General features: G+C 39.2%; 43 protein-coding genes and 1 pseudogene. 25 read left to right on the top strand and 19 right to left on the bottom strand.

Annotation, left to right across the window (positions count from 1 at the left end; translation table 11 throughout):
- Positions 1 to 385: 385 nt before the first annotated feature.
- Positions 386 to 730 carry a hypothetical protein gene (locus HMPREF0013_RS10220; RefSeq protein WP_002118344.1) on the bottom strand — a complete coding sequence of 115 codons (345 nt, stop codon included), beginning with the start codon at positions 728 to 730 and terminating at the stop codon, positions 386 to 388.
- 643 nt (positions 731 to 1,373) lie between these two features.
- Between HMPREF0013_RS10220 and HMPREF0013_RS25190 the strand changes: the two genes are divergently transcribed.
- A complete protein-coding gene (locus tag HMPREF0013_RS25190) occupies positions 1,374 to 1,607 on the top strand; it encodes a hypothetical protein (protein ID WP_000401164.1) in 234 nt (77 codons plus the stop codon).
- 174 nt (positions 1,608 to 1,781) lie between these two features.
- Here the strand turns inward: HMPREF0013_RS25190 and HMPREF0013_RS24435 are convergent, their stop codons facing one another.
- From HMPREF0013_RS24435 to HMPREF0013_RS10240, 5 genes are all read right to left on the bottom strand, one after another.
- A complete protein-coding gene (locus tag HMPREF0013_RS24435; protein ID WP_001984397.1) occupies positions 1,782 to 2,333 on the bottom strand; it encodes a hypothetical protein in 552 nt (183 codons plus the stop codon).
- A 213-nt stretch (positions 2,334 to 2,546) separates the two neighbouring features.
- Positions 2,547 to 2,765 (bottom strand): hypothetical protein, encoded by a 219-nt coding sequence (locus tag HMPREF0013_RS10230; RefSeq protein WP_001017713.1) that lies wholly within the window; start codon positions 2,763 to 2,765, stop codon positions 2,547 to 2,549.
- Positions 2,766 to 3,010: 245 nt separating this feature from the next.
- The gene (locus HMPREF0013_RS10235; RefSeq protein ID WP_000861102.1) at positions 3,011 to 3,265 is read right to left on the bottom strand and encodes a hypothetical protein; all 255 of its coding nucleotides are present in this window, start codon (positions 3,263 to 3,265) and stop codon (positions 3,011 to 3,013) included.
- Positions 3,237 to 3,713 carry a hypothetical protein gene (locus HMPREF0013_RS0105245; RefSeq protein WP_001277128.1) on the bottom strand — a complete coding sequence of 159 codons (477 nt, stop codon included), beginning with the start codon at positions 3,711 to 3,713 and terminating at the stop codon, positions 3,237 to 3,239. The genes HMPREF0013_RS10235 and HMPREF0013_RS0105245 overlap by 29 nt, the downstream gene beginning before the upstream one ends.
- On the bottom strand, positions 3,710 to 4,111 hold the full coding sequence (locus HMPREF0013_RS10240; protein ID WP_002118340.1) for a DUF559 domain-containing protein: 402 nt from the start codon (positions 4,109 to 4,111) through the stop codon (positions 3,710 to 3,712). The genes HMPREF0013_RS0105245 and HMPREF0013_RS10240 overlap by 4 nt, the downstream gene beginning before the upstream one ends.
- A 55-nt stretch (positions 4,112 to 4,166) precedes the next feature.
- Between HMPREF0013_RS10240 and HMPREF0013_RS10245 the strand changes: the two genes are divergently transcribed.
- The 6 genes from HMPREF0013_RS10245 (at position 4,167) to csrA (ending at position 7,255) form a co-directional block, all read left to right on the top strand.
- Positions 4,167 to 4,505 carry a DUF551 domain-containing protein gene (locus HMPREF0013_RS10245; RefSeq protein ID WP_005802796.1) on the top strand — a complete coding sequence of 113 codons (339 nt, stop codon included), beginning with the start codon at positions 4,167 to 4,169 and terminating at the stop codon, positions 4,503 to 4,505.
- Entirely contained in the window at positions 4,502 to 4,786 is a 285-nt protein-coding gene (locus tag HMPREF0013_RS10250) for a hypothetical protein (RefSeq protein WP_000048743.1), read from the top strand. The genes HMPREF0013_RS10245 and HMPREF0013_RS10250 overlap by 4 nt, the downstream gene beginning before the upstream one ends.
- A 3-nt stretch (positions 4,787 to 4,789) precedes the next feature.
- Positions 4,790 to 5,047 carry a hypothetical protein gene (locus HMPREF0013_RS10255; protein WP_002163156.1) on the top strand — a complete coding sequence of 86 codons (258 nt, stop codon included), beginning with the start codon at positions 4,790 to 4,792 and terminating at the stop codon, positions 5,045 to 5,047.
- A 1-nt stretch (position 5,048) separates the two neighbouring features.
- Entirely contained in the window at positions 5,049 to 5,264 is a 216-nt protein-coding gene (locus tag HMPREF0013_RS10260) for a hypothetical protein (protein ID WP_000362184.1), read from the top strand.
- 209 nt (positions 5,265 to 5,473) lie between these two features.
- Positions 5,474 to 6,754 carry an aspartate kinase gene (locus HMPREF0013_RS10265; protein WP_002115333.1) on the top strand — a complete coding sequence of 427 codons (1,281 nt, stop codon included), beginning with the start codon at positions 5,474 to 5,476 and terminating at the stop codon, positions 6,752 to 6,754.
- A 246-nt stretch (positions 6,755 to 7,000) separates the two neighbouring features.
- Positions 7,001 to 7,255 carry a carbon storage regulator CsrA gene (gene csrA, locus HMPREF0013_RS10270; RefSeq protein ID WP_000906487.1) on the top strand — a complete coding sequence of 85 codons (255 nt, stop codon included), beginning with the start codon at positions 7,001 to 7,003 and terminating at the stop codon, positions 7,253 to 7,255.
- A gap of 67 nt (positions 7,256 to 7,322) precedes the next feature.
- On the opposite strand, the gene rnhB is transcribed toward csrA, so the two are convergent.
- On the bottom strand, positions 7,323 to 7,889 hold the full coding sequence (gene rnhB / locus HMPREF0013_RS10275) for a ribonuclease HII (protein ID WP_002163155.1): 567 nt from the start codon (positions 7,887 to 7,889) through the stop codon (positions 7,323 to 7,325).
- A gap of 70 nt (positions 7,890 to 7,959) precedes the next feature.
- A complete protein-coding gene (locus HMPREF0013_RS0105250) occupies positions 7,960 to 8,349 on the bottom strand; it encodes a hypothetical protein (protein WP_002163174.1) in 390 nt (129 codons plus the stop codon).
- A 240-nt stretch (positions 8,350 to 8,589) separates the two neighbouring features.
- Between HMPREF0013_RS0105250 and HMPREF0013_RS10280 the strand changes: the two genes are divergently transcribed.
- Positions 8,590 to 9,147, top strand: a complete 558-nt coding sequence (locus HMPREF0013_RS10280) for a cytochrome b (RefSeq protein WP_002163173.1) — start codon at positions 8,590 to 8,592, stop codon at positions 9,145 to 9,147.
- 44 nt (positions 9,148 to 9,191) lie between these two features.
- On the opposite strand, the gene HMPREF0013_RS10285 is transcribed toward HMPREF0013_RS10280, so the two are convergent.
- The 3 genes from HMPREF0013_RS10285 to HMPREF0013_RS10295 form a co-directional block, all read right to left on the bottom strand.
- Positions 9,192 to 10,190: an adenosine deaminase gene (locus HMPREF0013_RS10285; protein ID WP_002163181.1), complete on the bottom strand. Its 999-nt coding sequence runs from the start codon at positions 10,188 to 10,190 to the stop codon at positions 9,192 to 9,194.
- A gap of 116 nt (positions 10,191 to 10,306) precedes the next feature.
- Positions 10,307 to 11,626 carry an NCS2 family permease gene (locus HMPREF0013_RS10290; protein ID WP_002163170.1) on the bottom strand — a complete coding sequence of 440 codons (1,320 nt, stop codon included), beginning with the start codon at positions 11,624 to 11,626 and terminating at the stop codon, positions 10,307 to 10,309.
- A gap of 322 nt (positions 11,627 to 11,948) precedes the next feature.
- Positions 11,949 to 12,176, bottom strand: a complete 228-nt coding sequence (locus HMPREF0013_RS10295; protein ID WP_002163179.1) for a hypothetical protein — start codon at positions 12,174 to 12,176, stop codon at positions 11,949 to 11,951.
- 606 nt (positions 12,177 to 12,782) lie between these two features.
- Between HMPREF0013_RS10295 and HMPREF0013_RS10300 the strand changes: the two genes are divergently transcribed.
- Positions 12,783 to 13,505 (top strand): pirin family protein, encoded by a 723-nt coding sequence (locus HMPREF0013_RS10300; RefSeq protein WP_002115337.1) that lies wholly within the window; start codon positions 12,783 to 12,785, stop codon positions 13,503 to 13,505.
- A gap of 77 nt (positions 13,506 to 13,582) precedes the next feature.
- On the opposite strand, the gene HMPREF0013_RS10305 is transcribed toward HMPREF0013_RS10300, so the two are convergent.
- Positions 13,583 to 14,203 carry a TetR/AcrR family transcriptional regulator gene (locus HMPREF0013_RS10305; protein WP_002163161.1) on the bottom strand — a complete coding sequence of 207 codons (621 nt, stop codon included), beginning with the start codon at positions 14,201 to 14,203 and terminating at the stop codon, positions 13,583 to 13,585.
- A gap of 526 nt (positions 14,204 to 14,729) precedes the next feature.
- Here HMPREF0013_RS10305 and HMPREF0013_RS10310 point away from each other — a divergent pair.
- From HMPREF0013_RS10310 to HMPREF0013_RS10325, 4 genes are all read left to right on the top strand, one after another.
- Positions 14,730 to 15,689: a metal-dependent hydrolase gene (locus HMPREF0013_RS10310; RefSeq protein WP_002163169.1), complete on the top strand. Its 960-nt coding sequence runs from the start codon at positions 14,730 to 14,732 to the stop codon at positions 15,687 to 15,689.
- 65 nt (positions 15,690 to 15,754) lie between these two features.
- Entirely contained in the window at positions 15,755 to 16,588 is an 834-nt protein-coding gene (locus HMPREF0013_RS10315; RefSeq protein WP_002163159.1) for an SDR family NAD(P)-dependent oxidoreductase, read from the top strand.
- A 22-nt stretch (positions 16,589 to 16,610) separates the two neighbouring features.
- On the top strand, positions 16,611 to 18,134 hold the full coding sequence (locus HMPREF0013_RS10320) for a flavin-containing monooxygenase (protein ID WP_002115335.1): 1,524 nt from the start codon (positions 16,611 to 16,613) through the stop codon (positions 18,132 to 18,134).
- A gap of 113 nt (positions 18,135 to 18,247) precedes the next feature.
- Positions 18,248 to 19,126 (top strand): class I SAM-dependent methyltransferase, encoded by an 879-nt coding sequence (locus HMPREF0013_RS10325; protein ID WP_005802826.1) that lies wholly within the window; start codon positions 18,248 to 18,250, stop codon positions 19,124 to 19,126.
- Between the two features lie 59 nt (positions 19,127 to 19,185).
- Here the strand turns inward: HMPREF0013_RS10325 and HMPREF0013_RS10330 are convergent, their stop codons facing one another.
- Positions 19,186 to 20,106, bottom strand: a complete 921-nt coding sequence (locus tag HMPREF0013_RS10330; RefSeq protein WP_002163157.1) for a LysR family transcriptional regulator — start codon at positions 20,104 to 20,106, stop codon at positions 19,186 to 19,188.
- Positions 20,107 to 20,343: 237 nt separating this feature from the next.
- On the opposite strand from HMPREF0013_RS10330, the gene HMPREF0013_RS10335 reads away from it, so the two are divergent.
- The 3 genes from HMPREF0013_RS10335 to ttdB are packed head-to-tail and all read left to right on the top strand — an operon-like array spanning position 20,344 to position 23,196.
- A complete protein-coding gene (locus tag HMPREF0013_RS10335; RefSeq protein WP_005802827.1) occupies positions 20,344 to 21,642 on the top strand; it encodes an MFS transporter in 1,299 nt (432 codons plus the stop codon).
- 49 nt (positions 21,643 to 21,691) lie between these two features.
- The gene (gene ttdA / locus HMPREF0013_RS10340; protein WP_002163154.1) at positions 21,692 to 22,591 is read left to right on the top strand and encodes a L(+)-tartrate dehydratase subunit alpha; all 900 of its coding nucleotides are present in this window, start codon (positions 21,692 to 21,694) and stop codon (positions 22,589 to 22,591) included.
- A complete protein-coding gene (ttdB, locus tag HMPREF0013_RS10345; RefSeq protein ID WP_000722967.1) occupies positions 22,588 to 23,196 on the top strand; it encodes a L(+)-tartrate dehydratase subunit beta in 609 nt (202 codons plus the stop codon). The genes ttdA and ttdB overlap by 4 nt, the downstream gene beginning before the upstream one ends.
- A 42-nt stretch (positions 23,197 to 23,238) precedes the next feature.
- Here the strand turns inward: ttdB and HMPREF0013_RS10350 are convergent, their stop codons facing one another.
- Positions 23,239 to 24,252: an AraC family transcriptional regulator gene (locus tag HMPREF0013_RS10350; RefSeq protein ID WP_019767898.1), complete on the bottom strand. Its 1,014-nt coding sequence runs from the start codon at positions 24,250 to 24,252 to the stop codon at positions 23,239 to 23,241.
- A gap of 135 nt (positions 24,253 to 24,387) precedes the next feature.
- On the opposite strand from HMPREF0013_RS10350, the gene HMPREF0013_RS10355 reads away from it, so the two are divergent.
- The 4 genes from HMPREF0013_RS10355 to HMPREF0013_RS10370 all read left to right on the top strand — a co-directional run bounded on the left by HMPREF0013_RS10355 (position 24,388) and on the right by HMPREF0013_RS10370 (position 29,436).
- Positions 24,388 to 25,875, top strand: a complete 1,488-nt coding sequence (locus tag HMPREF0013_RS10355; protein WP_002163158.1) for a flavin-containing monooxygenase — start codon at positions 24,388 to 24,390, stop codon at positions 25,873 to 25,875.
- 44 nt (positions 25,876 to 25,919) lie between these two features.
- Positions 25,920 to 26,774 (top strand): SDR family NAD(P)-dependent oxidoreductase, encoded by an 855-nt coding sequence (locus tag HMPREF0013_RS10360; protein ID WP_002115350.1) that lies wholly within the window; start codon positions 25,920 to 25,922, stop codon positions 26,772 to 26,774.
- A gap of 70 nt (positions 26,775 to 26,844) precedes the next feature.
- Entirely contained in the window at positions 26,845 to 27,738 is an 894-nt protein-coding gene (locus HMPREF0013_RS10365; protein WP_002163177.1) for an alpha/beta hydrolase, read from the top strand.
- Between the two features lie 27 nt (positions 27,739 to 27,765).
- Positions 27,766 to 29,436 (top strand): GMC family oxidoreductase, encoded by a 1,671-nt coding sequence (locus HMPREF0013_RS10370; RefSeq protein WP_002163166.1) that lies wholly within the window; start codon positions 27,766 to 27,768, stop codon positions 29,434 to 29,436.
- Between the two features lie 65 nt (positions 29,437 to 29,501).
- Here the strand turns inward: HMPREF0013_RS10370 and HMPREF0013_RS10375 are convergent, their stop codons facing one another.
- The 3 genes and pseudogenes from HMPREF0013_RS10375 to HMPREF0013_RS10385 all read right to left on the bottom strand — a co-directional run bounded on the left by HMPREF0013_RS10375 (position 29,502) and on the right by HMPREF0013_RS10385 (position 34,611).
- The gene (locus tag HMPREF0013_RS10375) at positions 29,502 to 31,700 is read right to left on the bottom strand and encodes an OsmC domain/YcaO domain-containing protein (protein ID WP_002163180.1); all 2,199 of its coding nucleotides are present in this window, start codon (positions 31,698 to 31,700) and stop codon (positions 29,502 to 29,504) included.
- Between the two features lie 251 nt (positions 31,701 to 31,951).
- Positions 31,952 to 33,233 (bottom strand): annotated as a pseudogene (locus tag HMPREF0013_RS10380) (OprD family outer membrane porin).
- A gap of 31 nt (positions 33,234 to 33,264) precedes the next feature.
- Positions 33,265 to 34,611 carry an MFS transporter gene (locus HMPREF0013_RS10385; RefSeq protein WP_002163160.1) on the bottom strand — a complete coding sequence of 449 codons (1,347 nt, stop codon included), beginning with the start codon at positions 34,609 to 34,611 and terminating at the stop codon, positions 33,265 to 33,267.
- A gap of 373 nt (positions 34,612 to 34,984) precedes the next feature.
- Here HMPREF0013_RS10385 and HMPREF0013_RS10390 point away from each other — a divergent pair, with 373 nt between their 5' ends.
- From HMPREF0013_RS10390 to HMPREF0013_RS10410, 5 genes are all read left to right on the top strand, one after another.
- On the top strand, positions 34,985 to 36,670 hold the full coding sequence (locus HMPREF0013_RS10390) for an arylsulfatase (protein ID WP_002163163.1): 1,686 nt from the start codon (positions 34,985 to 34,987) through the stop codon (positions 36,668 to 36,670).
- A gap of 25 nt (positions 36,671 to 36,695) precedes the next feature.
- On the top strand, positions 36,696 to 37,604 hold the full coding sequence (locus HMPREF0013_RS10395) for an SUMF1/EgtB/PvdO family nonheme iron enzyme (RefSeq protein ID WP_002163165.1): 909 nt from the start codon (positions 36,696 to 36,698) through the stop codon (positions 37,602 to 37,604).
- Positions 37,605 to 37,616: 12 nt separating this feature from the next.
- Positions 37,617 to 38,804, top strand: a complete 1,188-nt coding sequence (locus HMPREF0013_RS10400) for an OprD family outer membrane porin (protein WP_002163168.1) — start codon at positions 37,617 to 37,619, stop codon at positions 38,802 to 38,804.
- A 233-nt stretch (positions 38,805 to 39,037) separates the two neighbouring features.
- Positions 39,038 to 40,114, top strand: a complete 1,077-nt coding sequence (locus tag HMPREF0013_RS10405) for an aromatic ring-hydroxylating oxygenase subunit alpha (protein WP_002163172.1) — start codon at positions 39,038 to 39,040, stop codon at positions 40,112 to 40,114.
- Positions 40,115 to 40,126: 12 nt separating this feature from the next.
- Positions 40,127 to 41,071, top strand: a complete 945-nt coding sequence (locus tag HMPREF0013_RS10410) for a PDR/VanB family oxidoreductase (RefSeq protein WP_002115351.1) — start codon at positions 40,127 to 40,129, stop codon at positions 41,069 to 41,071.
- A gap of 43 nt (positions 41,072 to 41,114) precedes the next feature.
- Here the strand turns inward: HMPREF0013_RS10410 and HMPREF0013_RS10415 are convergent, their stop codons facing one another.
- Together HMPREF0013_RS10415 and HMPREF0013_RS10420 are read right to left on the bottom strand one after the other, a co-directional pair.
- The gene (locus HMPREF0013_RS10415; RefSeq protein WP_005802836.1) at positions 41,115 to 41,807 is read right to left on the bottom strand and encodes a GntR family transcriptional regulator; all 693 of its coding nucleotides are present in this window, start codon (positions 41,805 to 41,807) and stop codon (positions 41,115 to 41,117) included.
- 208 nt (positions 41,808 to 42,015) lie between these two features.
- The coding region (locus HMPREF0013_RS10420; RefSeq protein ID WP_005802838.1) for an IS30 family transposase at positions 42,016 to 42,265 on the bottom strand (250 nt) is incomplete at its 5' end.

A 42,265-nucleotide genomic window follows, 5' to 3' on the forward strand; every position in this document is an offset into this window, starting at 1 on the left:
GTTGAGTGCCTCATATAAGTCTTCATCAACGAAATCTCCAGATTCATCATATAGCCATTTATGAATTTGAATAATTTGTATATTCCCTTTTTTGTCTATTCTTGCTATTGGGTCTATTACGGACCGAACTATCACCTTCTTCTTCGTCTTAACATCGAGCAATGTGATAATTGTCATTTTAAAATCCTTATAAATATCCTGTATAACAACTACTCTCAATCAATAAAGATTTTTATATTTAAATTACTTAAATAGCAATCTTTTCAATCTAAAAAATAAATAAAATACACTTCAATAGTATGTGCCTATTAGAAAAGATACCTTAAATATTCTACTAGCAATAAAAAACCGCTTTAAGGGCGGTTCATCTAAAATTCACAGGTACTTAATGAAGATTTTTTTTCTGTCTTTGCATCTTTCTGGGCACACAAATTTTTCCAATAAAGTTAGTTAACCACAAAATACTTTCTTCACGATCTTCAAAATGAGGTATAAGGCTTAAATCTACTTTTATTTTGCGATCAGCTAAAGGCAAACTTAAACAATGTTCAAAGTCTATTGAGCTGTACTTCAATTTGAGTCTTTTTTCTGCAGCTTGATTCTTTATCTCAGCCATAATGCGATTTAGATTAACAATCAAATTATTTGAAATTTTATTATTTTCATATACCCGTTCGTAAACTGTCTCAGCTACATCAATGTAATTTATTAGCTCTACATTCTTATTCATGACATTTGTACTCCGTTTTTTATAATTATCCGTCTAAAATAATGTTTATTTGAGTTACTAAATTCATCACGTACGTAAATATTGTTAAAGTTTTATCACTTATTTTTAATTTAAATATTTGAATTTATTTAATAATTTTATAATTTACTAATATTTATACACATCTTTGTTCTTAACACCCCTTTTTTCTATCACTTGCCCATTGAGCTCACCATCAACGCAAATAAACATTGTACTAATCCATAAAATTATGGAGATCAGCTTAACACAAAAAGAAAAAGCCCCCACTAATCAATAGTGAGGCTTTGCCGTATTTCCCGGCTAGCACATTTAAAAATCGATAGCTAAAAAAAAGCCAACTTGTTAGAGTCAGCTTAATTCAATCGTTTGAGAATCATGCTTGCATAGTTATTGTCCGTTGCAATCTTCTATCATTTTTATTTTTATAAATATAATTTAAACCAGCCATGTGACATTTTGATTAAATTTCACTCAACACTTTTTTTTGTTAAATAAGTCACATTTAATCTTATTAATGCACTAACCATTACAACCAATAAACACAATGTGTATCAATTACTTCTGCTTGATTTTGTAAATTACAGTATCCTTAGTTTACCTAACTGCCAAAATCAATAACACAATGGAACACCAAACACTTTTAGACGAATTAAATTCGCAGATTGAATATTACTCAAAAAGAACTGACTGCCCACCAACTAGAATTCGTATTGGGTATAAAACCTATTACAAATTAATGCAGAATCCTAAATTTGCCGATGAAGTATCAAACTCCGCTTTAGATCCAAACAAACGCAAATACAAAAAATTAAAAATAAAAGTTACTAAGGATGACAATCAACTTGAACTTGAATGATTTCTCATAAAAAAAGCCTACTCTTTCAAGTAGGCTTTCCCCTTATGACTTTTGCGCTGATCATTAAGGTTTATTGTTGTTTAAAGCAACACTCAGATCTTACAGAAATACTTAACAATTAAATAGCCCCGCCAATAATCGATATTTAGCAGAGCTTCTTAAAGCTTATACAGTTTATCGTGGAAGATATCTTTTTGAACCTGTGCTATTAAGGCAGTAATGTCCACCTCTAGGCCCAACACAATAAGTTCCAGATGTGCAGTAACAAGAGTTATTAGTCGTTTTACTATAACTTCTTGGAGTCCGTGTAGTAGCAGAACTTCTAGTTCTAGTATTATTATAGCCTTTTGATTCTCTTTGAGGAGTTGAGTAAACAGGCTGCCTGTTATCAAAACTCCCTTTTGAATATCTATAGGTGACTGGTGGAGTATAACAACCAGCAAAACTGCACAAATATTTAGTATCAATCCATTGTTGTCTATCCATATTTGGATTTAATAACGCCCATTCATCTTGGTACCAGAATACATAAACTTCACTTCCCCCTTTCAATTTAAAGATTTCTTTGCCATTTGGCATATCCTTGACTGGAGCGGTATCAACACTAATCCAATTTTTAACTGGATTAAACCTTTCAACTTTTTGCTGCGAAAAGTCTATGGACGGTATAGATACACATCCACTAATACCCAAAGTAATAACTAACCCTATTAAATAATTTTTCATTTTATTAACTTCTTAGAAAGAATAATTTTAATGCGAAGTAAACAATAAGCTACCTAATAAAAGCAACATATACTTTCATCTAATTTAAATACATAAAGAAAAATTAAAAAACCCGCTTCTAAAAAGAAACGGGTCAAAAAACAAAAAACTTTCAGCGCAGTATTTGTGACATATCATACAAGTTAGAAGATGTATTTACAATATACTTTAAGCTTAATTTTTTGATGCTCTCAAAATATCCAAAACTCGCTTTGACATTTCATGCAAGTTGGACCCTATTGGTAGCCAAAAATGATAATTAATGTTGTCACGGTTAAAAACTTGCTTGTAGTACTCAGTTTTGAATGATGGATCAATGTCAGAAGCCTTAAGTAATCTGCCTTCTTTTTCGATCACTTGCCCATCTAATTCACCACCAACACAGATATTCATTTTTACCAGCCTGGACTATATAGCAAAAAATAAAAAAAATCCGTACCTTGGGGAAAGTACGGACTAAGCTTTTCAACTGAAAAACACTATAATGGAAATAGACATCATATAGTAAGTTTAATATACGATAAATTTCATGTTTTTTCAAATCCTAATTAAAAGCCCACGATTAAGTGAGCTTTTAAAACAAATTGGTGCAACGCTTATAACTTTGTCCACTATATCAAAAATATGCCATAAAGCGTCTAGACAGTCAACAAGTCTAAATTATGCTTTTCTACTAATTGAGAAGCTTTTAAACGTTCAACGATTTTAATCATTAGATCATTGGCAGTTATAACGTCGATTCCTTCAAATGCTTTTAGTGTTAATTGCAATTTATTATTAATTACATTTGTAATTATTGATATTTTACCAAAATAATCAGGGTAGTATTTCAAAGTTTCATTAACTTTCTCCCGACTAACGCCTTCATATAGTTTTACAGTGTATGTTTTCATTTGAACCTCCATTTTGTCTTAATCTTTTATCATGACCTAATAAATAAAATCTAGCGCAACTCACCATAATTGCGACCTGAGCTTTAGATTGGTTTGTTTCTTGAGCAACCTTCAACAATCCTTTATTTTCAACCTTATTTTTAATTAAACAAATTAATGCAAACTTAGTTGTAAAATCTGTTTTATCAGAATTTAATAGACTTCGTAAAAGTGCTTGAATTTGATCCGCCTCATAATCACTGATCTCACATCGAATATAAGATTTACTTTTTTGTACTTCTTTGCCAGCTTCACGCATCAACCAGTAAATTTGATTGATATGAAGCCCATCTGGCAAATCACCCCCTTTCATTCTAACTGTTTCACACCATGCGCCAAACTGCTCTAACCAACCGTCAATAGTATATTTAGACCAATCCATTTGTTGGGTTTTTAAAACTGCACTCATTTTTCACCTACCAATTGCTCAATTTGTTTAATCGCCACGCCTGCTTTCACTTGCTCTGTACTGAACCGTAAAACTGTAAAACCCATCATTGCTGCGGAGTTGTATTTCTCCATATCCCCTAAATAGCCCTTGCCTCTTGTGTGACGGCCTCCGCTCCAGATCCCGCCTTCTACCTCAATCAAAATCTTTGTACCCTTTATTAAAAAATCTGCTCTCCATTTGCGTTCAGGATGGAACTTATATTCCTGTTCAAAACCGATCTTGCATGCTCTTAAATGCGTTGCCAGAACCATTTCACCCACACTTGGTTGTCTGGCAACTTGCTTTGCTGAACGCCGCTTTTTATTTTTCTTTATCGGAAATAACTTGCGGTATTCAGCAATGCTGACTGATGACATCAAGCACCACCTTTCAGCAAATTTTCCAACTGATTAGCAAAGCAGTTATAAACTCGTGCTTTATCTTGATCGCCAAAAAGGCTTGAAGCATGGGCATCGTGCTTATAATTTTGAACTAGGTTTTCAATTGAACTTCTTAGCTCCAATGTGGAAGAAAGCCGTAGATTTCATGAAATCCAAAGTTCCAACGTGGATTAGCGTGACTGATGAATTGCCACCTACTGACATAATGGTACTTATTTGTTGGGCAGATGCTCCTGATGTCACCCCAGAACAAGACTATATGACTATTGATGAGGATTTAAATAGCGTATGGGCAAACTATCAAAATGATCCACCTTCACATTGGATGCATTTTCATAGTGTGCCAAACGTATCGGGAGCTGAACAATGAGCAAAGTTATTGGTGAAGTTAATTTGAACCCTAGCCGTATTGAAGGTACTCCGGATCAGGTGGCTCTTCATATTTTTGAAGAAATCATTTGTCCAAGTACTGAGGAGCTTCTCAAAAACAATCCGGAAGCTGCAAAAGTTTTTGCATATCACATTTTTGGTTTAGCACTGTCTCAACTAGCAGAGTTTCATTCAACCAAAAGTCTAGATAAAGCTGTAACCGTTACTCTTCACAACCTTTTGCGTCAATTGAAGAAAGAACGTAATGAGTTGAGGAACTAAAGGATGAGTGGATTAAAAGTTAAAACATGTAATTTTTGTGATGACGGGAACGGTGAATGCATTTTCCCCTATTACGGCCTTGCCCCTCATATTCATACGAAGCCAATTGGCGGTACTGAATTTATAGATGTTTCATTACTTGAAAACTTTAGTCCTGATGGGGATGGTTTAGGCATATATACACACTGTCTGAATTGTGGGGGTGATGGCACATATGAAGGCATCCAGTTAGAAGTTAAAGCGGAAAGTAAGGAGGGCTAATGTGGATAAATATCTGACATCTAACAATGTGTGTGAGATGTTTCATATTACTAAACGCACACTTAATCGGTGGGAAATTAACACACCTTGGGGGATTCCATTCCCAGCCCCAGCATTAAGTTCTGAAGGCGGGACAATGAAAAGATACCTCGCTACTGATGTAATGAAGTGGGAGGAAGAATGCCAGCAAAAAAAGCAACTAAAAAAAGCTATATAAGTTGTACCGAAGCTAACAATCAGCAAACTTGATGAAATTAGTCCAGATCAATGATTGTTAGCATATTTACGTTACTATATACTGTCCGCCGAATCACGGCTTGCTAGATAAACTCAGCAATTTCATTTATGTACATAATGGTGTACATATAATGAAACCAAGGAAGCAAGAATATACTTTTCCCGTTTAATTATAAGGGTTTAGGCGATATGGCATTAATCGTTCAAAAATATGGCGGTACTTCTATGGGTACCCCCGAGCGCATTTTAAATGTTGCTCGTCGTGTGAAGCGTTGGCATGATCACGGTCACAAGGTTGTTGTGGTCGTATCTGCAATGAGTGGTGAAACAAACCGCTTACTTGCTCTCGCTAAAGCCATTACCGAAACACCTGACCCACGTGAGTTAGACCAAATGGTTTCAACCGGTGAACAGGTGACGATTTCCATGTTAGCTATGGCACTTAATTCGATTGGTGTGGAAGCTAAATCCTATACCGGACGTCAAGTCGGTATTAAAACTGACAGTGCATTTACCAAGGCGCGTATCGAGTCTATTGATACAGATGTCATGACCAATGACCTAGATGCAGGCCGTGTTATTGTGGTTGCCGGTTTCCAAGGCTTTGATGCTAATGGAAATACCACAACACTAGGTCGAGGTGGTTCAGATACTTCAGGTGTTGCTCTTGCTGCTGCTTTAAAAGCTGACGAATGCCAGATTTACACTGATGTAGATGGTGTTTACACTACTGACCCTCGCGTTGCTCCTAAAGCCAAAAAAATCGACCGTATTTCTTTTGAAGAAATGCTAGAAATGGCATCATTAGGTTCTAAAGTTTTACAAATTCGCTCAGTAGAGTTTGCCGGGAAATATCAAGTTCCTTTACGTGTATTATCAAGCTTTGATAATGACGACGACGGCGTTTTTGACGACGAATTTAAAGAAAATGTTGGTACACTCATTACTACTGAGGCAGAAGATACTATGGAACAGCCAATTATTGCAGGTATAGCTTTTAACCGTGACGAAGCAAAATTAACGATTTTAGGTGTACCTGATGAACCAGGCATTGCTTCTAAAATCTTATCACCAGTAAGTGATGCCAATATCGAAGTCGATATGATAGTGCAAAATGTTGAAGAAGATGGCACAACAGATTTCACTTTCACTGTAAACCGTGTTGATTTAGCGAAAGCTGAAAAAATCTTAAACGAAACTGCTAAAAATATTGGCGCACGTGAAGTTTCAACACGTGATGACATCGTTAAAGTATCTATCGTTGGTGTAGGTATGCGTTCACACGCAGGTGTAGCGAGCAAAATGTTCACTGCCCTTGCTGATGAAGGTATCAATATTCTTATGATTTCAACTTCTGAAATTAAAGTTTCTGTGATTATCGACGAGAAATACCTTGAACTTGCTGTTCGCTGCTTACATACCGCTTTTGGTTTGGATCGTGAACATGGTGAAAGCAGCGCCCGCGCTTAATTTTACCAACCGGTCAAGAATTCATTAAAAAATGTTTACTTGTCCGACAATAATCAAAGAAAACACAGAGCCGCTATAGTTTTTTTTATAGCGGCTCTGTTATATTAAACGGAAAGTTTTTTGGCAGAGATTATCAAAATATGACTTTGTTCTCATATTTCTGTTAGAATCTGACTGAAAACTGAGGTTGAGCTTTTTATTTGGGTACCAATATTGCAGTTTTAAGCGTTTAGCAAGGAGATAAACATGCTGATTCTGACCCGCCGTGTCGGGGAAACATTAATGATTGGGGATCAAGTCAGTGTTACTGTGCTTGGCGTCAAAGGAAACCAGGTTCGTATTGGTGTGAATGCACCAAAAGAGGTTTCTGTTCATCGCGAAGAAATTTATCAACGTATTCAACATGAACGTGCAATGCATGAACACCTTCAACATCTTGATCAAGATTATCAAGTTTCTTATGAAGATGATAATTATGCACAGAAAAACTTCAATCGTTAGTATGAAGTTGTTCTCTCCCTAATTAAAGCGACTTTATAGTCGCTTTAAATTTTTTAAGTGGTTGTATTTATAGACCTAAAGCACGTTTAACAGGTGCGTAACTACGACGATGCTGATCAATCACGCCATGCACGGCAATCGCTTCAAAATGTGCTTTGGTTGGATATCCTTTATGTTTGGCAAAACCAAATAACGGATATTGCTGATCTAATTCTGCCATCTGTCGATCTCGTGTCACTTTTGCCAAGATACTTGCTGCACTAATTTCAGCATGGCTTGCATCTCCACCAACAATGGCTTCACAAGGAATAATAATTCCTTTCGGAATTTGATTACCATCAACGATCACTTTTTGAGGTTGAGTTTTCAAGCCGTCAACAGCGCGTTGCATAGCCAAAAAAGTCGCCTGTAAAATATTTAGTTCGTCAATTTCAGCATGAGTTGCTTCAGCAATTGACCAAGCTAAGGCTTTTTCTTGTATTTCAATAAACAACTTTTCACGTTTCTTTTCAGTTAATTTTTTAGAATCATTTAATCCTAAAATTGGATTATTCGGATCTAAAATAACGGCTGCTGCCACAACCGAACCTACTAAAGGTCCCCGTCCCGCCTCATCTACACCAGCAATAAACATCAACTCACTACCTTTAAACAAAAGAGGCTGATCAATAGTAATCAGCCTTCTTTAACACATAATTTATTAATTACTTTTGTAAAGCTTCTGCCACACAAGCATTTACAGTTTTAGAAACCACTTGGTTTACGATTGTAGCACGTGTATTTACATCAAGTGCAGCTGCAGCTAATTCTACTGCTGTCACACTGTTTGGAGCCTTTTCGCTCACACAACCACAAACATTGGTTTGGATGCTATCACGTTGCTCAGCAGTCATATATTTTGTTGCTGTTTTCCAAGCTGCGACATTATTAATCTCTGTAATACATTTCGCATTTACAGCAACCTTTAACGCAGCAACTCCCAATTGTTGAGTTGTGGTTTGTGCAGAAGCAGCACCTGTAGCAGTGCCTGTAGTTGTTGCACATGCTGTTAAAGCTAAAACAACTGGTGCTAGAGCGAGCATCAATTTTTTCATCATTTTTTCCTTTGATTGAACGTTGGCAGCGCGTATTGTGCCTAAACTCAACTTTAGAAGAAACAAATAATTTGATGCATTTATGCAAACTATTTTGCCGACCGAAACCCAGCTCATCAAATGCTTTTTTATGCAGTAAAACGTTCTGTTTTTAGCACGCTCTGTCACATTTAAAACATTTCTCAAAATCTGCGCTTTCCCCTAAAATCACAAATCAAAACGACAAAAAAAGGGTCTTTTATGCCTGCTGCTTCCTCTCAGTATTACACCCGTACCGCACAAATTCTGCATTGGGTGATGGCAATCATTTTCATCGTCGCATGGGTTATTGGCTTTTATAGTGGAAATTTTTTAAGCTATGACGTTGATGGCAGCTTTAAAGGTGATGTGATTACGTTGCACAAGAACATTGCAACCACAATTATCTTTTTAGTAATTATCCGGATTTTATGGCGCTATACACATCCAGCTCCAAAACTACCTGACACCATGTCACTGATGATGAAAACTCTGGCACACGTGGGTCATCTATTCCTTTATGTAATTTTAGTGGCTTTACCTGTCACTGGTTGCTTGTTTAGTTGGAGTGCTGGTCACCCTGCCCCTGTTTTATATTTATTTGAAATTCCGCGTTTAGTGCAAGATAACCCAGAGCTTTTAGCTATTGTTAAACCATTACATATTTATATTTCTTGGTTTGCAGGTTTTCTTATTGTTGGGCATGTACTTGCAGCTTTAAAACATCACTTTATTGATAAAGACAATATTTTAAATAGTATGACTAAACAACCTAAATAAACCCGATGTATAAAAAAACCGCCTATCTCGGGCGGTTTTTTTATTTAGATTTTTTGGATTTCTGCAATCCACTTTTGTTTCTCTTCATCTGAAATGAAAGAGGCTTCAAAAGAGTTAATTGCGAGTTGTTTCAACTCATCATTGTTTAAGTCTAAAGCTTGCTGGATGGCAAAGAAATTATCATTCATATATCCACCGAAATATGAAGGATCATCTGAGTTAACAGTCACGTGTACGCCTTTTTGTAAAAGACGGCGGATATTATGATCTTTCATATCCTTAACAACACATAGCTTTAAGTTACTTAAAGGACAAACCGTTAACGGCATTTTTTCATTAATTAAACGCGCCATTAATTGTTCGTCTTCTTCAGAACGTACACCATGATCAATACGATTCACTTTAAGTAGATCTAAAGCTTCCCATACATATTCAGGGGGACCTTCTTCGCCAGCGTGAGCAACGATTAAGAAACCTTCTTCACGTGCTTTTGCAAAAACACGTTCAAATTTAGCTGGCGGATGCCCTACTTCACTTGAATCGAGACCGACTGCAATAATGTCTTGTTTAAATGGTAAAGCTTGTTCAAGTGTTTCAAATGCAGCTTCTTCACTTAAATGACGTAAGAAACACATAATCAGTTGAGAGCTGATACCAAACTTAGCTTTGGCATCTGCACACGCACGCTTTAAACCATTAATCACAGTTGAGAACGCAACACCACGGTCAGTGTGGGTTTGCGGATCAAAGAACATTTCTGTGTGAACGACATGATCTTCGGCACATTTCTCAAAATAAGCCCATGCTAAATCATAAAAGTCTTGTTCATGTACAAGAACATTTGCACCAGCATAATAAATATCTAAGAATGATTGAAGATTATGAAAGTTATAAGCTTGCTTTACTTCTTCAACAGATTTGTAAGGAATCTGAATCTGATTGCGCTGGGCAATTGCAAACATTAATTCAGGTTCAAAAGTCCCTTCAATATGCACATGCAATTCGGCTTTTGGTAAGGCGCGAATCAGCTCGACTTGATTCATATTAACTCCACGTCTAAAGAAAAAAGGGTGTGGTCAAAATCACACCCTTTTATAATTTTCTTCTTATTGAAAACTATGTCTAAGATAGCTCAAGAAGAAAATTATAAAAAATCATATTAACCGCCAAACGCGATAAATTTAAATACCCAAAGCGCAGCAATAATCCATACCATGTACGGTACAGTTTTTGCCTTACCCGTGAATAATTTAACTAATGCATAGCTAATAAAACCCATTGCAATACCATCAGCAATTGAATAAGTGAATGGCATAAATACAATGGTTAAAAATGCTGGAACAGCTTCAGTAATATCATCCCAATCAATCTGAGTGATCCCTTGGATCATCAACACACCAATAAACAATAAAGCTGGCGCCGTTGCAAAACCTGGTACAGATTGAGCAAGAGGTGCTAAAAATAAACAGCAGATAAATAAGACTGCAACCACAACAGCAGTTAAACCAGTACGTCCGCCTGCTGCTACACCTGAAGCTGATTCAATATATGGTGTAGTTGAAGATGTACCTAATGCGGCACCAGCAACGATTGCAGTAGAGTCTGCAAATAATGCTTTCTTCAAACGAGGTAATTTACCGTCTTGTAAAAGACCTGCACGGTGTGAAACACCAACCAAAGTACCTGTACTGTCGAACAAGTCGACAATAAAGAATACGAAAATGACGCCCACCATACTTGCTGTAAATAGACCTTCAAAGTCCATTTGCATGAATGTTGGTGCAATTGAAGGAATTTGACCCACTACACCCTTAAATTCATTTAAACCTAAAGCAGTAGCGATGGCCGTAACCACTAAAATACTAATAATGATTGCGCCGCGAACTTTTAATTGGTGTAAAACCACAATCATTAAAAATCCGAATAGCGCTAATAATACTGTAGGCTGTTTGATATCGCCTAAACCGACTAATGTCGCTTGGTTATCAACAATGATTCCAGCATTTTTTAGTGCAATCAGTGCTAGGAATAAACCAATACCCCCACCGATTGCAAACTTAAGTGACATCGGAATCGCATTGACAATCGCTTCACGAATTTTAAAGAAGCTAATTGCAAGAAAAACAAGGCCTGAAACAAAAACAGCCGCTAAAGCTGTTTGCCACGGCACGCCCATCCCCATACAAACCGAGTAGGTAAAGTAAGCGTTTAAACCCATACCAGGGGCCAGTGCGATTGGATAATTTGCAATGATCCCCATTACTAAACATCCGATTGCTGCTGCCAAACAGGTTGCAACGAATACGGCACCATGATCCATGCCGGTTTCAGATAAAATGAGTGGATTGACAATAATGATATAACACATCGTTAAGAATGTAGTTACACCAGCAAGAACTTCAGTTCGGAAAGTGGTTTTATTGTCGCTTAGCTTAAATAAACGCTCTAACCAGCCTGCCGAAGAATTGGGCGCCGCCATAAGTAGCCTCTATGCAAAATCTGAACTGTGGAATATTTACGTCTATGTACGTCGCTGAACAATATTGTTTTTCTGTTCAGTCCTATAAACAAGAATCTCAAATTTAAGAAGCAACAAATATGCCACTCATTTGATTTCTAGCTTTATACATAGCAAACAACCACAGCCCCTCTTGAAACACAAAAAAGCTGCATAACCCCTATGCAGCTTTTTTACTATACGTTCAATAAGTTTAACAGATTCAACAGAAACATGATCAAAATTTATGAAAAGATATGACCAATGACACTGTAAAAAGTTAGAAATTTATAGCTCGTTATTGTTAGAAAATAATTTTTTTCTCGCCTATATATTGTTGCATATGAAAAGAAGCTAAATTGCTGTGATGAGCATGATTCGGATTTCGTTCGATACTTTGCAGGTTTTTTTCAGCTTCTTGTATGATCTGCATTAGCTCTTGATGTCTTTTATTTTGAGTATCTAAATAAGCCCAATACCCTAATACAAAGACGATACCCACACACAACACTATTAATACTTTATTGATCATTATTATTATCTCTATGTTTTTAATGTTAATGATCTTAACAAAAAATTATAGCTTTGTGAATATTTTCACATTTATTTACAATAACACACTCTTATTCAAATTATTGAAAATAAAAGTTATTTTAAAAATATCATTAAAAAACCTACTAAATACTAAACTTTTCCATTGAAAAGTAACTTTATTTAATAAGAGCTTATTTTAGTTATTTTTAATATTATCTTTTTATCGGTTTTAACTCTTAAGTTATTTTAAAGATAGAGCATAGACAAATGTGTATATGGCTTGAAATTTGTTTTTATTTGCTAAGCTTTAAATGAAATAAAAAGGAGCTATTTTCGTTAATGTACTTTTCTTTAAAATTGTTTCTTTAGCGACTAATTTCTATGTTGCCTGTTTAGCTTTAAAAGTAAAAATTCATCTCAAAGAAATCTTCATCTCATTTAAAAAATATTTTTTCTCCTTTGACTCTATTGGTTGACTAGCAAAATTACGTCCAAATTTTATCGTTCTATAAATCGCACCAAGCTTTCCATTTTCATAGCTTCATTCCAATAAACGCTACGATAAACTGTACTCAGATAAAAAATTAAATCAGGAGAATACATCATGTTTGATATGCGTTTATCTCACGAGCGTGGTGCAGCACATCATGGTTGGTTACAATCAAAACATAGCTTTTCATTTGCTAACTATTGGGATCCTAAACAAGTTGGTTTTTCGGATCTGCTTGTAATTAACGATGATAACGTTGCTCCATCTAAAGGCTTTGGTACTCACCCTCACCGTAATATGGAAATTATTTCCTATGTACTGGAAGGTGCATTAGAGCATAAAGACTCGATGGGTACAGGCTCTGTGATTGTGCCGGGTGACATTCAGCTGATGAGTGCAGGTCGTGGCGTTGCTCATAGTGAATTTAACCACTCAGCTCAAGAAGGCGTTCATTTCTTGCAAATTTGGGTTGTTCCAAATGAAGTGAATACAGAGCCAGACTATCAACAAGTTCATATTGATGAAGCAGACAAACGCGGTAAATTGCATTTGATCATCTCACCGAAAGGTGGCGAGAAAACTTTATCGATCAAACAAGACATTAATATTTACTCAGGTCTTTTTGATGGTCAAGAAACTGCTGAATTTGTGATTCCTGAGGATCGATATGTTTACCTACACGTTGCCAAAGGTCGTGTTGATGTAAATGGTAAAACATTTAACACTGGCGATGCTGCACGTATTCGTGAAGGCGGAAGTTTATCGTTTACCAATGGTGATAACGCCGAAATTTTGATTTTCGATATGCGTCCTGAAGAAGTTCCAACCATGCCATAATGTAACTAAGCCCTCGCATAAAATTTATGCGAGGGCTTTTTTATTTTTGATCGGACTTATAAAAATTCTAACTCAGCTCAGTGCTCTTCTGAACGTGCCATCTCTGTATTGATATAGCTCATAATCATCGTGGTTAGCCCCTGCACCATTTCATCAAAACTAATATAAGGGTTTGGCAAAATAAGATGCCGTGCGACATTAAAAATTCCACTATTGATACAAATGTAGGTAATTACAGGCAAATTATTGATTTTTAGGTATTTAGGATTGTGCATCATATATTTCATGATCACTTCCATTAAAGCCTGTTCAATTTTGGGAATGTATTTGTCGTACTGTAACTCCCCTGCATAACGCAAAACAGTCAAATAGCGGTCGTTATTTTTCTTTAATAAATCACTAAAAGTATAAAAAATCATTTCGATGACAGGCTCTAACTCCAACTGTAAAATCGTCGGTGTAAGCTCTGTAATCATGTCCAGAATTTCCCGAACAAAAAAGTGATTCATCGCATCATAAATTTCTTCTTTATTTTTAAAATATTCGTATAAAGACCCGACACTCACCCCTGCAATCTCTGCAATATGGCGTGTTGTAGTGCCACTTGGTCCGTGAAGTGCCACTGCAATAAAACCTGCTTCAATAATCGTGTCGACAGTGACTTTGGCTCGAGTTTGACGAGGTTTACGCGTAGTCATACGATCTAATCAATAATCCGAACATAAAGTCAGATTAGCATGTAATCTAACTCGGTAGAAATAAAAAAACAAAATCCGAATAGTTGTCAAACTTAATCAGAAAAACTGAGAAAAACAGATCTCAACTTATCAATCAATCGATGCTTTTATTTACTATTTTCCGAGATCAGGAATAAATTTAATTTGTTATATTTCAAAAATATAAATCAAATTTATTTAAAATTATTATTACAAAGAATGTCTATAAAATACTTTTATATATTTAAAAATTTACCCGAATTGAATCCGAACATAATGTCAGATTAATATGAAAAAATTAAAGAAGACTCTTTAAGCAGCTCTTTTGTCTGCCTCGGTTCTTCTTCCGTTATTCAGCCAAATAATCAAACAAATAACGGAGCAACAACACCGTAGTCAATGCAGAGAATTATCTGTTTTTGAAAATGGAATTTTACAGTGCTTTGTTGATCATTGAGTTTATTAATTTTCATCAAAATGCACCACTACTTTGCTTCAGGGTGTCGCCATGATCTCGACCGCAGTTAAAAAATCATTTAACAAACTTAAATTTCAGCGTGAAATTGAGCTACCAGATTTTGCTAGCAAAAGCTCAATTCCGATCAGACATTTAAATATTGGTTTTGATGGTAAAGAAATTGATGTCAGATTCTATATGGACAATCAATTTGCTACTTTGTTTTTTGCCACACTTTCGGTGTTTTTAACTTATGGCGAAGATCTGGTTATTGAAACCGCTCGCCATCACCGTGAATTTATCAAAGATCCAATATTAAAGCAGCGAGTAACTTCGTTGATTGGCCAAGAAGCAATTCACTCAAAATTGCACAATGAATATAACGATGCCCTTCAAGATGCTGAATATCCTGTCGCTCTATATCGTTTTCTTGGCTCAAACTTCTTTAAATATGTTTTCTTAAAGTTTCCACAGCCACTCAAATTATCAATGATGGCGGGTATTGAGCATTTTACTGCGGTACTTGCTGAATACATGATGAAGCATGAAAAGAACTTCTATTATTCAAATGACGAAAAAAGCCGCGCACTTTGGATGTGGCATATGCTTGAAGAATCTGAGCATAAAGATATTGCCTATGATGTCTATCAACTGTTAAATGGTAGTTATGCACTACGTGCGTCTGGTTTCTTCCTCGCGCTATTTACCATTTTAGGTTTAATCCCTGCGACTACATTATTTGTCCCTGTTTTAAGAAAGCCACAAGAGATGCTGACCTTGAAATTCTGGAAGGACGCTCGTCGTGGTGTAGGCTTAATCTTTGGTCCAAAAGACGGAGTTTTCGGCAGTACGATTGGTCAAATTCTTGACTACTTACGCCCAGACTTTCATCCAAATGATCATGATACGACTGAATATCTTGAGTATTACAAAAAGAAATTGCTGACAGAAGGCGGCGCAATTGCTCCTTACTTTGTTAAAGAATTTACCCCACCAGTACGCATGTCTTAATCGTCCTGCATTTCCAGCTATCGAATAGGTAGCTGGTATCTCTTCAAGCTATTTATGGATGAATCATGATTTTATTTGGCAAAAAGAAAGTTAAACCAAGCCAAAAAGCTTATGCCGTAGTGACGGGTGCAGGCAGTGGGATTGGTCGAAGTTTTGCAATTGAACTTGCGAAACGTGGTGGTAGCGTAGTGTGTGCAGATATTAATCTCGAAGCTGCTGAAGAAACAGTAAAACTTCTTGAACAAGAAGGCGCAAAAGCTTTTGCTATGCGTTGTGATGTGGGTAATGCTGAACAAGTTAACCATCTCGCTGAGACTGCTGAAATCTTGCTTGGGCACCCTGTAACTCTTGTCATTAATAATGCTGGTGTGGGTTTGGGTGGCAAGTTTGATGAGCTAACCCTAGAAGACTGGAACTGGGTCATGAATATTAACCTTTGGGGTGTTATTCATGGTTGTCATGCATTTGTTCCCAAGTTTAAAAAGTTAGGTTACGGCGCGATTATTAATGTGGCATCTGCGGCATCTTACACGGCTGCACCAGAAATGACTGCTTATAACGTGACTAAAGCGGGTGTGCGTGCGCTCTCAGAAACACTTTCTGCCGAACTGCGTAAGTTTAATATTAAAGTGAATGTGCTCTGCCCGACGCTGGTACCTACCAATATCATTAAAAATGGTCGAATTCCAGGACGTTATTCAAAGCTTGCAGACCATGCACTGATGAACTATGCGCTCACCACAAGTGATGATGTTGCAAGATTAACCCTTAATCGTCTTGATCAGGATGAGATGTATACCATTCCTCAAATTGATGCGAAGTTATTCTGGCTCATGAAACGTGCATCCCCAAGCTTGTATACCAAGTTCCTTGGTACATCGTACAAATTATTTAAATAAGAAATTTATAGGTAGTACACATATGACTGCTCAAATGAAAACAAATGCATCAGCAAAAAAAGCTGTCAAATCACCAAGCCATATTTTCGATACTTTTATTGTGGGTGCGGGCATTTCAGGGATCGCTGCTGCCATTCGCCTAGATCAAGTTGGTTATACCAATTATAAAATTATTGAAAAAGCTAGTCGTGTTGGTGGAACATGGCGTGAAAACACCTACCCAGGCTGTGGCTGCGATGTACCTTCTGCTCTTTATTCTTACTCATTTGCACCAAGTGCAAAATGGAGCCATTTATTTGCGCGCCAACCAGAAATCTTGAGTTATCTGGAAGATGTAAGTAACGAGTTTAATATTGCATCTAAAATTGAGTTCAACAATGAATTGCTCAATGCTGCGTGGGATGATTCACGTCATGTGTGGGTGCTTGACACCACTACTGGACAATATTTGTCTAAAACCGTTATTTTTGCCACAGGTCCAATTACCGAAGCTCAAATTCCACGTCTTGAAGGCTTAGAAACATTTAAAGGCGAAATGTTCCATTCAGCGAAATGGAATCATGATTATGACCTCACAGGTAAACGCATTGCCGTGATTGGTACTGGTGCATCTGCTATTCAGTTTGTGCCACAAATCCAACCAAAAGCGAAAGAACTGTTTGTGTTCCAACGTACAGCACCTTGGGTACTGCCAAAACCAGATACCGACTTGGGCGAGTTTAGTAAATCAGTCATTGCCAAATATCCAGCTATTCAGGCGAGCTGGCGTAAAAGTGTCGCGTTAACGCTGAATGCAATTAACTTTGGTTTACGTAATCCACTTGCCCTAAAACCAATCAATGTATTGGGTAAGCAATTACTTAAATTGCAAATTAACGACCCAGTTCTACGTAAAAATGTAACGCCAAACTTTGATATCGGCTGTAAACGTATCTTGTTTGCTAACAACTATTACCCTGCTTTACAAGCACCGAATACCACACTTATTCCACATGGTTTAGTGAAAGTAGAAGGCAACACAGTGGTTGCTGCGAATGGTGAACGCCACGAAGTTGATGTGATTATTTGGGGTACAGGCTTTGAAGTATCTCACCCACCAATCGGTAAACGTGTGTTTAATGAAAAAGGACAACGTTTAAATGATTTATGGAAAAATACTTCACCAGAGGCTTACTTAGGGACCAATATTGAAAATGTACCGAATGCATTTTTAGTTTTGGGTCCAAACGTATTAGTCTATGATTCTTTCATTGGTTTGGCAGAAGCACAGCTCGACTATATCGTAGATGGCTTATTGAAAATTAAAAACAAAGGAATTAGCAAGTTAAATGTTAAATCTGATGTGATTAAAAAGCACAATGACTTGGTTCAAAAACACCTGCAAACAACCGTATTTAATAGTGGCGGATGTAAGAGTTATTACCTTGATGCCAACGGTCGTAACTTTGCCGCATGGCCTTGGTCATTGAAAAAACTTAAACAGCGTTTGAAAAAAGTAGATTTGAAAGATTATGAAGTGACGTATCAAACGACGAAAACTTACTAATTTGTAATTTCGATCAAATCCGTTGTAAGAAATAGGCAGTGTATTTTAGGTTTTCATGAAATGCACTGCCTTCTTCGTTGAATATCTTCAAGAAATAAAAAAACAGGATAAAGATGAAAGAAGGACAATCAAGCCGTACTGCTGAAGCCGCTGCTGCATTACGAGCCAATCATTTTCAAAATACACAAAACCCTGTATTTTCAGATCCTTATGCTTTTGATCTGACCAGTAAAGGCTGGAAAAAACTTCTCTCTAGCCCACTTATTGTTAAAGTCATGAATTCTGCTGTTTTAAACCGCACTTTAGGTTTACTCACTGGACAAGTGGTCGGTCGCTCACGTTATGCCGAAGATTTACTTGATCAGGCCGTTCAACAAAATACTCAACAATATGTGTTAGTGGGTGCTGGCCTAGACTCTTTTGCACTACGTGAATCACACCACTACCCTACTTTGAAAATTTTTGAAGTGGATCATCCTGATACTCAAGCGGCCAAACAGACTAAGCTAAAAAAGTTAGGGAATATTCCTGCTACCGTTGAATTTGTTGCGATTAACTTTGAGAAAGAGTCTATTTCAGAAGCATTAAACAGAAGTCTCTACGATTCATCTGCTCCTGCATTTTTTTCATGGTTAGGCACAACTCATTATTTAAATCCGCAAACGACCTTACAAACTTTAAAAAGTATTGCCAACTTTGCTGCAAACGGTAGTGAAGTGGTACTCGACTATTCGACCGATTTTCAGGAATTAAACGGTATTGAGCGACTTGGAAGTATGGGCGTTGCACAATTTACCTATTTGCTGAAAGAGCCTTTATTGGGCCAATTTAAACCAAGAGATTTACATCAGGCCGTGGAGCAGATGGGATTTGAAGTGGTCGAAGATCTTTCCGGTGAAGCCATCACTGAACGATATTTTAATGCACGTATCGATGAAATTCGCCACACCTCAGCAACACGGTTATTGCATTTGCGTTTAAATAGAAAATAATATTGAAAGCCAACTTAGACTTTAAGTTGACTTTTTTATAATCAAGATTAATAGCACCATTACCAGCTTGAACGCGGCTCTGGCCCATCGACATGCTGATTTAAAAATTGGCGTAAATGATCTAAAAAGTGCGCGACTTTAGGTGACAGATTCAGTCTCTCTAAATACACCGCATAGACATCTGCTGGTGGTGTTTCATAGTCCGCTAGCACTTGAACTAATCTACCACTTCTTAAATATTTTGCTACGTCCCACTCTGCTCGCATCAAAATACCATAGCCTTCTAAGGCCCAATTTAATGCAACTGCCCCATCATTGGTACTTAGTTGCCCATGAACTTTAACAGTTTCAACTTGTTTGCCATGACTTAACCGCCAATTCCCATAAGCTGAATCATTTTGCCGAATCACAATACACTGATGCTGTGTTAAATCATGAGGAGTGAGTGGTTGCCCTGCCGTTTTTAAATAGCTAGGTGATGCACATAATAAACGGCGGTTGGCTGCCAATTTTTTTGCAATTAGACGTGAATCAGGTATTTCGCCAAAGCGGATTGAGACATCAATGGCTTCATCTGGCAGATTAATCGGGCGGTCTGTTAAATGCAGTTGGACATCGACATCAGGATAGATTTTGGCAAATGTAGAAATCGCTGGCGCAATATAAGAACGGCCAAAGCCTAAAGGAGCATTCACACGCAATACCCCTTTGGGTGCTGCCCGACTACTTGAAACCAAACGCTCCATTTCATCAATCTCTTTTAAAATACGAACCGCATTTTCAAAGTAGACCTCACCTTCACTGGTTAAACTAATTCGGCGTGTTGTTCTATTTAAAAGCCTTACACCTAAACGCTCTTCAAGTTGATTTAAACGTCTGGAAACCGCAGGTGGAGTCAAGTTTAACTCTCGTGCCGTCGCGACAAGACTTCCTTGTTTAACCAATAAACAAAAGAAAGCTAATTCCGTATCTGCATTCATGATTATTAAGTTTTTTGCAATAGTGATTTAACTTTATATCGATTCATCAGTTTTTTAAAGGGTTTAACATCCATTTCAATGTTTCCCGACATAAGCCATCTCTTATTTAAGAGCATAAAAATGTCCGCAGAAGGAATGCTGTGGATGAACGGGAAAAGCCATCTAGCCGAATCAATAGCGGTAAAGAAAGCGAAAACTACCAATCAGGATTGGTAGTCATGAATATGGAGTCATGACATGGAAATGGATATTGAAAAGCGAACGTTACGTCGAATTACTTGGAGAATCGTACCGTTTATTATGTTGTTATACCTTATAGCCTATATCGACCGCGTCAATATTGGTTTTGCCGCACTCACCATGAAAGAAGACTTAGGCTTTACAGCCTCGGTTCTCGGGTTTGGTGCCGGAATTTTCTTTTTGGGTTATTTCTTATTTGAAGTCCCATCCAACATTATTTTGCATAAAGTCGGTGCCCGCATCTGGATTGCTAGAGTCATGGTGACTTGGGGGTTGATCGCAGCAGGCATGGCATTTGTAGAAAGCTCAACCAGCTTTTACATTATGCAATTTTTACTCGGTGTTGCCGAGGCTGGCTTCTTTCCCGGCATTATTTTGTACTTAACTTACTGGTTTCCTGCTCGCCATCGCGCTGGGGTGATTGCTTTATTCATGGCAGCCGCTCCGATTGCTACCGCGGTGGGTTCACCAATCTCTGCCGCATTACTTGAAATGCATGGAATTTGGGGGCTCGCTGGTTGGCAGTGGATGTTCATTATTGAGGCAATACCAGCAATCATCTTAGGCGTTGTTGTTTTTAAATATATGACGGATCGCCCTGAACAAGCTACTTGGTTAAGACAGGATGAACGTGAATGGCTTGTAAAAACCATGAAGGAAGAGGATGTAGGGAAAAATGCACCACAGCATCACAGCATTCTTCGCGGTCTTGCCAACCCACGAGTACTTGCTCTTGCATTGATTTATTTCGGAACGTCGGCTGGGCTTTATACACTCGGCATCTGGGCGCCACAAATTATTAAACAGCTTGGCGTAACTTCTATGACTGTGGGGCTTTTAAATGCCATTCCACCAATTGTTTCTGTCATTGCCATGGTTTTATGGTCTCGACACTCTGACCGCACCAATGAACGTACATGGCATGTTGCTATTGCATGTTTAACCGCAGCAGTTGGTCTCGCAATTGCAGCAGGCACACACAATGTCATTGGATTAATTGCCGCACTTACCATTGTGAATGTCGGTATTAGTTGTGCCAAGCCACCGCTATGGAGCATGCCAACCATGTTCTTGTCAGGATCAGCCGCAGCAGCAGGCATTGCAACGATTAATTCAATCGGAAATTTAGGTGGGTTTGCAGGCCCTGCCATGATCGGCTGGATTAAAGATCAAACTGGAGATTTCACAGGTGGACTCTATTTTGTTGCCGGTCTACTTATTATCTCGACCTTACTAACACTAGTGCTGAGCTTCTCCCAAAAAGTGAAAGTAAACACTGCTAAAGCCACCCAATAACCCTATTTACATCAATTAAATCTGAACAAGTTTCTTCAAGGAGCACAACATGGACAAAGATATCGCAGTCCAGTCCCTTACGGACACCATGGCCAAATTTACGGCTTATATTGGAAAACGCTTACCCAAAGATGTGAAAAGCAAGTTAATTGAACTTCGTACCTTAGAAACTAATCCATTGGCTAAATCAGTTTATGACTCGATGGAAGAAAATCAGCAAGCTGCAGATAAACTCAACCGCCCAAGCTGCCAAGACACTGGTGTCATTCAATATTTTGTTGAAGCAGGTGCTAACTTCCCTTTGCTTGGTGAACTTCAAGATATTTTGAGCGAAGCTACTGCCGAAGCAACACGCATAGGCCCCTTACGTCACAACGCTGTTGAAACCTTCGATGAAAAAAATACCGGTACAAATACAGGTACCCAAATTCCATGGTTAGATTGGCGTATTGTGCCTGAACTCGACACTTGTACCATTGATGTCTATATGGCTGGTGGCGGATGTACCTTACCAGGTGCAGCAAAAGTTTTAATGCCAGGTCAGGGCTATGAAGGCGTTGCTGAATTTGTGATGGATGTTATTACCGAACGCGGTGTAAATGCCTGCCCACCCTTACTGGTTGGTGTTGGCGTATCGACTTCAGTTGAAACAGCGGCTCGCCTTTCTAAGCTCGCCATTATGCGTCCGGTTGACTCAACAAGTGATAACCCACGCGCTGCCTTGATGGAGCAACTGTTAGAACAAGGTCTTAATGAAATTGGTATTGGTCCTCAGGGACTCACAGGCAATAACAGTGTTATGGGAGTCAATATTGAATCTTCTGCACGCCACCCATCAACAATTGGGGTTGCCGTAAATACAGGTTGCTGGGCACATCGCCGTGGCAAAATTAAGATTAATCCAGATATGTCGTATGAAATCTTGTCTCATGAAGGAGTTGTACTATGAAAAAAATTCTGACAACTCCTATTAAAGATGAAGATCTTTTAGACCTTAAAGTCGGTGATGTGGTTTATCTGACTGGTCGTTTAGTGACTTGTCGCGACGTTGCCCATCGCAGACTGATCGAACAAGGTCGTGAACTGCCAGTTAATCTTGAAGGCGGAGCGATTTTTCATGCTGGCCCTATTGTGCGCAAAAAAGGTGAAAACGACTTCGAGATGGTTTCGATTGGCCCAACAACCAGTATGCGGATGGAGAAATTCGAGCGGGAATTTATTAAGCAAACTGGCGTTAAGCTTATTGTAGGTAAAGGTGGCATGGGACCAGAAACAGCTGCTGGATGTCAGGAAAATATTGCCGTTCATGCGATTTTCCCAGGAGGCTGTGCAGTACTCGCAGCAACTTTAGTTGAAGAGATCGAAGGCGCTGAATGGCAAGACCTAGGTATGCCAGAAACCCTTTGGATAAATCGTGTAAGAGAATTTGGTCCGCTCATTATTTCTATCGACACCAAAGGCAACAACCTGATTCAACAAAACAAAGTTGAATTTCAGGCCAAGAAAGCCCCGATTTTAGAAAAAATCAGTAAGCAACTAAGCTTTATTAAATAAACCGCTCCTTAATGAAAGAAAAGCAAAAGCGCCTTTCATTTTTTATTTTTGTACTAAACGCATGGCATGAGGTGTTTTCCCATGCCATCTTTTATAAGCATGAATAAAACTGGCAGGTTCGGCATAACCTAACCACTCGGCAATTTGCTCAACCGAAGCTTTTGGTAATGCCAAATATTGCTCAGCTAGAACTTGCCTGACCTCTTCACGAATTTGTATAAAAGTCATTCCCTCTAATGCCAAGTGACGGCGTAGGGTCCGCATATTTAAATGCAATCGATCAGCGACTATTTCCATAGAAGGCATTTCCCCTCGCAAATTCATAAGTTGCTGTTGCACTAAGGTTGTAAATTTATTTTGTGATTGGCGTTTTTCTAATATTTGGCGGCACTGTTCTTCGGCTGTATGTAGCACCAAATCATTTGCCATAAGTAGCTTTTGATCTACTTTTTGCGGGTCAAGAATTACAAAGCTTTTCACTACACCAAATTCTGGCATCACACCAAATAAGTTCTGATAAGGCTCGGCATCACCTTTGAGTTGGAAAGAAAAAGCCAAATACTGGCAAAAATTGTCCTGCACCAAATCTCGCTGTACCGTAATGAGTGCAGAGGCATCGCGTTCAATAATGAATTGACGTACTGAAGATGGAATATCTTGCTCATCAATTTCAATACGGATTCCTTGTGGTGTATCCGACACATCAAAGCGGGTAAAAGCAAAGGTTAAAGTAAAATAGGTCAAGGCCAAATCTAGTGCTTCACGAATGCTCGCACTACTCATCAGTGCCATGCCTAATGGCCCAAATGTGGTGAAATGATAGCGTGTGCCGACCTCTAAGCCTAATGTGGGTCTGTCTCCTAGTTGCTCAACCAAGTTATGAATCAACTGTAATTCCTGATGGCCTGTCACCACCATATTAGGGTCAAGTAATTGTTGTTGGCTAAGCCCAGTCCCTTGCAAAATTGTCTGATAAGAGATGCCTGATTCCATCGCGAAATCAGCCATTAACCGAACACTATGTACACTGCGTTCAAATGCCCATGCATACTTCACTGTATTGCTCAGAATGTCCTCGAATCACAATATTTTGTCCTCATCCATCCTCTAAATCAAGTTAATAAACGTCTATTCTGCATACAGGAAATTGCGATTTTTTCGCTCACTGTTTTTAAGGATTTAGAGCAGCCCATGTTTAATTCGTCGTCTAATTCAAATAAAAATGTACGCATCGCCATTATTGGCACTGGTTTTGGTGGTCTAGGATTTGCCATTCGTCTCAAACAAGCAGGTTTTGAACAATTTACTCTATTTGAAAAAGCTGCCGATGTCGGTGGTGTCTGGCGTGACAATACGTATCCAGGTGCTGCATGTGATGTGCCTTCTCATCTGTATTCTTTTTCTTTTGAGCAAGAGCTAGGCTGGAAAAATCGCTATGGGACATCTCAAGAGATTTATCAATATTTACGCCACTGTGCGGATAAATATGATATTCGTCCGCATGTTCAATTTAATACTGAAATTGCCAGTGCTAAATTTGATGCACTGCAAGGTGTATGGCATATTCAAAGTACGACTGGTGAACAGTTTGAAGCTGAGTTTCTAGTCGGTGCGGTAGGCCAACTCAACCGTCCTGCTTATCCAAAACTTAAAGGTATTGAAAACTTTAAGGGTAAGGCATTTCACTCAGCACGTTGGGACCATGATTATGATTTAACTGGCAAACGTGTTGCAGTTATTGGCACAGGTGCAAGTGCAATTCAGTTCGTACCTGAAATTGCTAAACAGGTTGCTCACCTAGACGTTTATCAACGCTCAGCGCCGTATGTTATTCCCAAACCGGATCGGATTTATCAACCTTTAGAGAAAAAAGCTTTCCGCAAACTACCGATTTTGCAAAGTCTAGACCGCGCCTTGCAATATGGACACCATGAAATTCGCCTACTTGCTTTTACAACTTCACTCAATGAAATGCCGTTGGTGGAATATTTATTCCAGCGCCACATCCGTAAAGTCGTTAAAGATGGGAGGTTGCGCCACCGCTTAATGCCGGATTATCCAATTGGTTGTAAACGTATTTTAATCTCTAACCACTGGTATGAAACGCTGACCCAACCTCATGTTGATGTGATTAATACGGGCATTCAAGAAATTACCGAAAATGGCGTTGTAGATACGGAAGGAAATCTTCGTGAAATCGATACCATTATTTATGGTACAGGCTTTGCCGCAACAGAATTTATGGCGCCAATGCAGATTACAGGTCTTGATGGCCGTATCTTAAAAGACACATGGAAAGATGGTGCAGAAGCTTATCTCGGTTTAACTGTTAGCGGCTTTCCAAATTTCTTTATGCTCTATGGTCCAAATACCAATCTTGGGCACAACTCAATTGTGTATATGATTGAAAGCCAAGTAAATTATATTTTAGATGCCATCCAGACCACCCTACAAAACAAACTTTTGTTCACCAATGTTCGTGCAGAAGTTCAACATGAGTTTAATCAAAGCATTCAAGAAAAAATGAAAAAAACTGTCTGGGCACAAGGCTGTACCAGTTGGTATCAAACTGCGGATGGCAAAAATACCAATAACTGGCCAGGTTTTACTCTTGAATATCGACAACGTACTCGTCGCTTCGATATTGAAAACTACACACAGGTTTCGGCTATTTCTTAAACAAGCTTCACCATAGGAAATGAGAAAAATAAACGGAGAATTTTATGAAGTCTTTTAAAAATAAAGTCGCAGCTGTGACAGGTGCTGGCTCTGGTATTGGACAAGCAATTGCTATAGCACTCGCAAAACAAGGTTGCCATCTGGCACTTTCCGATATTAGTGAAGCTGGATTAGCTAAAACAGTCGAGCTGTTAACGCCTTATTCAGTCAAAGTAACTACACAAAAAGTCGATGTAGCTAAACGTGATGAAGTCGCAACTTGGGCAAAAGCTGTTGTAAATGAACATGGCCAAGTTAACCTGATTTTTAATAATGCTGGTGTCGCAATAGGTAGTACGGCTGAAGGTGTGAGCTACGAAGACCTTGAATGGCTCATTGGTATTAATTTTTGGGGCGTGGTTTATGGCACCAAAGAGTTTTTGCCTTACTTAAAGCAAAGTGGTGATGGGCATATTATTAATATTTCCAGTATGTTCGGCTTAACAGCTCAACCAACTCAAAGTGCTTATAACGCTAGTAAATTTGCCGTTCGTGGCTTCACTGAATCCCTACGCCAAGAACTCGATCTACAAAATGCTGGAGTGAGTGCGACCTGTGTGCATCCGGGTGGTATTCGTACCAATATTGCCAAAGCTGCCCGCATGAATAATAGCGTCCAGTCTTTAGGAATGGACCCGCTAAAAAGTCAGGATGCTTTCGATAAATTACTTCGCACCCCTGCTGATGATGCAGCTCAACAAATTTTAGAAGCTGTTCGTAAGGACCGTCGCCGTTTACTCATTGGAGCCGATGCGAAAGCCGTTGATGTGATTCAACGTATTCTACCACAAGGCTACCAAAAGATTTTTGCAACTGCCACTGCCTTGCAAACCCGTCTACTCAACAAATCAGCAAAATAAAAACCGTGGTCAGCATGCTCCTAATTTTAGGAGATGCTGACTGACATTAGGCTTAGTATGAGTCCTTATTATGAAGCAGCTTCTTGCATGGACCATCCGTACCACGCTACGTCCAGCTTTATCTCCTAAAACACCCCTAAAGCTACAACGTTTTTGTAGTGATGCAGCCAGTGCAATTGTGCTTGGGCCACGTGGCTATAAAACAAAAAAGCAAACCATCGCTCAAGTACCGACAGTTCATATTCAGCCCAAAACGACTCAATCAGGACGCGGCATTTTGTATTTACATGGCGGAGGCTATGTGGTGGGTAGCTCAAAAAGTCACACCAAGCTTGCTGCTCAAATCGGACATGCAGCTCAAGCACAAGTCTGGTTACCTGAATATCGCCTAGCCCCTGAGCACACAAGCCCTGCTGCTATTGAAGACGCCGTTGCTGTTTATAAAGCTTTACTTACTCAAGGACAAGACCCGAAGAAACTCATAATTGCTGGGGATTCTGCGGGTGGCGGACTGAGTTTAAGTACTGCAATTGCAATACGAAATGCAGGGTTACCGTTACCAGCAGCATTAGTTTTACTTTCACCGTGGGTTGACTTAAGCCTATCTGGAAGCACGATTAAAACTCATGCAGCTCAAGATGCGATGCTGTCAGAGGACTGGTTAGCATGGTGTGCAAAAAACTATTGCGGACAAAAATCGGCAACCGATGCTACCTGTTCCCCACTCTATGCCGACTTAACTGGATTACCACCTGTTTTAATTCATGTCGGTACCGAAGAAGTCTTATTAAACGATGCAAAACGTCTCGCTGAACAAACCGAAAAGTATGGTATTCCGACGATCTTGAAGGTTTATGACCGAGTCGGACATGTTTTTCAGTTCCACGCGGGTATACTAAATGAATCTAATGACTCGATTGAGCGCATTGGGCAATTCATTGATAAACATACACAGTCAATATAAAAATATCGCCAGAGAGGAGTCCTCGGCATGACAACAAACAATTATGACTATGATTACCTCATTATTGGTTCAGGCTTTGGTGGTAGTGTTTCTGCTTGCCGTCTAACCGAAAAAGGCTACTCTGTTGCTGTAATGGAAATGGGGCGACGCTGGGAAGCTAAAGATTTTGCTAAAAATAACTGGAATACCCGTCGCTGGATTTGGCGCCCGGGCATGAAACTTTTCGGTTATTTCAACATGCGTTTTTTTCGCCATGTCACCATTATTTGCGGTAATGCTGTAGGCGGCGGCTCAATCACCTATGCCAATACCTTACTGGTTCCACCTGAACATATTTGGGATGAAGGCACGTGGGCAGATGCCGCGGACTGGAAAAATGAAATGCCGCAGCACTATGCTGAAGCAGAACGCATGCTTGGTGTGACGGATAATAAAATTTTCGGCCCTGCCGATCATATGCTAAAAAAAATGGGTGAAGCAGTCGGTGTTGGTCATACATTTAAACCCACTCGTGTTGCCACTTTCTTTCCACCCGAAGGTGAAGAAGGTGGCAAGACCTACCCTGACCCATATTTTAACGGAGAAGGTCCAGACCGCGGAACCTGTACGGCATGTGGCGGTTGTATGACAGGTTGTAAACACAACGCAAAAAATACCTTAGATAAAAACTATTTGTACTTTGCCGAAAAAAATGGCGCCAAGGTTTACGAAGAAACCAAAGTCGTTGGCGTTAAACCACTCAATGGTAAAGCCGATGGCAGCGATGGCTATGAAGTTACGACTGAATGTTCGAGCTCATGGTTTAACAAACAACGCCGTACATGGCGTGTTCGTAACGTGATTTTCTCTGCATCTTCTTTGGGTACGCAAGAGATGTTATTCCGTTTAAAACAGTCTGGTTCACTGCCAAATATCTCTGATGATTTAGGTAATCGGGTTCGTACTAATGCCGAGTCGATTTTAGGCGTTCGCTTTTTTGGTAAAGATGTCGACATGAGCAAAGGTGTTGCCATTGGTTCAAGTATTTACATTGACCATGACACTCACATTGAAGCGACGCGTTACCAAACTGGTTCAGATGCCATGGGCCTCATGTGTACTTACATGGCTAAAGGTAAACCGGGTTGGACGCGTATCTTCTTTTGGTTATGGGCACTTATTTGCCATCCATTTATTTTCCTTCGCATGAGTAATCCTGTCAGTTTTGCACGTCAAACTTTAATCTTCTTGGTGATGCAAACAGCTGATGCCTCCATTAATATGCGCTTGAAACGTAATTGGTTCTGGCCTTTTGGCAAAGTATTATCGAGCGAAGGTAAAAAGCTACCTGTGTATATTCCACAGGCCAATGCATTTACCGAAAAAGTTGCCAAAATGTTTAATGGTCACCCGATGACGACCATTACCGAAATTTTGTTTAACGTACCTTTTACAGCCCACTGTATGGGTGGTTGTGCAATTGCTTCAAGTCCAGAACGTGGCGTGGTAGATGGACAAAACCGCGTGTTTAACTATAAAAACTTATATGTTGTAGATGGTTCAATGTTAGGTGCAAATTTGGGCGTTAACCCAAGTCTCACCATTACAGCTCTTGCAGAACGCGCAATGTCTTATATTCCGGCTAAACATACTTTGGATGAGCAACAAGGTTATAGAGCAGATGCAGAAACCATAGAGATCACTAAAGCTTCTGCCTAAAATAGAAATTTGTTTTATAAAAAAAAGCCTATTAAAAAATAGGCTTTTTTCTTTCGCTTTCTAAATTACATCGCCACGGCTTTAGCACGAGCTGCATGCAATTTTTTATAGCTCTCAATCAGACGTAAATGGCGATCAAGTCCTTCTAGTTTCATGCTTGTTGGTGTTAAACCATAGAAACGAACGCTACCATCGACAGAACCTAATACCGCATCCATTCGCGTGTCACCAAACATACGACGGAAATTAGTCAGGTAGTCTTCAAGCTCTAGTTCTTCATCTAACATTACTTCCAGCACCACATTCATGCACTGATAGAACAAGCCACGCTCAACGGTGTTGGTGTTATATTGCAAGTAAGTTTCAACGAGCTCTTTTGCTTCTTCAAATTGTTGTAAAGCAACATAAATTAGCAATTTCAATTCTAAGATAGTGAGTTGACCCCAAACTGTATTGTCATCAAACTCGATGCCAATGAGTGTGGTGATTTCAGTGTAATCGTCTAACTCGCATTCCTCTAAGCGCTCAACCAATGCCTCAAGCTGCTCATCATCTAAACGATGTAGATTTAGAATATCTTCACGGAATGAAAGTGCCTTATTGGTGTTGTCCCAAATCAAATCTTCAACAAGATAAATTTCTGAATAATCCGGTACTAAAATACGGCAAGCAGTCGCACCTAAGTGCTCGTATACTGCCATATATACTTCTTTGCCCATCTCTTCGAGAATACCGAACAATGTTGCAGCTTCTTCTGCATTCGACTCTTCGCCTTCGCCAGAAAAATCCCATTCAACAAAGTCATAGTCAGATTTAGAGCTAAAGAAACGCCAAGAAACCAAACCGCTTGAATCAATAAAGTGCTCAACAAAGTTGTTTGGCTCAGTGACCGCATTACTTTGGAAAGTCGGTTGTGGTAAATCATTTAAGCCTTCAAAGCTACGGCCTTGAAGTAATTCGGTCAGACTACGTTCCAAAGCAACTTCAAAACTTGGATGCGCACCGAAAGATGCAAACACCCCACCCGTACGCGGGTTCATTAAAGTCACACACATTACTGGGAACTGACCACCTAGCGATGCATCTTTAACTAATACTGGGAAGCCTTGCTCTTCTAGACCTTTAATACCAGCAACAATACTTGGGTATTTTGCTAATACGTCTTCAGGAACATCTGGAAGTGCAATTTCATCTTCTAAAATTTCACGTTTAACAGCACGTTCAAAAATTTCTGACAAGCATTGAACTTGGGCTTCTGCCAAAGTGTTGCCCGCACTCATACCATTACTTAAGTACAAGTTTTCAATTAAATTTGATGGGAAATAGACAACTTCACCATCAGACTGGCGCACAAAAGGTAACGAGCAAATGCCGCGCTCTACGTTGCCTGAGTTAGTGTCATATAAATGTGTGCCGAGTAACTCATCATCTGGGTTATAAATCTCAAGACAGTATTCATCTAAGATTTCTTTAGGTAATTCACCATTTGGACCCGGTTTAAACCATTTTTCATCTGGATAATGCACAAAATCAGCATTGGCAATATCTTCACCCCAGAACTGGTCGTTATAGAAGAAGTTACAGTTTAAACGCTCAATAAACTCGCCTAATGCAGACGCTAAAGCACTTTCTTTAGTTGCACCTTTACCATTGGTAAAACACATCGGAGACTGAGCATCACGAATATGTAACGACCATACATTTGGAACAATATTACGCCAAGATGCAATTTCGATTTTCATACCCAAATTTGCCAAAATAGCAGACATATTGGCAATGGTTTCTTCTAATGGCAGGTCTTTACCTTGAATATAGGTATGACTTTCTGAAGTTAGGCTTGGCAATAACAATGCTTGCGCATCTGCGTCGATGCTTTCAACTTCTTCAATAATAAATTCGGGACCCGTTTGAATCACTTTTTTAACAGTACAACGGTCAATCGAACGTAAAATCCCTTGGCGATCTTTCTCTGAAATATCGGCTGGTAATTCAATTTGAATTTTAAAGGTTTGCTTATAGCGGTTTTCAGGATCAACAATATTATTTTGCGATAAACGAATATTATCGGTTGGGATATCTCGAGCGGCACAATACACTTTTACAAAATAAGCGGCACACAATGCTGATGATGCTAAAAAATAGTCAAATGGGCCCGGTGCCGAACCGTCACCCTTATAGCGAATTGGTTGATCGGCAATTACCGTAAAGTCATCGAACTTAGCTTCCTGTCGAAGATTGTCGAGATAATTAACCTTGATTTCCATGCTGGCACCTAAATATTTTTATGTGTCAGCACAGACACATAAAACTCTAAATATTGAAAAATAAGCCGAATCACAGCGAAGAAATTGACTTAAAAAATGAGAGATTAAAGCCATATATTTAATGAGAGACTCAAGTGGCTTTAATAAGATTGGCGGTATTATAGAGGGATTTTGTGCAGTTGATAACTAAAGTTAAAACATTGCTGCTCACAATGTTTTAACTTGTCTTGAATTTAGTTAAATATTGAACGTTAAAATTTAAAGGTGTAATCGACATTCAAACGTGTTTCATTTGTCGAATGGAATGTCATATTAGTAGGCATATCATTACGGTAGTGAGAAAAACGGGCTCGCATTCCCAAACCTTTTAACTTACCTTCAGGAATTTTATAACCCAAATCAAATTCCATCGACTCTTCTTTAAAACGCTGATCGCCATATTGCAATAAATCAATATTTTCACCTTTTGCGTAGCGAGTCATAAAACGTAGTCCGTTTAATGAAACATCACCTACCCGCGCATTTTTAAAGTCATATTCGTAACGAATCGAATAGACTTTTTCGTCTTTATTTGAATAGTCCGAACTCATAAAATCAAGCACGACTGGACTTTCAGTTCCTGACAAAAATGGCAGACCAGTTGAACCAAAGGACTGCATGTAGCCCAAAGAAACTGTATGGTTTTGATAGTTCAAACCAAATAAGCCACTAATATGGCGGTTATCGACCTCTCCTATTTTTTTGCTTCCTGTTTCCTCACTATTAAAAAAAACGCACGTCGCTTAAAAAATTAAGTTGTCCATTTAAAGGCTGCTTGCCGTTAAAACCCCAAAATTGTTGCTGGTAAATGTCTTTGAGTTCAGCATGATAAGCACGCAAACGGTAATCCTTTAACTGATAACTTCCTCCCAACGTATAAAATGAGTCAGTAGTTGCTGCTTTGTCAAAACGATGATTGATATTGTCTGTTCCAACGTCGGTATAACGAATTGAGTCGCGCTGACGCACTTCGTCGACATAAAAGCCTTCAAGTTGAAGATTTGGAATTTCATTTGAAACAAAACGGATACCACGGTAAGTCTGAGGGAACAAACGCGCTGGCGATGAAAAAATGGTCGGTAATTGTGGAACTAAATCGCCCACAAAAAGCTCATTTTTTCTAAATTTAGCCTTTCCTGTAATACCTATTTTTCCATAATAATCATCACGCGAGTTATCGGTATTCACTGGTAATAAACCACTACGTGCATAGTCATCAGCTCGGCTTCCCATTAGGTTAAAACCTGCCATTGCCAGTACATCAACACCAAACCCAACTGTTCCTTCGGTATAACCAGACTGTCCTTTAAAAATTAGACCCTGCGCCCAATCTCTGCCTGCTGTATAGGGATATGGGTCTTTTTTATAGTCTCGATCAAAGTAAAAATTACGTAGTGTCAGCTCAGCTTTACTGTCTGCAATAAACTCAGCATGCACAACTTGACTAAATAATGGGCACAAGCATACCCCCACCCACAATGGTGTCTTTTTCATTTTTTATCTCAACTATTTAATTTTTAATGGATTAAGGTGCTGTTTTAAGAGAGTAGTTTTGCTCTTTCTTATTTCGGTAAAAAGCACTACCCAAACTTAAAATCAGGAAAATAGCCAAAATAAACACCACACCGTAATAGGCATACAGTGTTGCGGGTGCTATACCTTTATCCAGAAAAATGCCTGCAACCGTTGGCGATAAAATTGCCCCAATTCGTCCAAAACCAATTGCATAGCCCACGCCGCGACTACGAATTTCAGCATCATAAATTGTTGGAGAAATCGAATATAAACCTGCCACACAGCCATTAATGAGTGTGCCAAGTAATAACCCCACCATGAGTGCAATGCTCACTTGAGATGAGACAGCGACAAATAGGAAAACACATGCCGAGGTTAGTCCTAAAAACAGGCTTAAGGCATAGAAGATTTTCATGCGTGATGCCAATAAACCAATAATGGCTGCCCCGAAAATCCCACCAATACTAATTAAAATACCGGTACTTACGCCTTGTTGTGGCGACATACCCATTGAAATAAGAATTTTTGGTGTCCAACTCATCACGAAGTAAAAGCCAAACATCACTAAAAAGAATGCAAACCACAAACAAAGCGTTTGAAATCCAAGTTGTCCAGCAAATAATTTGCCCATTTCACTGCCATTTTGCGTACTAATTTTTTCATAACGCGGCATAACTGGTAATTCATTTAGCCCCATACGATTTACAGTTGCATTAATTCGTTCTAGTGCCTGTTTTGGTCGTTTCGCGAGTAAGTAATCTAAAGATTCAGGTAATAACCATGCGCTGATCAGCAGCATTGCAATGGTAGTAACCCCTCCTGCTAAAAAGATTGAGCGCCAACCTAAATGCTCAATCAATGCCAGTGATAATACTCCACCAACCGTCGCGCCAATTCCATAACCGGTAGACATTAAACTCACTGCAAGACTGCGCCAGCGAGCATTGGCATATTCACTTGCCAATACATTACTACTCGCAAGGATGCCCCCCACCCCAATTCCAGTAATAAATCGAAGTGCTGCCAACATGCCATGGCTTTGTACAAAAGCACAGCCCAGCATGCTAAGACCTGCAATTACAAGACAAACTATGATGAGTAAACGGCGGCCAATTTTATCGGCTAAAGGTGCAAGAAAAATGGAACCGGCAGCCATGCCGAAAAGGCCAGCACTTAACAACAAGCCAATTTGTGCGCCTGAAAGTGACCACTCTGCTGACACGGATGGAGCAGTAAATGCCATTACCATCACGTCAAAGCCATCAATAATATTGAGACAAATACAGATCAAAATAACGAACCATTGATAGCGGCTCATATTGTTTTGATTTATCTCACTTAGAACGTCTCTTTCCATTTGTGTATCTCCCTTGGATAAGACATACACACGACATTGCTAGATGAGCGATTGGGTGGTTATGCATATCCGTATCCATAATGACCTAGAGGAATATTTGTTTTTTTGAGCATCCTGCTCTTTTTCTATACTGAATATTTGGATCCAAAAAATCAACTAAAATTATAAACGGATTATTAAAAAGTATATAAACACATAAATTATATAAGTATAAAATTATTAAAAACATAAAATTAGAATGCTTGAATATTTTTATGGATCCATATTAAAAAATCTATTATGATCGATTCCAGAGCATTTTTTAGCCAAAAAAAGCTCAGTTTATTTCCAGGAAATGCAAGATGCATTTTTAAAACATCAAAGGATTGTTGTTATGAAACTCAAAAGAGTAAGCCAGCTTACATTGGGACTTTTTTTTGCCAGCCAATTGTTTTACACGGCGCAAGCAGCACCTCCAAAAAATCAACAACCACCTAACATCATGATTATTTTGGCCGATGATCTTGGATTCTCAGACATTAGCGCCTATGGCGGCGAAATTAAAACCCCTCATATTGATAGCCTGTTAAAGCAAGGAAAAATGCTTTTTAATTTTCATGCTTCATCAATGTGTTCACCTACTCGTGCACAGCTTATGACAGGTGCCGATAACCACTTGGTAGGTTTAGGTGCGATGTATGAAACTTCAAAACGACAAGAAAAATTGGTTGGCGCCGATAGCCCGCGTGCACTCCTCAAAATTGATGGCTATTCAGGCCACTTAACGCAAAATGCTTATACACTCGCAGAAATTTTAAAGACGAAAGATTATTACACCTTCATGGTCGGTAAATGGCACTTAGGCTATGCTCCCGAACAAAACCCTAAAGCCCGTGGTTTTGATCAATCTTTTGCTCTGCTCGATGGCTTCGATTTACACTTTAAAGACCAACCCAAAAACTATCCGCGTAATACTCAATACACAGAAAATGGTCAAAAGGTTACATTACCAGACAACTATTACTCAACCGACTTTTTTACACAAAAAGCGTTTGAGTACTTAGACAAAAATAAAGCGCAAAAACCATTTTTTGCCTACCTAGCCTATACCGCTCCACACTGGCCACTACAAGCACCTGCTCATTATAGCGACTTATATAAAGGTAAATACGATCAAGGCTACGATGCAATTCGTAAACAACGCTTTCTTAGACAAAAGCAATTAGGATTAATTCCTGCAAATGCAGAATACCCAGTAGAGCGTGGCAACCAAGCTTTAGGCACCAAAAGCTGGAATGAACTCACCCCACAAGAGCGCAAATATGAAGCGCGTAAAATGGAAGTTTATGCGGGCATGGTTACCCAGCTAGACGACCGCGTGGGTGATGTCATTCAATATCTTAAAAAGCATCATTTATATGACAACACTTTAATTGTGTTTATGTCAGATAACGGCGCTGAAGGTGGTGATCACAATTTCCCAATGGGTGATGCCGACAATCGCTATGAAAATATAGGCAATGCTAGCTCATATGTTTACATGGGACCACGCTGGGCCGAAGTGAGCAGCACTCCATTTACGCACTGGAAGTCAGCCGCTTCAGAAGGCGGAGTAAGAGTTCCATTTATTGTTAAGTCACCTGTGCAGATTTCCAAACAACGTGGAATCAACAATAACTTTGCGACAGTCAGAGACATATTCCCAACTGTGATGGAGCTAGCGGGGATTCAAAATAATCAGGTTTATCCAACTTCAAGCACCAAAATTAAACCGTCGGGCTTTAGCCTAATTCCTGCGTTTAAAGATAATACTGCCCGTATTCGTCCTGTTAATTATTATGACTTTAAAGAATTGCATGGCAGCCGCTACGCAAAAACTGACGAATGGAAACTTATTGAAAACTCACCTTCTAAATTTAAGAGCCATGGCTGGGAGCTCTATAATTTAAAAACAGATTTTAATGAGCAACATAATGTTTATGCAGAACATCCTGAGATCGTCAAAGTCTTAAATGACAAATATTTAAGATATGCCGATGAAAATGGTGTTGTGGATTTTGAGCAATACAACAAAAAGTAGAGAAAACCAGATGAAACAGATCATAATGCTTTCATCTTTCCTGTTACTTTGTGCATGCCAAAAAACCACGCCTCAACTAGAACAGACCACCTTGCCCGACTTAGGCAGCAAAGCTAAATGTAATTCTTATTCGGGCCTTCCTTCGGGTTGGCCTAAAAATAAAGAAGCAGGCATGGTCAAGCTTCCGCAAGGAAAAATTGTTTTAGGCACCACACAAGGTTATGAAGATGAACGCCCATTAAATTTACAGGCAACTTCCGTTCCCGCTTTTTTAATTGATGCAACTGAAGTCACCGATGCAGAGAAGCAAGGCGGCGCAGCTATGTTTGTACAACCAGATCATCCAGTTGAAGAATTACAGTGGTGGAAATTTGAAAAAGGGGCCAATTGGAAACATCCATGGGGCTTAAATAATCCTAAACAACCCGCGCCTCATGAGCCTGTTCGCATGGTGACATGGAATGATGCTTATGCTTATGCAAACTGGCTGGGTCATGACTTACCGACTGAGCTTGAGTGGGAATATGCAGCCAAAGGTTTTCAGCAAAACTCCGACATTGGTCCTACCCATGAAGGCCATATTGTAGCCAACTTCTGGCAAGGCGAATTTCCTTATAAAAACATTCAGGAAGATGGTTTTAAGGATATTGCCCCAGTTGGTTGTTTTAGCAAAAACCCCTTTGGTTTGTATGACTTGATTGGCAATGTATGGGAATGGACACAAACACCCTATACAGGATCACGAGATCACCATATGGGAGATCCATCGAAATATAGGCAAAGTCACGAACAGATTTTGCAATACACGATTAAAGGTGGGTCTTATTTATGTGCAACCAACTATTGCGCGCGTTATCGTGCTGCCGCGAGGCATCCACAAGAACTCGACCTTGCCACCAGCCATGTCGGATTTAGAACAGTAAAACGCTTTTAAACGGATTTAAAAATGAAGCATATTTTTATTTATGGGATTTTCTTCTCAGGGACGCCCCTTACCTGCTGTTTAGCTCATAGTGAAGTAGATGTTAATTTTCAAAATACACTCACACTAAAAACGTTCAACTTTGACAGACAATATGAAAATGGTACTAGTCCCGATACTCATAGCTTGAGCCAAGGTCTGATTTATCGTGGTGACTGGTCAACCAAGCTTAATGATGTACAGCTACATCTTAACCCAAGCATCCAATACGCATATCGCCTAAGTAACGACCAACACACCAATGATATGGTCATACCCTTTGACCCTAATACCAAGAAACAAGCACAAGACCAAGTTAAATATGGCTTAGGTGCTGGAGTTGAATATCAAAACTTTCGCATGAATATAGGGGAAATTATTCCCGACTCACCACTTACGCCACAAGTGGATACACATCAATTACGAGTTAACTATAAAGGCTTGGAATTAAAATATAAGACACCGCAACAAAATTTCGAGCTGGGTTTGATTAACCGTTATTCACCAAAAAATGAGGAGGACTACCACAAACTCGCCATTTCAAAACATGAATCTGACGGACTCTATTTCTTTCAATGGGACGGCAATACACCTCGGTACCACTGGAAATTTTATAATGGCTATTTAACTGACCTCATCAATCAAAGTTACTTTGCTTTTGATTACCAATGGACAAAGCAGCACACCACAAAATTACGTGTGTTTCGACACGATGATGTCGGCAAATCAAAACTTGGAGAATATGACAATACATCTGTAGGGGCTATGCATTTCATTAAACATGGCAACTTTACAACTGGAATTGGCTACCAAGAAAACTTTGGCAAAGATGGCATTCCCAAACTCGACAATATACCCATCCCGCATATGGTGAACTGGACCTTAGGTGCGTTTACCAAAGCAGATGAAAAGTCTTATCATTTCGTTGCCTCGTATGACTTTAAAGACTACATCAAGGGTCTAAAAGTGACCTATAAATATATTTATGGTGATTCATTTCAGACCATGAATCAAAATGATTTTGAGCAAGAAAGTGACGTGTTGATTCAATACGACCTAAATGCTTGGATTAAAAATCTTAAGTTTCTTTTCTTAAATATTAACTACGACACCAAACATGGCAAAAGTCTGGATGAACAGCGCATGATGCTTCACTACACGGTTAATTTCTAAATCTTTACACTCCCATAATGGCTTAACTGAAGCCATTATGGATCCAAATAAAAACTAATAAAAATTTCACTCTAAAATTCCAAAGAATAGCAAAAGTCTTTAATAGCAATTAAAAATATACAAAAACAACCAAACCTAAAGATCAATATTTTTAAAAAATATACTGCCTATCAATTGACCAATATTTTTATTTATTATAAATTGGATCCAATAAGTGATAAGGAGTCGTCACAATGTTTATTAAAAATGCTTGGTATGTTGCCTGCCGCCCAGAAGAAATCCAAGACAAACCATTAGGTCGCACTATTTGTGGTGAAAAAATTGTTTTTTATCGCGGTAAAGAAAACCAAGTTGCAGCCGTTGAAGATTTTTGTCCCCATCGCGGCGCCCCACTTTCACTTGGCTATGTAGAAGATGGCAACCTTGTGTGTGGTTATCATGGTTTAGTCACGGGTTGTGACGGAAAGACCGTTTCAATGCCAGCTCAACGTGTAAATGGTTTCCCTTGCAACAAAGCATATGCAGTTGTCGAAAAGTTCGGCTTTATTTGGGTATGGCCAGGCGAGAAAGCTTTAGCAGAAGAAGCAAAACTGCCAACTTTAGAATGGGCAGATCATCCTGAATGGAGCTATGGCGGAGGCCTGTTTCACATTCAGTGTGACTATCGCCTGATGGTCGACAACCTGATGGATTTAACCCACGAGACCTATGTTCACTCAAGCAGTATTGGGCAAAAAGAGATTGATGAATCATTGCCTGTCACTAAAGTTGACGGCGACCATGTCATTACCGAACGCTATATGGAAAATGTGATCGCACCTCCATTTTGGCAAATGGCCCTTCGCGGTAATCATTTAGCAGATGATGTACCTGTTGACCGTTGGCAACGTTGCCACTTCTTTGCGCCAAGTAATGTCCACATTGAAGTCGGTGTAGCGCATGCTGGACATGGTGGTTATCACGCACCAAGTGACAAAAAAGTTTCCTCAATTGTGGTTGATTTTATTACACCAGAAACTGAAACCTCACACTGGTATTTCTGGGGAATGGCGCGTAACTTCCAGCCAGATAATGCTGAACTCACCGATCAAATTCGTGAAGGCCAAGGCAAAATCTTTACTGAAGACTTAGAAATGCTGGAGCAACAACAACAAAATATTTTAAAAAATCCACATCGCAAGTTACTCATGCTCAACATCGACGCAGGCGGTGTACAGTCTCGTAAGGTGATTGAGCGACTGCTTGCCGAAGAAAATAAAACACCTCCTGAAACGTCCATACAGAAGTTTCCAAACATTCGGATTATTTAAAGGAGCATGAACATGGACGTTATTATTCAAAAAATTCACCAGCTTACCCCGACCATTCGTGCATTTGAATTGGTCTCGGCAAATGGCACAGCGCTACCGAATTTTGAAGCAGGTGCACATATTGATGTGCATCTTAAAAACGGCCTCACCCGTCAGTATTCACTTTCAAACTGCTGCACTGAAAAACATCGCTATGTCATTGGTGTTTTACATGATGCCAATTCACGCGGTGGTTCACGTTGCATCCACACCGAATATCGTGAAGGCGATCATTTAAAGATTGGTGAACCGCGTAATTTATTTGAAATCCATCCACAAACCAAACAGGCAGTTTTATTTGCTGGTGGTATTGGTATTACCCCTATTTTGTCGATGGTATATCGACTTAAGTCGGCCAATATTCCTTTTGAATTGCACTACTTTGTTCGTAGCCATGAAATGATTGCTTTCTATGGCAACTTAACCGAGCACTTTGGTGCCCAAGTTCATTTTCATATTCAAGACCAACCAGACACTGAATGTAATATGGCAGAAGTTTTGGGCCAAACTTCACCAGATAAACACTTATATGTATGTGGACCTACAGGGTTTATGCAGTTTGTCATGAACTCGGCCGAACAAGCGGGTTGGCATAGCGAACAGTTACATCAAGAACATTTTGTCGCGCAAAAAGCAGATACATCTAACGATGAAGCTTTTACTATTGAAGTTAAAGGTACGGGCCGTCGAATTGAAGTATTACCAGAGCAGACTGCTACTGAGGCATTAATTGCAAATGGTTTTGATATTCCTGTTTCATGTGAACAAGGCATTTGCGGGACCTGTATTACCCGCGTTTTAGAGGGCACGCCAGATCATCGGGATATATTTATGACCGATGAAGAACATGCACTAAATGACCAATTTACGCCCTGCTGTTCTCGTGCAAAAACTAAAAATCTTGTGATTGAGCTTTAATTCTTGAGTTCCTTTATTCAAAAATAAAGGAACTTCTTTTAACTTAAGCGCTGAGAACATTTCTTAGCGTTTCACCTAAAATCACCACACTACTGTGTTCACGCATTAAAGTTTCAGCACGTCCTGCCTGACGATGTACCAATGCATCGAAAATTGAACAATGCTGTAAATGCGCATAGTGCAAACGACGATATTCCGATAAAGCTTGGTTCTGGTCATAGGTAATGGCTTGGGCAGACGCCATCGGCAATTGATTGTTTTTCGCTAAGGCTTGGATGAGTGCGACGTTTTGCGCGCCTTCAATAATCGTGTCATGAAAAATGACGTTGAAATGGTGATAACGTTCCAGTTCAGCATCACCAAACTCGTCTGTTTCATTAAATAGTTTTTCAGTTTCTTGAATGCAATGTTGCAGTGTCTTTTTCTGCTCTTCGCTTAAGCCTTGTTCTGCCAAAGTTTTTGCAGCCAACCCTTCCAGCACACCACGCACTTCGAGCGCATCATGAACGAGTTGTTCTGAAATTTCACGAACCGTGTAACCACGAGTTGGGTTTTTAATGAGGAGACCTTCTTGCTCAAGCAAGCGAAAGGCAATACGAACAGGCTGCCTTGAAACACCAAGTAACTCGGCAGTCGGAATTTCGGCAATTCTGGCACCGCCTTCAAGTTCCCCTGAAATAATCATTTTTCTTAGTTTAAGTAAAACTTGTTGTCCTGAAGACATTCGCTGCCACACATCACCAAAAACGTCACTTCGATGCTAGCAAGTTCATTTGTAAAATGAAATAAATTTTCTGTTTGAATCTAACAGCTCAGACATTTATAAGCGTCAACTTAATTGATCAAGATTAAATTAATTTTTTAAAAAAGTACTCAACTTGGTTTACCGTCATATCAAAATTAACTTATTTTTTATTTTTAAATTGATAAAATATAGGGCGAATTCAAACATGAGGTGCGACAGTTTCAAAAGCCATATGATAATCAACAAGCTGAGCAAATTTCTCTAATGGTGTAAGCCAATCTAACGCCTTTCTAGGACGAGTATTCAGTGACATGGCAACTTGATTTAAATAATGCTGATCTGCCTGATTTAAATCAATCCCTTTAGGTAAATATTGCCTAATTAAACCATTCATATTTTCGCATGTGCCTTTTTGCCAAGGTGAATGTGGGTCACAGAAATATACATCT

The organism is Acinetobacter sp. SH024 (assembly GCF_000163635.1).
GTDB classification, from domain to species: domain Bacteria; phylum Pseudomonadota; class Gammaproteobacteria; order Pseudomonadales; family Moraxellaceae; genus Acinetobacter; species Acinetobacter pittii.

Coding starts and splice junctions, on each gene's coding strand:
- HMPREF0013_RS10395 (WP_002163165.1), top strand. CDS start 36,696: ATGCTTTCATCTTTCCTGTTACTTTGTGCATGCCAAAAAACCACGCCT.
- HMPREF0013_RS10365 (WP_002163177.1), top strand. CDS start 26,845: ATGAAGCAGCTTCTTGCATGGACCATCCGTACCACGCTACGTCCAGCT.
- HMPREF0013_RS10305 (WP_002163161.1), bottom strand. CDS start 14,203: ATGACTACGCGTAAACCTCGTCAAACTCGAGCCAAAGTCACTGTCGAC.
- HMPREF0013_RS10400 (WP_002163168.1), top strand. CDS start 37,617: ATGAAGCATATTTTTATTTATGGGATTTTCTTCTCAGGGACGCCCCTT.
- HMPREF0013_RS10335 (WP_005802827.1), top strand. CDS start 20,344: ATGGAAATGGATATTGAAAAGCGAACGTTACGTCGAATTACTTGGAGA.
- rnhB (WP_002163155.1), bottom strand. CDS start 7,889: ATGTTTATTGCTGGTGTAGATGAGGCGGGACGGGGACCTTTAGTAGGT.
- HMPREF0013_RS10410 (WP_002115351.1), top strand. CDS start 40,127: ATGGACGTTATTATTCAAAAAATTCACCAGCTTACCCCGACCATTCGT.
- HMPREF0013_RS10300 (WP_002115337.1), top strand. CDS start 12,783: ATGTTTGATATGCGTTTATCTCACGAGCGTGGTGCAGCACATCATGGT.
- HMPREF0013_RS10385 (WP_002163160.1), bottom strand. CDS start 34,611: ATGGAAAGAGACGTTCTAAGTGAGATAAATCAAAACAATATGAGCCGC.
- HMPREF0013_RS10290 (WP_002163170.1), bottom strand. CDS start 11,626: ATGGCGGCGCCCAATTCTTCGGCAGGCTGGTTAGAGCGTTTATTTAAG.
- HMPREF0013_RS10250 (WP_000048743.1), top strand. CDS start 4,502: ATGAGCAAAGTTATTGGTGAAGTTAATTTGAACCCTAGCCGTATTGAA.
- HMPREF0013_RS10240 (WP_002118340.1), bottom strand. CDS start 4,111: ATGTCATCAGTCAGCATTGCTGAATACCGCAAGTTATTTCCGATAAAG.
- HMPREF0013_RS10390 (WP_002163163.1), top strand. CDS start 34,985: ATGAAACTCAAAAGAGTAAGCCAGCTTACATTGGGACTTTTTTTTGCC.
- HMPREF0013_RS10265 (WP_002115333.1), top strand. CDS start 5,474: ATGGCATTAATCGTTCAAAAATATGGCGGTACTTCTATGGGTACCCCC.
- HMPREF0013_RS10360 (WP_002115350.1), top strand. CDS start 25,920: ATGAAGTCTTTTAAAAATAAAGTCGCAGCTGTGACAGGTGCTGGCTCT.
- HMPREF0013_RS10235 (WP_000861102.1), bottom strand. CDS start 3,265: ATGAAAACATACACTGTAAAACTATATGAAGGCGTTAGTCGGGAGAAA.
- HMPREF0013_RS10370 (WP_002163166.1), top strand. CDS start 27,766: ATGACAACAAACAATTATGACTATGATTACCTCATTATTGGTTCAGGC.
- csrA (WP_000906487.1), top strand. CDS start 7,001: ATGCTGATTCTGACCCGCCGTGTCGGGGAAACATTAATGATTGGGGAT.
- ttdA (WP_002163154.1), top strand. CDS start 21,692: ATGGACAAAGATATCGCAGTCCAGTCCCTTACGGACACCATGGCCAAA.
- HMPREF0013_RS10330 (WP_002163157.1), bottom strand. CDS start 20,106: ATGAATGCAGATACGGAATTAGCTTTCTTTTGTTTATTGGTTAAACAA.
- HMPREF0013_RS10310 (WP_002163169.1), top strand. CDS start 14,730: ATGATCTCGACCGCAGTTAAAAAATCATTTAACAAACTTAAATTTCAG.
- HMPREF0013_RS10320 (WP_002115335.1), top strand. CDS start 16,611: ATGACTGCTCAAATGAAAACAAATGCATCAGCAAAAAAAGCTGTCAAA.
- HMPREF0013_RS10325 (WP_005802826.1), top strand. CDS start 18,248: ATGAAAGAAGGACAATCAAGCCGTACTGCTGAAGCCGCTGCTGCATTA.
- HMPREF0013_RS10295 (WP_002163179.1), bottom strand. CDS start 12,176: ATGATCAATAAAGTATTAATAGTGTTGTGTGTGGGTATCGTCTTTGTA.
- HMPREF0013_RS25190 (WP_000401164.1), top strand. CDS start 1,374: ATGGAACACCAAACACTTTTAGACGAATTAAATTCGCAGATTGAATAT.
- HMPREF0013_RS24435 (WP_001984397.1), bottom strand. CDS start 2,333: ATGAAAAATTATTTAATAGGGTTAGTTATTACTTTGGGTATTAGTGGA.
- HMPREF0013_RS10405 (WP_002163172.1), top strand. CDS start 39,038: ATGTTTATTAAAAATGCTTGGTATGTTGCCTGCCGCCCAGAAGAAATC.
- HMPREF0013_RS10355 (WP_002163158.1), top strand. CDS start 24,388: ATGTTTAATTCGTCGTCTAATTCAAATAAAAATGTACGCATCGCCATT.
- HMPREF0013_RS10285 (WP_002163181.1), bottom strand. CDS start 10,190: ATGAATCAAGTCGAGCTGATTCGCGCCTTACCAAAAGCCGAATTGCAT.
- HMPREF0013_RS10220 (WP_002118344.1), bottom strand. CDS start 730: ATGAATAAGAATGTAGAGCTAATAAATTACATTGATGTAGCTGAGACA.
- HMPREF0013_RS10255 (WP_002163156.1), top strand. CDS start 4,790: ATGAGTGGATTAAAAGTTAAAACATGTAATTTTTGTGATGACGGGAAC.
- HMPREF0013_RS10315 (WP_002163159.1), top strand. CDS start 15,755: ATGATTTTATTTGGCAAAAAGAAAGTTAAACCAAGCCAAAAAGCTTAT.
- HMPREF0013_RS10280 (WP_002163173.1), top strand. CDS start 8,590: ATGCCTGCTGCTTCCTCTCAGTATTACACCCGTACCGCACAAATTCTG.
- HMPREF0013_RS0105245 (WP_001277128.1), bottom strand. CDS start 3,713: ATGAGTGCAGTTTTAAAAACCCAACAAATGGATTGGTCTAAATATACT.
- ttdB (WP_000722967.1), top strand. CDS start 22,588: ATGAAAAAAATTCTGACAACTCCTATTAAAGATGAAGATCTTTTAGAC.
- HMPREF0013_RS10375 (WP_002163180.1), bottom strand. CDS start 31,700: ATGGAAATCAAGGTTAATTATCTCGACAATCTTCGACAGGAAGCTAAG.
- HMPREF0013_RS0105250 (WP_002163174.1), bottom strand. CDS start 8,349: ATGAAAAAATTGATGCTCGCTCTAGCACCAGTTGTTTTAGCTTTAACA.
- HMPREF0013_RS10230 (WP_001017713.1), bottom strand. CDS start 2,765: ATGAATATCTGTGTTGGTGGTGAATTAGATGGGCAAGTGATCGAAAAA.